This is a genomic window from Clostridioides sp. ES-S-0048-02 (assembly GCF_020658495.1).
Lineage (GTDB): Bacteria > Bacillota > Clostridia > Peptostreptococcales > Peptostreptococcaceae > Clostridioides.
In genome coordinates, this window is sequence record NZ_JACVWH010000002.1 from 1 (window position 1) to 57,671 (window position 57,671).

The 57,671-nt window shown below is 29.1% G+C and carries 52 protein-coding genes, 1 pseudogene and 1 riboswitch (1 of these 54 running past the window's edge); of the genes and pseudogenes, 32 read left to right on the forward strand and 21 right to left on the reverse strand.

All coding sequences use genetic code 11. The annotated features are described in order from the left end of the window. Positions 1-7: 7 nt before the first annotated feature. Positions 8-1,162 (forward strand): annotated as a pseudogene (locus IC173_RS02905) (exosporium protein); the annotation flags it as partial. Between the two features lie 191 nt (positions 1,163-1,353). On the opposite strand, the gene dapB (IC173_RS02910) reads toward IC173_RS02905, so the two are convergent. Continuing rightward, positions 1,354-2,109 (reverse strand): 4-hydroxy-tetrahydrodipicolinate reductase, encoded by a 756-nt coding sequence (gene dapB, locus IC173_RS02910; RefSeq protein WP_227433720.1) that lies wholly within the window; start codon positions 2,107-2,109, stop codon positions 1,354-1,356. 336 nt (positions 2,110-2,445) lie between these two features. Between dapB (IC173_RS02910) and IC173_RS02915 the strand changes: the two genes are divergently transcribed. Further along, entirely contained in the window at positions 2,446-3,435 is a 990-nt protein-coding gene (locus tag IC173_RS02915) for an SPFH domain-containing protein (protein WP_227855133.1), read from the forward strand. A 265-nt stretch (positions 3,436-3,700) separates the two neighbouring features. Here IC173_RS02915 and dapD read toward each other — a convergent pair whose 3' ends face one another. The 5 genes from dapD to dapA (IC173_RS02940) form a co-directional block, all read right to left on the reverse strand. Next, entirely contained in the window at positions 3,701-4,417 is a 717-nt protein-coding gene (gene dapD, locus IC173_RS02920) for a 2,3,4,5-tetrahydropyridine-2,6-dicarboxylate N-acetyltransferase (RefSeq protein ID WP_227433722.1), read from the reverse strand. 195 nt (positions 4,418-4,612) lie between these two features. Continuing rightward, on the reverse strand, positions 4,613-5,362 hold the full coding sequence (dapB, locus tag IC173_RS02925) for a 4-hydroxy-tetrahydrodipicolinate reductase (protein ID WP_227433723.1): 750 nt from the start codon (positions 5,360-5,362) through the stop codon (positions 4,613-4,615). Positions 5,363-5,429: 67 nt separating this feature from the next. Next, complete coding sequence (dapA, locus tag IC173_RS02930; protein WP_227433724.1) at positions 5,430-6,317, reverse strand: 4-hydroxy-tetrahydrodipicolinate synthase; 888 nt, start codon at positions 6,315-6,317, stop codon at positions 5,430-5,432. 115 nt (positions 6,318-6,432) lie between these two features. Further along, positions 6,433-7,434: an aspartate-semialdehyde dehydrogenase gene (locus tag IC173_RS02935; RefSeq protein ID WP_227433725.1), complete on the reverse strand. Its 1,002-nt coding sequence runs from the start codon at positions 7,432-7,434 to the stop codon at positions 6,433-6,435. 173 nt (positions 7,435-7,607) lie between these two features. Then, a riboswitch (Lysine riboswitch) is annotated at positions 7,608-7,782 on the reverse strand. A gap of 77 nt (positions 7,783-7,859) precedes the next feature. Then, positions 7,860-8,741: a 4-hydroxy-tetrahydrodipicolinate synthase gene (gene dapA, locus IC173_RS02940; RefSeq protein WP_227433726.1), complete on the reverse strand. Its 882-nt coding sequence runs from the start codon at positions 8,739-8,741 to the stop codon at positions 7,860-7,862. 323 nt (positions 8,742-9,064) lie between these two features. On the opposite strand from dapA (IC173_RS02940), the gene IC173_RS02945 reads away from it, so the two are divergent. From IC173_RS02945 to IC173_RS03010, 15 genes are all read left to right on the forward strand, one after another. Continuing rightward, positions 9,065-10,258: an L-serine ammonia-lyase gene (locus IC173_RS02945; RefSeq protein ID WP_227433727.1), complete on the forward strand. Its 1,194-nt coding sequence runs from the start codon at positions 9,065-9,067 to the stop codon at positions 10,256-10,258. Between the two features lie 206 nt (positions 10,259-10,464). Next, positions 10,465-11,583 carry an N-acetyldiaminopimelate deacetylase gene (locus IC173_RS02950; RefSeq protein WP_227433728.1) on the forward strand — a complete coding sequence of 373 codons (1,119 nt, stop codon included), beginning with the start codon at positions 10,465-10,467 and terminating at the stop codon, positions 11,581-11,583. Between the two features lie 256 nt (positions 11,584-11,839). Continuing rightward, complete coding sequence (locus tag IC173_RS02955) at positions 11,840-12,073, forward strand: small, acid-soluble spore protein, alpha/beta type (protein ID WP_227433989.1); 234 nt, start codon at positions 11,840-11,842, stop codon at positions 12,071-12,073. Then, on the forward strand, positions 12,060-12,806 hold the full coding sequence (locus IC173_RS02960; RefSeq protein WP_227824470.1) for a class I SAM-dependent DNA methyltransferase: 747 nt from the start codon (positions 12,060-12,062) through the stop codon (positions 12,804-12,806). Before IC173_RS02955 ends, IC173_RS02960 begins: the two co-directional genes overlap by 14 nt. Before the next feature lie 215 nt (positions 12,807-13,021). Then, positions 13,022-13,897, forward strand: coding sequence for an Hsp33 family molecular chaperone HslO (hslO, locus tag IC173_RS02965; protein WP_227433730.1), 876 nt, complete (start codon positions 13,022-13,024; stop codon positions 13,895-13,897). A 357-nt stretch (positions 13,898-14,254) separates the two neighbouring features. After that, a complete protein-coding gene (locus IC173_RS02970) occupies positions 14,255-15,055 on the forward strand; it encodes a PIG-L family deacetylase (RefSeq protein WP_227481881.1) in 801 nt (266 codons plus the stop codon). A 257-nt stretch (positions 15,056-15,312) separates the two neighbouring features. Then, positions 15,313-15,870, forward strand: coding sequence for a hypothetical protein (locus IC173_RS20900; RefSeq protein WP_413927535.1), 558 nt, complete (start codon positions 15,313-15,315; stop codon positions 15,868-15,870). A gap of 105 nt (positions 15,871-15,975) precedes the next feature. Next, positions 15,976-17,553: an ATP-binding cassette domain-containing protein gene (locus tag IC173_RS02975; protein WP_413927536.1), complete on the forward strand. Its 1,578-nt coding sequence runs from the start codon at positions 15,976-15,978 to the stop codon at positions 17,551-17,553. A 364-nt stretch (positions 17,554-17,917) separates the two neighbouring features. After that, a complete protein-coding gene (locus IC173_RS02980) occupies positions 17,918-19,453 on the forward strand; it encodes a glycine betaine ABC transporter substrate-binding protein (protein ID WP_227855134.1) in 1,536 nt (511 codons plus the stop codon). Between the two features lie 14 nt (positions 19,454-19,467). Next, positions 19,468-20,229 (forward strand): ABC transporter ATP-binding protein, encoded by a 762-nt coding sequence (locus IC173_RS02985; protein ID WP_227481883.1) that lies wholly within the window; start codon positions 19,468-19,470, stop codon positions 20,227-20,229. Between the two features lie 115 nt (positions 20,230-20,344). Then, positions 20,345-20,758, forward strand: a complete 414-nt coding sequence (locus IC173_RS02990) for a cupin domain-containing protein (RefSeq protein WP_227846211.1) — start codon at positions 20,345-20,347, stop codon at positions 20,756-20,758. Between the two features lie 181 nt (positions 20,759-20,939). Beyond that, complete coding sequence (locus tag IC173_RS02995) at positions 20,940-21,632, forward strand: response regulator transcription factor (protein WP_227824465.1); 693 nt, start codon at positions 20,940-20,942, stop codon at positions 21,630-21,632. A gap of 82 nt (positions 21,633-21,714) precedes the next feature. Continuing rightward, complete coding sequence (locus IC173_RS03000) at positions 21,715-22,686, forward strand: sensor histidine kinase (protein WP_227855135.1); 972 nt, start codon at positions 21,715-21,717, stop codon at positions 22,684-22,686. 298 nt (positions 22,687-22,984) lie between these two features. Next, positions 22,985-23,674: an ABC transporter ATP-binding protein gene (locus tag IC173_RS03005; RefSeq protein ID WP_227433738.1), complete on the forward strand. Its 690-nt coding sequence runs from the start codon at positions 22,985-22,987 to the stop codon at positions 23,672-23,674. Further along, on the forward strand, positions 23,661-26,225 hold the full coding sequence (locus tag IC173_RS03010) for an ABC transporter permease (protein WP_227855136.1): 2,565 nt from the start codon (positions 23,661-23,663) through the stop codon (positions 26,223-26,225). The genes IC173_RS03005 and IC173_RS03010 overlap by 14 nt, the downstream gene beginning before the upstream one ends. Positions 26,226-26,570: 345 nt before the next feature. On the opposite strand, the gene IC173_RS03015 is transcribed toward IC173_RS03010, so the two are convergent. From IC173_RS03015 to IC173_RS03040, 6 genes are all read right to left on the reverse strand, one after another. After that, positions 26,571-27,221 carry an NAD(P)H-dependent oxidoreductase gene (locus tag IC173_RS03015; RefSeq protein WP_227855137.1) on the reverse strand — a complete coding sequence of 217 codons (651 nt, stop codon included), beginning with the start codon at positions 27,219-27,221 and terminating at the stop codon, positions 26,571-26,573. Further along, positions 27,218-27,721: a flavodoxin family protein gene (locus IC173_RS03020; RefSeq protein WP_227855138.1), complete on the reverse strand. Its 504-nt coding sequence runs from the start codon at positions 27,719-27,721 to the stop codon at positions 27,218-27,220. Before IC173_RS03020 ends, IC173_RS03015 begins: the two co-directional genes overlap by 4 nt. Positions 27,722-27,768: 47 nt before the next feature. Continuing rightward, on the reverse strand, positions 27,769-28,284 hold the full coding sequence (locus IC173_RS03025) for a helix-turn-helix transcriptional regulator (RefSeq protein WP_227433742.1): 516 nt from the start codon (positions 28,282-28,284) through the stop codon (positions 27,769-27,771). Positions 28,285-28,868: 584 nt separating this feature from the next. Then, a complete protein-coding gene (locus IC173_RS03030) occupies positions 28,869-29,078 on the reverse strand; it encodes a DUF1697 domain-containing protein (RefSeq protein WP_413927537.1) in 210 nt (69 codons plus the stop codon). Between the two features lie 55 nt (positions 29,079-29,133). Next, positions 29,134-29,571: a DUF3795 domain-containing protein gene (locus tag IC173_RS03035; protein WP_227481891.1), complete on the reverse strand. Its 438-nt coding sequence runs from the start codon at positions 29,569-29,571 to the stop codon at positions 29,134-29,136. A 61-nt stretch (positions 29,572-29,632) separates the two neighbouring features. Then, positions 29,633-30,616, reverse strand: coding sequence for a helix-turn-helix transcriptional regulator (locus tag IC173_RS03040; protein WP_227433745.1), 984 nt, complete (start codon positions 30,614-30,616; stop codon positions 29,633-29,635). A 272-nt stretch (positions 30,617-30,888) separates the two neighbouring features. Between IC173_RS03040 and IC173_RS03045 the strand changes: the two genes are divergently transcribed. Together IC173_RS03045 and IC173_RS03050 are read left to right on the forward strand one after the other, a co-directional pair. Then, the gene (locus IC173_RS03045) at positions 30,889-31,350 is read left to right on the forward strand and encodes a MarR family winged helix-turn-helix transcriptional regulator (RefSeq protein WP_227433746.1); all 462 of its coding nucleotides are present in this window, start codon (positions 30,889-30,891) and stop codon (positions 31,348-31,350) included. Next, positions 31,334-32,737 (forward strand): MATE family efflux transporter, encoded by a 1,404-nt coding sequence (locus IC173_RS03050; RefSeq protein ID WP_227481893.1) that lies wholly within the window; start codon positions 31,334-31,336, stop codon positions 32,735-32,737. The genes IC173_RS03045 and IC173_RS03050 overlap by 17 nt, the downstream gene beginning before the upstream one ends. A 105-nt stretch (positions 32,738-32,842) precedes the next feature. Here IC173_RS03050 and IC173_RS03055 read toward each other — a convergent pair whose 3' ends face one another. Then, positions 32,843-33,436: a nitroreductase family protein gene (locus IC173_RS03055; protein ID WP_227855139.1), complete on the reverse strand. Its 594-nt coding sequence runs from the start codon at positions 33,434-33,436 to the stop codon at positions 32,843-32,845. A gap of 695 nt (positions 33,437-34,131) precedes the next feature. Here IC173_RS03055 and IC173_RS03060 point away from each other — a divergent pair. From IC173_RS03060 to IC173_RS03070, 3 genes are all read left to right on the forward strand, one after another. Then, a complete protein-coding gene (locus tag IC173_RS03060; RefSeq protein ID WP_227433749.1) occupies positions 34,132-34,782 on the forward strand; it encodes a YidC/Oxa1 family membrane protein insertase in 651 nt (216 codons plus the stop codon). A 150-nt stretch (positions 34,783-34,932) separates the two neighbouring features. Then, positions 34,933-35,238, forward strand: a complete 306-nt coding sequence (locus IC173_RS03065; RefSeq protein WP_413927153.1) for a response regulator — start codon at positions 34,933-34,935, stop codon at positions 35,236-35,238. 238 nt (positions 35,239-35,476) lie between these two features. Beyond that, positions 35,477-35,893, forward strand: a complete 417-nt coding sequence (locus IC173_RS03070; RefSeq protein WP_227433750.1) for a DUF3795 domain-containing protein — start codon at positions 35,477-35,479, stop codon at positions 35,891-35,893. Between the two features lie 248 nt (positions 35,894-36,141). Here the strand turns inward: IC173_RS03070 and IC173_RS03075 are convergent, their stop codons facing one another. From IC173_RS03075 to IC173_RS03095, 5 genes are all read right to left on the reverse strand, one after another. Next, positions 36,142-37,392, reverse strand: coding sequence for an MFS transporter (locus IC173_RS03075; RefSeq protein WP_227855140.1), 1,251 nt, complete (start codon positions 37,390-37,392; stop codon positions 36,142-36,144). Positions 37,393-37,477: 85 nt separating this feature from the next. Then, positions 37,478-38,224, reverse strand: coding sequence for a MerR family transcriptional regulator (locus tag IC173_RS03080; RefSeq protein ID WP_227433751.1), 747 nt, complete (start codon positions 38,222-38,224; stop codon positions 37,478-37,480). Positions 38,225-38,326: 102 nt separating this feature from the next. Then, positions 38,327-39,349 (reverse strand): serine hydrolase domain-containing protein, encoded by a 1,023-nt coding sequence (locus IC173_RS03085; protein ID WP_227433752.1) that lies wholly within the window; start codon positions 39,347-39,349, stop codon positions 38,327-38,329. Continuing rightward, the gene (locus IC173_RS03090; RefSeq protein WP_227855141.1) at positions 39,349-41,769 is read right to left on the reverse strand and encodes an excinuclease ABC subunit UvrA; all 2,421 of its coding nucleotides are present in this window, start codon (positions 41,767-41,769) and stop codon (positions 39,349-39,351) included. The genes IC173_RS03085 and IC173_RS03090 overlap by 1 nt, the downstream gene beginning before the upstream one ends. Before the next feature lie 90 nt (positions 41,770-41,859). Then, a complete protein-coding gene (locus IC173_RS03095) occupies positions 41,860-42,780 on the reverse strand; it encodes an AraC family transcriptional regulator (protein WP_227433754.1) in 921 nt (306 codons plus the stop codon). A gap of 540 nt (positions 42,781-43,320) precedes the next feature. On the opposite strand from IC173_RS03095, the gene IC173_RS03100 reads away from it, so the two are divergent. Further along, positions 43,321-44,184, forward strand: a complete 864-nt coding sequence (locus IC173_RS03100) for a conserved phage C-terminal domain-containing protein (RefSeq protein ID WP_227831551.1) — start codon at positions 43,321-43,323, stop codon at positions 44,182-44,184. 235 nt (positions 44,185-44,419) lie between these two features. Here the strand turns inward: IC173_RS03100 and IC173_RS03105 are convergent, their stop codons facing one another. Together IC173_RS03105 and IC173_RS20905 are read right to left on the reverse strand one after the other, a co-directional pair. Next, complete coding sequence (locus IC173_RS03105) at positions 44,420-46,081, reverse strand: cell wall-binding repeat-containing protein (protein ID WP_227433756.1); 1,662 nt, start codon at positions 46,079-46,081, stop codon at positions 44,420-44,422. 240 nt (positions 46,082-46,321) lie between these two features. Next, the gene (locus IC173_RS20905; RefSeq protein WP_227433990.1) at positions 46,322-46,414 is read right to left on the reverse strand and encodes a winged helix-turn-helix transcriptional regulator; all 93 of its coding nucleotides are present in this window, start codon (positions 46,412-46,414) and stop codon (positions 46,322-46,324) included. A 133-nt stretch (positions 46,415-46,547) separates the two neighbouring features. Here IC173_RS20905 and IC173_RS03115 point away from each other — a divergent pair, with 133 nt between their 5' ends. The 4 genes from IC173_RS03115 to IC173_RS03130 all read left to right on the forward strand — a co-directional run bounded on the left by IC173_RS03115 (position 46,548) and on the right by IC173_RS03130 (position 49,760). Further along, on the forward strand, positions 46,548-47,669 hold the full coding sequence (locus IC173_RS03115; protein ID WP_227433757.1) for an aldo/keto reductase: 1,122 nt from the start codon (positions 46,548-46,550) through the stop codon (positions 47,667-47,669). Between the two features lie 210 nt (positions 47,670-47,879). After that, the gene (locus IC173_RS03120) at positions 47,880-48,296 is read left to right on the forward strand and encodes a MerR family transcriptional regulator (protein ID WP_227433758.1); all 417 of its coding nucleotides are present in this window, start codon (positions 47,880-47,882) and stop codon (positions 48,294-48,296) included. After that, positions 48,289-48,828, forward strand: a complete 540-nt coding sequence (locus IC173_RS03125; RefSeq protein ID WP_227433759.1) for a flavodoxin family protein — start codon at positions 48,289-48,291, stop codon at positions 48,826-48,828. The genes IC173_RS03120 and IC173_RS03125 overlap by 8 nt, the downstream gene beginning before the upstream one ends. Positions 48,829-49,622: 794 nt before the next feature. After that, complete coding sequence (locus IC173_RS03130; protein ID WP_227855142.1) at positions 49,623-49,760, forward strand: hypothetical protein; 138 nt, start codon at positions 49,623-49,625, stop codon at positions 49,758-49,760. A 141-nt stretch (positions 49,761-49,901) separates the two neighbouring features. Here IC173_RS03130 and IC173_RS03135 read toward each other — a convergent pair whose 3' ends face one another. Further along, the gene (locus IC173_RS03135; RefSeq protein ID WP_227481901.1) at positions 49,902-50,387 is read right to left on the reverse strand and encodes a hypothetical protein; all 486 of its coding nucleotides are present in this window, start codon (positions 50,385-50,387) and stop codon (positions 49,902-49,904) included. An 865-nt stretch (positions 50,388-51,252) separates the two neighbouring features. Between IC173_RS03135 and IC173_RS03140 the strand changes: the two genes are divergently transcribed. The 5 genes from IC173_RS03140 to IC173_RS03160 all read left to right on the forward strand — a co-directional run. Then, positions 51,253-51,630: a RidA family protein gene (locus tag IC173_RS03140; protein WP_227433761.1), complete on the forward strand. Its 378-nt coding sequence runs from the start codon at positions 51,253-51,255 to the stop codon at positions 51,628-51,630. Positions 51,631-51,998: 368 nt separating this feature from the next. Next, the gene (locus tag IC173_RS03145) at positions 51,999-53,807 is read left to right on the forward strand and encodes a sigma 54-interacting transcriptional regulator (protein WP_227481902.1); all 1,809 of its coding nucleotides are present in this window, start codon (positions 51,999-52,001) and stop codon (positions 53,805-53,807) included. Positions 53,808-54,420: 613 nt separating this feature from the next. After that, positions 54,421-55,635, forward strand: a complete 1,215-nt coding sequence (gene dpaL / locus IC173_RS03150; protein WP_227433763.1) for a diaminopropionate ammonia-lyase — start codon at positions 54,421-54,423, stop codon at positions 55,633-55,635. Positions 55,636-55,768: 133 nt separating this feature from the next. Beyond that, on the forward strand, positions 55,769-56,956 hold the full coding sequence (locus IC173_RS03155; protein ID WP_227831555.1) for a YgeY family selenium metabolism-linked hydrolase: 1,188 nt from the start codon (positions 55,769-55,771) through the stop codon (positions 56,954-56,956). A 15-nt stretch (positions 56,957-56,971) separates the two neighbouring features. Continuing rightward, positions 56,972-57,671, forward strand: partial view of a D-aminoacylase gene (locus IC173_RS03160; protein ID WP_227831556.1) — the 5' end (the start) only. It continues 884 nt past the right edge of the window; only the first 700 of its 1,584 coding nucleotides appear in the window; the start codon lies at positions 56,972-56,974; its stop codon lies off the right edge, out of view.

Here is a 57,671-nt window from a genome sequence, read left to right on the forward strand (position 1 = left end):
ATGAGGCACAGGAGCAACAGGAGTAAAGGCAAAAACTAGAGGAAAAGGACGAGAAGGAGCAACAGGAGCAACAGGCCCAACAGGAAATACAGGAGCAACAGGAGCAGATGGAGTAACAGGAGCAACAGGGGCAATAGGAGCAACAGGTCCAACAGGAGCAGATGGAGAGGTAGGTCCAACAGGGGCAGTAGGAGCAACAGGTTCAGATGGAGCAATAGGTCCAACAGGAGCAAATGGAGCAACAGGCCCAACAGGAGCAGATGGAGCAGTAGGCCCAACAGGAGCAGTAGGTCCAACAGGAGCAGATGGAGCAACAGGTCCAACAGGGGCAACAGGAGCAACAGGAGCAGATGGAGCAGTAGGTCCAACAGGAGCAGTAGGAGCAACAGGTCCAACAGGAGCAGATGGAGCGGTAGGTCCAACAGGTGCAACAGGAGCAACAGGAGTAGATGGAGCAGTAGGTCCAACAGGAGCGACAGGAGCAACAGGTCCAACAGGAGCAACAGGTGCAGTGGGAGCAACAGGCCCAACAGGAGCATTAGGAGTAGCAGGAGCAACAGGTGCAACAGGAGCAACAGGTGCAAATGGAGCAACAGGTCCAACAGGAAATACAGGAGCAACTGGAGTAGCAGGAATAGCAGGAGCAATAGGGCCAACAGGTCCAACAGGTGCAAATGGAGCAACAGGAGCAACAGGAAACACAGGAGCAACTGGAGCGAATGGGGCAACAGGTCCAACAGGAAATACAGGAGCAACTGGAGTATTAGCATCAAACAATGCACAATTTACTGTATCTTCTTCGAGCCTAGTGAATAACACATTGGTTACATTTAACTCATCATTTATAAATGGAACTAATATAACTTTACCAACAAGTAGTACTATAAATCTTGCAGTTGGAGGAGTGTATAATGTATCTTTTGGTATACGTGCTACGCTTTCACTTGCAGGGTTTATGGCAATTACGACTAACTTTAATGGAACAGCTCAAAATAACTTTGTAGCAAAAGCAGTAAATACACTTACCTCATCAGATGTAAGTGTAAGTTTAAGTTTTTTAGTTGATGCTAGAGCAGCAGCAGTGACTTTAAGTTTTACCTTTGGCTCAGGAACAACAGGTACTTCTCCAGCTGGGTATGTATCAGTATATAGAATACAATAATTTATATGATAAATAAAGAAAACTAGATTATATAACAATAAGTGAAATAATATCTAAGAGAATATTTATATGCAAAAGAAAGATATATAAGTTATAAACTTTAGAAATATGTTAAAATCTCAATCTATTAAGTATTCAAATTTTCAAATATGGATATTTAACTAGATTGAGATTTATTATGTATAAAAAAATTATCCTAATATATCTGACATTTTATAAAGTCCAGACTTTCTACCAACTAAAAATTTAGCTGCAACTATAGAACCATCTGCAAAGACTTCATCAGATTGAGAATGGTGACTTAATGTAAGAACTTCATTATCACCTGCAAATATAACATCATGGTCACTGATTATATTACCACCTCTTATAGAGTGTATTCCAATTTCATTTGATTTCCTTTTACAATCTCTACCATATCTTACATATCTATTTTCACTTTCAGGTAAGACCTCTTTAATTGCATTGGCTATCATATTAGCAGTACCACTAGGAGCATCTTCCTTTCTGTTATGATGCTTTTCTATGATTTCAATATCAAAGCTTTCTAACATTTTTGATGCATCTTTAACTAATTTTATTAAAATATTTACACCTAGAGATGTATTTGAGGATAATAATATAGGAATATTTTTTGATGCTTTTTCTATTTTATTTAATTCATCCTCATCATATCCAGTAGTAGCTAATACTACAGGGGTATTGTTTTTTAGTGCGTATGATAAGATTGGGTCTAAAGTTTCATGATGTGAGAAATCTATTATAACATCAGCTTTTTCAGTTACATCAGTCATTGTCTTAAAAAGTTTCGTATCACCATGATAAGTATTTTCATCAGCAGACCTAGCTACACCACAAACTAACTCTAATTCACTATCTTTTTTTACACATTCTGCTAACACTCTTCCCATCGTTCCATTATAACCGCTAATTATAACTTTTAACATAAAATCCTCCTATGAAATTAATAAAAATTTGTTATATTTCTATAAGTTTATTTTATCACTAATATAATTTATATAAAATAATATTAGTCATAATAAACTTATAATTTGCTGGATATTAAAAAATTTTATTTATATTTAACATATATTAAATATAAGTTTGTATATCATAAAATTTACTTAAAAATCAATATTATTATATTAAAATTAATAAAGATGCATCTTTAAAAATATATAAATTTAGAGTATTAATTTTAAACCCAACAATTTGAGCATTAAAAGTGATATTATTAAATTAGAAGTATCTTAACTTAATATAATAAGATGGGAGAGGTGGCTATGTTAAATGAAGAAAAAACTTATCAAGAAAAGGATGCTAAAGCATTTAATGGAGTAGTAGCTTTGATAATGATTATCTTGTTTTTAGTAGTTTCAATAGGTGTTATGGTTTTTGGAATAATAAAACTTGACAATGGATTCACTGGAATAGGTTCGTTTATGTTAGTTTTAAGTATTTTATTTATAGTGATAGATTTTATACTGTGCTTTGGACTAAAAATGATTAACCCAAAAGAAGCTATAGTTCTAGTTTTATTTGGGAACTACTATGGAACTATAAAAAAAGAAGGATACTATTGGGTAAATCCATTTTGTTCAGCAGTAAATCCAACATCATCAGGAATTAATGTATCAAAATCTTCATCTACTGAAAAAGTAGATATATCCTCTAATCCAAGAGGAAAGAAAGTATCTTTAAAAACAATGACTCTTAATAATGAAAAACAAAAAGTTAATGACTTATTAGGAAATCCTATTATAATAGGTGTTGTTGTAATTTGGAAAGTTATAGATGCAACTAAAGCTGTATTTAATGTTGATAATTATAATACTTTTTTATCAATTCAATGTGATTCAACTATTCGTAATGTTTCAAGACTTTATCCATATGATGTGTCTGAAGATGGTGATGAAAAATCTCTTCGTGGTAGTAGTCAAGAGATAGCAGATAAATTACAAAAAGAATTACAATCTAGGGTAGATATTGCAGGAATTGAAGTATGTGAAGTAAGAATTACTCACCTTTCTTATGCACCAGAGATTGCAGCGGCTATGTTACAACGCCAACAAGCAGAAGCTATAATAGCAGCACGTAAAAAGATTGTTGAGGGGGCTGTAAGTATGGTAGAGATGGCATTAACTAATTTAAGTGAGAATAATGTCGTGACTTTAGATGAGGAACATAAAGTAGCTATGGTGAGCAATTTATTGGTTGTTCTTTGTGGTAATAAAGATGCACAACCAGTAGTAAATAGTGGCTCAATTTATTAGTATAAAAGTAATATCATTAAATTAAGAGTATTTAATTAATATGTAATAAAATCAAGAGTGCTTAGCTTGTATATAAGAAAATCAGTAAATTAAGGATATTTTAATTAGAGTGTAAGAAAATCAATAAATTAAAAATGTTTAAATTGCATGCAAGTAAATTAAGGTGATGTAACAAAGATAAATTAAATAGCTATAAAAAAGAGGGTGTCTCTAATGAATTAAATTCATATAGAGACACCTTTTAATCAATAATATTATTTTATAATTAGTCTAAGCTTCTAAGGTCTTCCATAAGTTTAGTCTTGTCAGCCGTTTTTTCGTCTTTCATTTTTATAACTTTAGCAGGAGAACCAGCAACAACAGCACCAGCTTCTACATCAGTAGTTACAACAGCACCAGCTGCAACAACAGCACCTTTACCGATTCTAACACCTTCAAGAACAACTGCATTAGCTCCTATTAAAACATCATCTTCAACTATAACAGGAGTAGCAGAAGGTGGCTCTAAAACACCAGCAACAACAGCACCAGCGCCTAAATGAACATTTTTACCAAGAGTACCTCTAGCACCAATAACAGCATTCATATCTACCATAGAACCTTCACCGATAACAGCTCCTATATTTATAACAGCTCCCATCATTACAACAGCATTTTTTTCTATAGTAACCATATCTCTTATTATTGCACCTGGTTCGATTCTTGCATGTTCACTTAAAGTATTTTTTAGAGGAATAGCAGAATTTCTTCTATCATATTCCACATGAGTATCTATTATATCGTTACCATGTTTATCTAATACTTCCATTATATCTTCATAGTCACCTACAAATACATAAGAACCATTGTTTCCAAATACTTTAAATTTATCAGTTGATTGGAAATGTAAAGAGTTAGTATTTACATATACTTTAACAGGTGTTTTCTTTTTAACTTCTTTTATATATCTTGCTATTTCATAAGCATCGTTTAAATTTACCATTTGTTAATTCTCCTTGTATTTCATTATATTTCTTTTATTATATACTCAGATATACTAATTTATCAACTTTAGTATATACTTACTACTATTTATTTTTTAATAGCATTATTGTTTTAGCATAATATTGAGTAAATTTATTTGTTATATCATATATTTTTACTTGTTTATATTTTTTACTTGTGATATAGATTTTTACTATCCTAACATGCTATCCATGTTATAAAATCCTGGTTTTTGTTTAACCAAGTATTTAGCAGCAGCTATAGAACCACTTGCAAAAATACCACGAGATTGAGCTTGATGACTTATTGTAAGGACTTCATTATCTCCAGCAAATAGAGCATCATGTTCACCAACGATATTTCCACCTCTTATAGCGTGGATACCAACCTCATTTGGTTGTCTTTTTGCACTACGCCCATATCTACCATAATTATTTTCAACGTTTGGTAAAACCTCTTTTATAGCGTTAGCAATCATAACAGCTGTACCACTTGGGGCATCTACTTTTCTGTTGTGATGTTTTTCTATTATTTCTATATCGAATCCTTCTAATAATTTAGCTGCATCTTTAACCAATTTCACTAATACATTTACACCAAGAGACATATTATATGATTGGAATACAGGAATAACTTTAGCCGCTTCATGTATTCTATTAATTTCTTCATCATTATATCCAGTAGTAGCAATTACTAAAGGAGTTTTAGTTTTTAAAACATAAGATAAAATATTATCTAAATTAGAGTGATGAGAAAAATCTATAACTACATCAGCTTCTTCAACTATAGTATTCATATCTTCATAAATTTTAAGATTGCCTTCACAGCTATCCATACCTCTAGCTGCAACACAAACTAATTCTAGTTCACTATCATCTCTTATAGTATCGGCTAAAATCTTGCCCATTTTTCCATCATAACCAGTTGCTATAACTTTTAACATAATTTCCTCCTATGATTAAGGGCTAACTTTTGACCAAACTTAGTCTTTTATCATGCATTAATTTGTACTATGCATTAACTTTTAGTCCAAAGTTAACTAATTCTTTCTTTAATACCTCTAAGTTTGCTGGGTCCATTTCTGCTAGAGGAAGTCTTAAATCTCCAACATTGAATCCTAATAAATTCATTGCAGTCTTAACTGGTATAGGATTTACTTCTATAAATAAAGCAGCGATTAAAGCATCCATACCAAGTTGTAATTTTCTAGAACCTTCTATATCGCCTTCAAAGAATTTAGCCACTAAATCGTGTGTTTCTTGAGGGCAAACATTAGCAAGTACTGATATAACTCCTTGACCTCCTAAAGACAATAAAGGAAGTATAGTATCATCATTACCAGAGTAGATAGCAAAGTCGTCTGGAACTAAGCTAGCTATTTCTGCAACTTGTCCTAAGTCCCCACTAGCTTCCTTTACAGCAACTATATTATCTATCTTAGCAAGTTCAACTATAAGACTAGGGCTTATATTAACACAAGTTCTTCCAGGTACATTGTAAAGTATAATTGGAAGTTTAACACTGTTAGCGATTGTTTCAAAATGACGTTTAAGTCCAGCTTTATTGGCTTTATTGTAATAAGGAGTTATTATTAATAGAGCATCTACTCCTAATTTTTCAGCTTCTTGACTTAAATTAACTGAGTGCATAGTATCATTAGAACCACTTCCTGCGATAACAGGAACTCTTTTATTAACTTTTTCAACAACATACTTAATAGTAGCAAGTTGTTCTTCATCAGTCATAGTATTAGCTTCACCAGTAGTACCACAAGCTACTATAGCATCAGTACCGTTAGCTATTTGGTATTCAACTAATTCACCTAATTTGTCAAAATCAACTTTGCTATCCTTTGTAAATGGAGTAACTAGAGCAACAGCAGAACCTTTAAATATCATAAAAAATCAATCCCCTCTTTTTTAGTTTTGTGTTTTATATTACAGTTACTTCTAATGCTTATCTTTACTTATTATTAATATTTTACAAAATCATATATTTATACAAATTTGTATACTATACTAAATCATATGATATAGCCATTTCAGCTATTTGGATTGCATTAGTTGCAGCACCTTTTCTTATATTGTCAGCAACAACCCAAAGGTTTACACCATTATCAACACTAAAGTCTCTTCTAATTCTTCCAACAAACACTTCATCTCTATCATCAAATTCTACAGCAGTTGGATATTCATTTTTAGCAGGATTATCAACTACTACAACTCCTGGAGCTTCTTCAAGTGTTTTTACCAAGTCTTCTAATTCAAATGGATTATTAAACTCAATGTTTATAGATTCACTATGACCATTTTTTACTGGAACTCTTACAGTAGTTGCAGTTATTTTTAAGTCGTAGTTATCAAGTATTTTCATAGTTTCGTTTACCATTTTCATTTCTTCCTTAGTATATCCATTTTCAGTAAATGAATCTATATGAGGAAGACAGTTATAAGAAATTTGATGTGGATAGAATCCAGTAGGATTACCAGTCATTCCTTTTTCTAAATCTTCAACCCCTTTAACACCAGAACCAGATACAGCTTGGTAAGTAGAGTAAACAACTCTCTTAATTTTGTATTTGTCATCAAGAGGTTTAAGAGGAACCATAGCTTGTATAGTAGAGCAGTTTGGATTAGCTATTATACCTTTATGTTTTTTTATAGCTTCTGGATTTACCTCAGGAACAACCAAAGGAACATCTGGATTCATTCTCCATTGACTAGAGTTATCTACTACCAAGATTCCATTTGATGCAGCTATTGGAGCATATTTTTCACTAATGCTTCCTCCAGCAGAGAATAACGCTATTTGTATTCCTCTATCAGTAAATGAAGTTTCTTTTAATTCTTCTACTATATATTCTTTACCACAAAACATTACTTTAGAACCAGCAGATTTAGAAGAAGAGAATAAAAATAGATTTTCTATTGGAAAATTTCTTTCTTCTAATACTTTTAAAAATGTTCTACCTACCATTCCAGTAGCACCAACTATTGCCACATTTACTTTTTTCATATTAAATTCACCCCAATTTTTAATTATTAAAACATTATTTGATTTTAGCTATACAAGTAAGATATGTTAATATTTTTATATGTCTAAAAACTTTAATATTATATTAACAACTTTAATTATATACAAAAAACGTACAAAGGTATACTTTGTACGTCTAGTTTATCACTCAAAGTAAACCCTGTAGCTCATCACCTATACAAATAAGTGACAGTATTACACATCTTATGTGTAATCCCAGAAAATATTATTGCAAGAAATATTTTCTTCGGCTATAAATCCTTTTTCCAATCATTAACGCTTGCCAGCTCCTATTGGATACTCTTATTTACAGCTACCTCTACCCTAGGTTAATAGGATATTAAAATTTGATTATTCTAATAATAATACATATTTTAGAAAAAATCAACTTATTTATAGAAATATTGCTAAAATTTAAATCCAAAATTTGTCAATTCTTGTTTTAAGACATTAAGATTAGCTTCTTCCATTTCAGCTAAAGGAAGTCTTAAATCTCCAACATTAAAACCTAAAATATTCATAGCAGTTTTAACTGGAACTGGATTTACTTCTATAAATAAGGCGTCAATTAAAGTATCCATATCAAGTTGTAATTTTTTAGAGCCTTCAATGTCACCTTCAAAGAATTTAGTTACTAAGTCATGAGTTTCTTTAGGGCATATATTAGCAAGTACAGAGATAACACCACTTCCACCTAATGATAATAGAGGTAGTATAGTATCATCATTACCGGAGTATATAGCGAAGTCTTTAGGCACTAATTTAGCTATTTCTGCAACCTGAGCTAAATCTCCACTAGCTTCTTTCACAGCAACTATATTATCTATTTTAGCAAGCTCAGCCACAACAGATGGCTTTATATTTACCTTAGTTCTTCCTGGTACATTATATAAAATAATTGGTAATTTAACGCTTTTTGCTATTGTTTCAAAGTGAAGTTTAAGACCTTTTTCATTAGTCTTATTATAGTAAGGAGTTATGATTAAAAGACCATCCACTCCCAATTTTTCAGCTTCTTGGCTCATATGAACAGACAACATAGTATTGTTTGAACCAGTACCTGCTATAACTGGTATTCTCTTGTTGACTTTTTCAACTGTATATTTTATTACAGCAAAAATCTCAGATTCACTCATAGTAGTAGCTTCACCTGTTGTTCCACAAACAACTAGTGCATCTGTGTCATTTTCAATATGGTATTCGATTAATTCACCTAATTTTTCAAAGTTGACATTGTTATCCTCCATAAATGGGGTAACTAAAGCAACAGCAGAACCTTTAAATAACATATAATCAAATCTCCTTTTTTATTTAAATTTAATTTTTTAAGTACAATAATAATTATAGTACAAATTAATTAATTTTAATAGGTATAGTTAATATCTTAACTGTATAAAGTAAGATATTTATATTATATTAATATTAAAAAAATTTAAAATAAATGTTTTATTCTCAAAATATGCATATTAATTTAATAAAATATACCAAAATGGAAATAAAAAATAAATTTTATGCGAATTTAATAACTAATAATTAATATATTTAGGTTATAATAAATATGTGCGTAAAAATAAATAATAAGCATTAACATAGAAAATTTAGGAGGAATAATATGGATACTTTAAAGGAACTTTTTAAAATAGGAAGTGGACCTTCAAGTTCTCATACTATGGGGCCACAAAGAGCAGCGGAAAGATTTAAAAATGAAAATCCAGATGCAGAAAGTTTTAGAGCAATATTATATGGTAGTTTAGCTGCTACAGGAAAAGGTCACTTAACAGATTATATAATTGAAAAAACTATAGCTCCAAAGAAAGTTGAAATCGTTTGGGAGGAAGATATAATAAAAGATTTTCATCCAAATGGAATGAAGTTTGAAGCTTTAGATAAAGATGGAAATGTGACAGCTGAATGGACTGTATATTCTGTTGGTGGAGGAACTATAGCAGAAGAAGGTCAAAGAAACAGTAAAAGCAATAGTATATATCACCTAGACACTATGGATGAAATAGTAAAATGGTGTAAAGAAAATAATAAAACTTTAGTTGATTTTGTGTTAGAATGTGAACCATCTGATATAAAAGACTATATAAAAACTATAAAAGATGCTATGAGAAAATCTATTGATGATGGACTAAGTACAGATGAAGTAATACCAGGTAAATTATTATTAAAAAGAAGAGCAAATAATTTTTATAAAGCGTATCAAGAAGATAAAAGTTTTTCAACACTTGTATATGCATATGCACTAGCAGCTTCAGAGCAAAATGCTTCTGGTAATATAATAGTTACAGCACCGACTTGTGGTTCTGCTGGGGTAATACCAGGAATATTCTTTGCAATGCAAGATTTTTATAAATACGATGATGAAAAAATAATTGAAGCATTACTTGTAGCTGGAATAATTGGAAATATAATAAAAACTAATGCATCAATATCTGGTGCAGAAGTAGGATGTCAAGGTGAGGTTGGAGCAGCTTGTTCGATGGCAGCAGCGGCAGTAGCATATTTAAAGGGTGGTACTATAGACCATATTGAATATGCAGCGGAGATAGCACTTGAACATCATCTAGGAATGACTTGTGACCCTGTATATGGATATGTTCAAATTCCATGTATAGAAAGAAATGCAATGGCAGCTCAAAGAGCTTATGATGCAGCTAAGTATGCATTATTAACTGATGGCTCACATTCTGTCTCCTTGGACCAAGTCGTTGAAACAATGAAAGAAACTGGTATCGATATGATGGATAAATACAAAGAAACTGCAAAAGGTGGACTTGCTAAACACTTCTTCTCTTGCTAAAATTAAAAATTTTTCAATAATAATTCCCCTGTTTTGATTTATGAAACAGGGGAATTATTATTAATGGTGAATTATTTAATAATGCAAAATATTTTTATATTCAATTTAGTTTTTTATTTTTAAATATGAAAGTATATTATATAATATTTTAATTATAAGAGATATAGAAATATTTTTATAATAAATTATAATTTGGAGGAGATTACATGAGAGAGGCATCGTATTTACAAGAACAACTTTACAAGCATAGGAATGCATTAAATCCTATTGCAGAAATTGGAAGAAAAGAGTATAAGACTTCAAAATATATAAGGGATTATCTTGATAAAATAGGAGTTGAATATGAAGTTTATTTAGAAACAGGAATAGTAGGTGTGATAGAAGGTAAAAGGCCAAGAAAAGATATAGCTTTTAGAGCTGATATAGATGGTCTTCGTAGTGAAGAAGGTGTAAAACATTTATGTGGCCATGATGGACATGCTACTATATTGCTTGGATTAATTGAGTATTTAAATGATAATAAAGAAGATTTAAATGATAATGTTGTATTTATATTCCAACCAGCAGAAGAAGGGCCAGGTGGAGCAAAAGCATTGATAGATGCAGGTGTGCTTAGAAAATACAATGTGGATGAGATATATGGGCTTCATATATACCCAGAATTACCAGAAGGTTATGTAGGTACAAGAGAAGGATACTTCATGGCTCAAATAGGAGATATTGATATAGAAATAGTATCTAAAAGTGGACATGGAGCTATGCCACAAAATGGAATTGATGGTATAGTGATAGCTTCAAACTTTATAAGTTCACTTCAAACTATAGTATCAAGAAATATAAGTCCAATAGACAATGCAGTGTTGACTATAGGTAGAATTGAAGGAGGGGCTAGAAGAAATATAATAGCTGAAAATATAAAGATGGAAGGCACTATTAGATGTTTTAATCCAGAAGTGTATGAGAGAATGAAACTTAGAGTTAAAGAACTTGCTAGAGGCTTTGAATTGTCTTATAACTGTAAGGTAAATATAAATATTATGGATGATTATATAGCTGTTAAAAATGATAAGGACTTGTATAAAGAGTTTGTAGAAGCTGTTGGAAAGGATACAGCCATAGAATTAGACCCACTTATGATATCAGAAGATTTCTCTTATTATCAAAAAGAAGTTCCAGGACTGTTCTTTATGTTGGGTTCAAGAAATGAAAAAAAAGGATTTGTAAATGGACTTCATAATATAAACTTTAACTTTGATGAAAAAATATGTGTGAATGCACTAAATGTCTATGCAAAACTATTAAAATATAAAAAAGCAATAGATTAAAATATATTCAGTTTTGTAATGAATAAGTTGTAGATAGCTTATATAAAAAGGTCAATTTTTTTGGTAAGACTGTAAATAACATATATTAAAATTATAAATAACACATACTTAGAAAGAATAATTTTAAAAAGTCATAAATTTAAAATACTTACATTTAAAAACATATGAATTGATAAATACCCCTTACTTATTTGTATAAATTTCTTTTAATTGACAAAAATACAAATAAGAAGGGGTGATTTTTTTGAAAGAAAATATGAAAAGAGAAAAGAAGATAACTAATGGCAAGAATACTAAAATATTGACAAATGATGATATAATGAAATATGAGATAGCCTCTGAACTAGGTCTTATGGACAAAGTTGGAGAACGTGGGTGGGCAGGACTTACAGCTAAAGAAGCTGGAAGAATTGGAGGTATGCTTACATCACGCAAAAAGAGGCTGAGAAAGATTGTGGAGGGGCAGAATAAAAAGGATGAGTCAATATAGTGATTTTGCGTTTGTATATGATGAACTTATGAATGAAGTTGATTATGATGGATGGGTTAAATATATAGAAGATATAATAGCTAATGAAGGTGTAAAAGTAAAAAATATATTGGAATTAGCATGTGGTACAGGTAATCTCACAATTCCATTAACTAAAAAGAGCTATGATATAGCTGGAATTGATATATCTGATGAAATGCTTAGTGTAGCAAGAGAAAAGGCAGAAAAAGAAGGCGTAGAGTTAGTTTTACTTCAACAAGATATATCAGAGCTGGACTTTGATATATCCGATTTGGATTGTGTACTTTGTGCTTGTGATGGATTTAATTATATAACTTATGATGATGATTTAGAAAATGTATTTTCAAAAACATATGAATTATTAAAGAAAGATGGAATCTTTATATTTGATATAAGTTCATTTTATAAATTAGCCAATATATTAGGAAATAATATGTATGGAGAAAACAGAGAAGATATAGCTTATATGTGGCAAAATTACTTTGATGATGAAGAAAATTTGATTGAAATGGAACTGACATTTTTTATTAAAGATGAAGATGGAAAGTTTGAAAGATTTGAAGAAGTACATCAACAAAGGGCATATACTGAGGATGAAATAATTGATATGCTTAAAAAATCTGGATTTAGGGATATAAAATCTTATGGAGATTTTACATTTGAAAAACCTAATGAAGAAAGTCAAAGGATATTCTTTGTATGTAAAAAATAAATATTTTCTTGTTGTGTACAAAAAGAAGTGTTATTAATATAAAATATTATTGATGAAAATATAAAATGTTATTGATGAAGATATAAAATATTATTGGTAAAAATAAAAAAGGTAAAGTTTTCTGTATTAAAAATTAAAGTAATTTAAAGTAGTAATATAGAAAAAAATAATAGTATAGAAAAATAGTATGATTAACAAAATGTGGAGGAATACAGATGAAAGATTATGTACTAAGAGCGACATCAGGAAATGGTCAAGTTAGAGCATTTGTTGCAACTACTAGAAATACAGTAGAAGAAGCTAGAAGATTACATGAAACTACAAAAGTAGCAACAGCAGCACTTGGTAGAACATTAACAGCAACATCTATAATGGGATTGATGATGAAAAATGACAGTGATAAATTGACTGTAATAATAAAAGGTGGTGGACCAATTGGAACTATCATCGCAACAGCAAATTCTAAGGGGATAGTAAAAGGCTATGTAGGAAATCCTCATGTAGAAGTTGAAGATTATCCAAATGGAAAGTTGAATGTTGCAGCAGCAGTGGGGACAGAAGGTGTTGTAAAAGTTATTAAAGACTTAGGTCTTAGAGAGCCATATAATGGAACTTATCCATTAGTAAGTGGAGAAATTGCAGAAGACTTTACTTATTACTTTGCAGTGTCAGAACAAACTCCATCAGTGGTGGCTTTAGGTGTTCTTACAAAAGAGGATGAAGTTGAGTTTGCTGGAGGCTTTATAGTTCAATTAATGCCAGATGCAGAAGAAGAAACTATCGCAAAATTAGAAGAAAATGTAGCTAAATTACCTTCAATAACTAATATGTTAAAGGAAGGAAACTTACCAGAAGATATATTAAATAGAGTTTTAGATGGTTTAGAGCCTAAAGTACTTGATACTTGTGAAGTTGGATTTGAGTGTGAGTGCTCAAAGGAAAGAGTGAAAACTGCTTTAGTGGCAATAGGGAAAAAATCTTTGGCTCAAATAATAGAAGAAGATAAACAGGCAGAAGTTGGATGTCAGTTCTGTAACGAGAAATATATGTATAGTGAAGAAGAGTTGATTGAAATTTTAAAGGAAATGTAGAATAAAAGGAATGTGGAATATTAAAATAGTAGCATTAATAGTGAAATATTAAAATATCAGTATTAATATAGAAATTTAAATATAATTCATTAAAAATAAGAATTATATGTTAAAGATGTTAAGAAAGAAATCTAAGATATGTTGAGAAAGATAAACTTAATAAATTTTAAGAATTAAAGGGCTTTCTAATTGCAGTATTTGTAATATTGCGATTGGAGAGCTTTTTTAGTTTATTGTGCCTTGTGTCAAAGATTGTATAAAGCTATAAATTATTGTAAAATGATTTGTGTATTTTAACCTATTTACAACAAAAATTTACAAGATATTTGAATTGATAAAAAGGAGAAAATTTTAAGAATGGAAAACAAAAAAAAGCACATAGTCATAAGTATATTAATACTGTTTATGATATTTATAATGGCTATTAACCTTAATGGTAAACTTGAGACACCTATTCCACAGAGCAATAGCAGAAAATTTAAATCTAATGCTGTATTTTACCCACAGCATCAAGATGATGAAGTCTTATGGGGAGGAAGTGCTATTGTTAATGCAATAAAACAATGTGGAACTGATAATGTATATGTTGTGTTGGTATCAGATGGCTCTGGAGTGAACGTTTTTAGAGCTAATACTAAATTTAGAAATTTAACTAGGAAGCAAAAGGAAGAGCTTAGGAACAATGAATTTAAGTCAGCACTAAAAGAGCTTGGAGTAAAACAACAAAATATAATTATACTTGCTGATATAGATAAAAAAGAGGGGACACATTATAAGTTAATGGAAAAGACAATATTAGATTTTGAACATAAATTTAAGGGTGATGTCACTCATATAGCTCATCATTATAAGTACGATGACCATATAATGCATAGAAAAAATGGTGCAGTTTTAAAGAAACTCAAACGTGAACGTAAGATAAAAGATGACTTGTATTTTATAAAACCAAAATATGTAAGGTACATACCAAGAAATGAAAGAGCTATTTATAAAGCAACTAATTTTAATGATTATAGTAAGGTCAAAAGTGCGTGTTATGAATATAAGGTTGTAAATTCAAAACGAAAAATGTATGGTATAGGGTATATCTCAGCACATAGCTATTTTGAAAACCTTTTAAATGATCCTGAACTTACGTCTGTGTTAAGTGAAGATTAAAGTAATTTACATAAAGGTATCTTAAAAATATTATTTACTAATGATAAAAAAGTATTTGAGGATAATAAGAATATATTATGATTAGACAAGGTTTAGTATCTCAGTTATGATTTTAAAAATCATTTTGAGGTACTTTTTTTATGCTCTTAATAAGTTTATATAGACTTTTTATATGAAATTTTAAACCCTACAGTATACAACCAAGGGATAGGTCACGTGCTATAATTTGCTATAAAAACAATTTAGGAGGTTAAAGTATGGGTAATGAATTTATAGTTTTAAAAGGATGTAAGGAAAATAATCTAGATAATATTTCATTAAAAATACCAAAAAGAAAAATAACTATATTTACAGGTGTATCTGGTTCTGGAAAATCATCTATTGTTTTTGAAACAATTGCAAAAGAATCACAACGTCAATTAAATGAGAGATTTAGTACTTTTGTAAGAAGTTTTTTACCTAAGTATGGAGAAGTTAAAGCTGATTGTATAGAAAATTTATCAACATCGATTATTATAGACCAAAGTAGACTTGGAGGTAATTCAAGGTCAACCTTAGGTACTATCACAGATGTAAATTCCTTTTTAAGGGCTTTATATTCTAGATTTGGAAGCAAGCATATAGGTAATGCTAACATGTTTTCCTTTAATGATGTCAATGGTATGTGTCCAGATTGTCATGGGCTTGGGAAAAAACTAATACCTAACATGAAGCATATTCTTGATATGAATAAATCGCTAAATGAGGGTGCTATCTTACTTTCAGGTTTCGGAGTGGGTTCTTGGCACTGGAATATATTTGCCGAATCAGGATAATTTAATATTGATAAGAAAATATGTGATTATTCAGAGAAAGAGCTGAAAAAATTTTTATATGGTGAGCCAGAAAAGATTACAGTAGAAGAAACTGGAAAAATAAATATGACATATGAAGGCTTAATGGTTAAGTTTAATCGTCTATATCTAAGTAAAGAAGGAGAAATTTCTGAGACTACTAAGAAAAAATTGAGTAAACTCCTTATAGAAGACAAGTGTCCTGTTTGCAATGGAAGAAGACTTCATGAAAGCGTATATAAATCTTTAATTAATGGCTACAATATTGCAGACTTGACAAGTATGCAACTTGATGAATTAGTTAAGGTTATTAAAGATATAAATGAGCCAGAAGCACAACCTCTACTTAAAGGAATACTAGAAAAACTAAATAACATCATAGATATAGGTCTAGGGTACTTAACTTTAGATAGGGAAACATCATCACTATCAGGTGGAGAATCTCAGCGTGTAAAGATGGTAAAATATTTAAATAGTAACCTTGTAGATTTGATGTATATTTTTGATGAGCCAAGTATAGGTCTTCATCCAAGAGATGTTTATAAATTAAATAATCTTCTAAGAAAATTACGTGATAAAGGAAATACAATTATAGTTGTTGAGCATGACCCAGATGTTATTAAAATTGCAGACCACATTGTAGATGTAGGTCCAAAAGCTGGTAGGTATGGGGGTAAAGTTGTATATGAAGGAAGTTATGAAAAGTTGCTTTCAAGTGGGACATTGACAGGAAATGCCTTAAATAAAGCTCTTTCTATTAAGGAAAATGTAAGAGAAGATAGAGGATATTTAGAGGTTAAAGATTGTAATCAAAACAATTTAAAAAACATATCTATAAAGATACCTAAAGGTGTATTAACTTTAGTGACAGGAGTAGCAGGGGCTGGTAAGAGTACATTAATTAAACATGAATTTTTAAAGCAAAATACAGATGCTGTATTAATAGACCAAAGCCCTGTATCAGCTAATTCTAGGTCAAGCTTAGCAACATATAGTGGAATTATGAACGATATAAGAAACAGTTTTGCAAAAGTAAATGGTGTTAAAGCGTCTTTGTTTAGCTCAAACTCAGAAGGAGCTTGTAATAATTGTAAAGGCTCTGGAACAGTACAAACAAACCTTGCATTTATGGAAAGTATAAAAAGTACTTGCAATATTTGTGAAGGAAAAAAATTTAAAAAAGAAGTTTTAGAATATAGATTTCAAGGGCAAAATATAATAGAAATTCTTGAAATGTCAGTTTCAGATGCGATTGAATTTTTTAGTCTAAAACAGATTAAAAAGAAATTACAGTGCATTGAAAAAATGGGAATCGGATACCTTACTTTAGGGCAAACTCTGGATACATTATCTGGAGGAGAGTGTCAAAGATTAAAGCTTGCTAATGAATTAAATAAGGAAAGTTCAGTGTATATATTAGATGAGCCGACAACAGGTCTTCATATGGCTGACATTGAAAATTTTATAAGTATAATTGAAGAGATTGTAGATAATGGAAATACAGTTATCATAATTGAACATAATATAGATATAATTAAAAGAGCAGATTGGATTATTGATATGGGTCCTGAGGGAGGGACAAAAGGTGGGAAAGTAATCTTTGAAGGAACTCCAAAACAATTGTCTAACAATAAAATATCGCTAACAGCAAAATATATAGTATAATAAATAAAATACAATAAATATAGATGATATATGAGTAAATATAATGGGTATATAATATGATAGTTAAGTTTAACAATAATAAATAATATGATAAATATTCAAATTTAATTAAATATAGTGTCAGAAATCCGTTTAAATAGCAAGTTTTTAACGGTTCTGACATTTTTTATTATTTTCATGAAGATTGACAAGGTAGGATTTTCTATTAGTTACTTTTTAGTGTCTACTTGAAAGTTTTATATTATGACCTTAACATGTAATTTATGGAATAATTTACTTAGCGTAGTAAGATGCAGTCTATAACTAAACTATAATTTTATAATTTGAATCTTATTAAGTAAAACTCATAAAAGGAGTGTAAGTAATGCTAAACGATATGCTAACGCTATTATCTGAAAGAAGTGATTTTTTTATAAAACTATCCATCGAGCATTTGACAATTTCTATTATTTCTATAATAATTGCAATTGTTTTAGGTGGTATAATTGGTATCATTGTAAGTGAATTTCACAAGTCTTCTAAGCCCATCTTGGGGACTATCAATTTTCTATACACTATACCATCTATTTCTATGTTAGGTTTTTTGATACCATTATCTGGAATTGGAAATACTACAGCTGTTATTGCTCTTACTATATATGCATTATTACCTATGGTTAGAAATACATATACTGGAATTACTAACGTAGATAAAAATATACTTGAAGCAGCGAAAGGTATGGGAAGTACAGACTTTCAGATACTATATAAAATAAAACTTCCACTAGCCTTACCTGTTATTATGTCTGGGATTAGAAACATGGTTATTATGACAATTGCATTGACTGGTATCGCTTCATTTATAGGTGCTGGTGGTCTGGGGGTAGCTATATATAGAGGAATCACAACAAACAACACAGTAATGACAGTCACTGGAAGCATTCTTATTGCTCTATTGGCTTTGTTATTTGATTTTATTCTAGGATTAGTAGAAAGATTTTTACAAAGAAAAAGAAAAAAGAAAAATAGGAAAAAAGTATTTGCCATTCTAGGAAGTCTTATCCTCATAACAACTATCTTTACATCTTATTTTTTTAACTCTGCAAAGACTCAAACTATTCATATTGCTACAAAACCAATGACTGAACAATATATTCTTGGTGAAATGTTGGATATTTTAATTGAAAAAAATACAGATTTAAAAGTAGAAATTACACAAAGTGTAGGCGGAGGAACATCCAATATTCAGCCAGCTATGGAGAATGGAGAATTTGATATTTATCCAGAGTATACAGGGACAGGATGGAATATGGTACTGAAGAAAAATGAATTATACACTGAAAATATGTTTGAGAAATTACAATCTGAATATAAAACTAAACTTAAAATGCAGTGGACTGGAATGTATGGTTTTTCTAATAGTTATGCGTTGGCAGTCAGAAAAGAAATTGCAGATAAATATAAATTAAAGAATATCTCAGATTTGAGAGATATATCTTCTAAATTGACATTTGGTGCAGAGTATGATTTTTATGAAAGAGAAGATGGCTATACTCCACTATGTAATACCTATGACTTACACTTTAAAAACACAGTTGATTTAGATATTGGACTTAAATATCAGGCAATCAATGAGGGAAAAATTGATGTAATGCCTATATTTACAACTGATGGTCAGTATAGTGTTTCAAATATTGTAGTTTTAAATGATGATAAAAGCTTTTATCCATCTTATCAATGTGGAAATGTTATTCGTTCAGAGGTGTTAGAGGAACACCCAGAGCTTTCAAAAGTATTCCAGATGGTTAAAAATATTTTAACTGATAAAGAGATGGCTAAATTGAATTACGATGTAGAAAATAATAATTTAGAGCCTAGAGAAGTTGCACATGAGTTTTTGAACAAAAAGGGACTTTTATAATTGGAGGAAATATAATGACACCTATTATACAATTTAAAAATATTGAAAAACAATATAATGATAAAACAATCATAAATAATCTAAATTTAGATATAGAAAAAGGAGAATTTTTAACTGTTATTGGGTCATCTGGAAGTGGAAAAACAACACTTCTAAAAATGATTAATGGTCTTATTTTGCCAGATGGAGGAGATATTTTAATTAATAAAACAGACATTAAAAATGAGGACTTAATTAAATTAAGAAGAAAAATAGGCTATTGTGTGCAGGGAAGTGTTCTTTTTCCTCATATGACTGTTGAAGAAAATATTTCATATGTGCCAAATCTCCTTAATCGAAAAAATAAGTTAGAGATAAAAAATGCTGTAGACAAATGGATGCAAATCGTGGGATTACCAAATGATATGAAAACAAGATACCCATCTGAATTATCAGGTGGTCAGCAACAGCGTGTAGGGATTGCACGTGCTTTAGCTTCTTCACCAGAAATCTTATTGATGGATGAACCTTTTGGAGCTGTTGATGAAATTACACGAAAACAGTTACAAAAAGAGATAAAAGAAATTCATAAAAAAACAGGAATTACGATTATCTTTATTACACATGATATTTATGAGGCCTTGATTTTGGGTACAAAAACTTTAGTATTGAATCATGGAGTCATTCAACAATATGATACTCCTGAAAATATTTTAAATGCTCCTGCGAATCAATTTGTAGACCAATTACTGAATGTAAAAAAATCTATAACAAGTTATGATGACTTAAAAGAATAAAGTTAATCCAAAAATTAAATTATGATAATACTGAAAAGCTATTGACCTTGAGTTAACTTTAAGTCGTATACTAAAAATGTAAGAATAGTTAAGCAAGGCATAGGAGGTATTAAATATGGATAGAGAAAGAGATTTAGGTACAGGAGCAGTTTTCCCTATTGGGGAAGAAAACAAAGCATTTGCACAGTATTTTACAGGAGAATGTTATTTAAATATGCTTACTACTAAGGGTGTGGGAATTGGTAATGTGACTTTTGCTCCTTCTACAATCAATTCATGGCACATACATCATAAGGGTGGACAGATTTTACTTGTAACTGGAGGTAGAGGATATTATCAAGAGTTTGGAAAATCAGCTCAGGAATTGCATGCAGGTGATGTAGTTAATATACCACCAGATGTAAAACACTGGCATGGAGCTGCACCAGATAGTTGGTTTCAGCATCTAGCTGTAGAAGTACCAGCAGAGGGAGCCTTCAATGAATGGTTGGAGCCTGTATCTGATGAAGACTATGGTAAACTAAAATAGAATATTTATAAACTTATAAAAAATGAAGAGTGTATATTAGTTAAAATTACTAAATATACACTCTTTTTATTTTGAATTAATGAAAACTTAAGAGAATAATAGTTTTTTAGAAAATAAAATTAGTATAATAAAATAGGAAACTCAATGATTTAATGTGTATAAAAAATATGGAGGAAATAAAATGGAAACTATAATGGTTGTAGAAGATGATATTATGCTTAATAATGGTATATGTTTTAACTTACAAAGTGATGGATTTCGAGTTGTACCAACATATAGTCTAAAAGAAGCTAAAGAGAAATTTGAGAAAGAAAAAATAGATTTAATGATATTAGATGTAAATCTTCCTGATGGAAATGGATTTGACTTGTGCAAAGAAATAAGAGCTAGTTCAAAAGTAGGTATTCTGTTTTTGACAGCATGTGATATGGAATCTGATATTGTAAATGGATTTAAGATAGGAGCAGATGATTACATAACAAAGCCATTTAGTATAAACATATTGATACAAAGAATAAAAGCACTGCTTAGAAGATGTAATGTTGAAATACAAGAAGAGGTCTTATTTGAGGGAGAATTTGAATTTAATTTTGATAATATGACTGTAACTAGAAATAGCGAAAATATAATCCTTTCACCTATAGAATATAGAATTCTAAAGAAATTGGTGCAACATAAAAATGAAATAGTTACAAGACAAGCATTGATAGATGCAATATGGGACAATGATAGTGAGTATATGGAAGAACATGCATTGACTGTAAATATAAATAGATTGAGAAAGAGAATAGACCAGAAAACATCAAAGCATAAGTACATAAGAACTATTTATGGAATAGGTTATATGTGGGTTGGTGAACAAGATGAAAAATAATAAAAGTTTAAATAAGAACTATTACAAGAACATTTCTATTATATATTTCATAGTATCATGTTTATCCTTAATAATAATAAGAATGCAAACTAACAAAATTTTATATGTGCATCCTGATTTAGCTGAATTTATTGTAAATATTAATTGTATAATTTTAATTTTTATAGTTACTATGTTTTTTATATCGTTATTTTTTGTATATAAAATAAGAAAAGACATAGTTGAATTTAGTAGCAATATCATATATAACATAGATGAATTTATATCGGGTAATAAAAATATGCACTTTGATTTAAATAAAGATACTTTAACTGCCAAAGTTCAAAATAAAATTAAATATATGATAGAGGTTATGGAAGTTAAAAACAGCAAGTATTCAGAGGAAAAAGAAAATATAAAAACTTTAATATCAGATATATCGCATCAAATAAAAATACCAATAGCTAATATATCTATGTATAATGAGACTCTAATGCAAAAAGAGTTAGATAGAAAGAATCAAGTATTGTTTTTAGAAAACATGCAAAGTCAGGTAAATAAATTGGACTGGTTGGGAAAAGCACTTATAAAAATTTCTAGATTAGAAACTGGTATTATATCTTTGAATACGACTAAAAGCAGAATAAGTGATACTATTGCAAGTGCATTAAGTGGAGTGTTTTTAAAATTAGAAGAAAAAAATATATTACTAGAAATTGATTTAGATGATAAAATTGAAGTTTGTCACGATAAGAAGTGGACTAGTGAAGCTTTATTTAATATTATAGAAAATGCAGTAAAGTATACCAATGAGGAAGGAAAGATAAGTATAAAGACTGATAAAATGGATATATTCACTAAAATTATCATAAGTGACAATGGAATGGGTATAGATGAGAGTGAAATAAACAATATATTTAAAAGGTTCTATAGAAGTAGAGAAGTTGGGAATATAGAAGGTATTGGAGTTGGATTGTACTTAGCAAGAGAAATTATAAATAAACAGAATGGATATATAAAAGTAGATTCTCAAAAAAATATTGGAACTACATTTAATATTTATATGAAAAATTAGACTTAGCATTTATTTAAAATTGATGTTTATAATATATAACTTGAAAATAAAATCAAAAATTCTTAGAAGTAGTGTATATAGTGTTTATTAGATAACATTATATGCACTATTTTTAGTTTCACTTCAATAAATATCACAAAATATCTCAAAATTGTTATAATTCATATCTAAAATATAACAGCACTGTGAGGATTGGATAGGGGCTTACATGATAATATCTAAGTAAGGAATCAATAAGCGTGAAAGTTTAATATACAATTAAAAAATATATAAAATAAAGTAAGAGGGAGATTTGATTATGAAAATACTGGAGACTAATAATTTAAAAAAATATTATGGAAAAGGTGAAAATATAGTAAAAGCTTTAGATGGAATAAATATAAGTATAAATAGAGGGGAGTTTGTAGCGATAGTTGGGACTTCAGGTAGTGGAAAAAGTACCTTGTTACATATGATAGGGGGACTTGATAGAGCAAGTGATGGAAAAGTAATTGTTGATAATAATGATATATTTGCTATGGATGATGAAGAACTTACAATATTTAGAAGACGTAATGTAGGCTTTATATTTCAAAATTATAATTTAGTTCCAATACTAAATGTTTATGAAAATATAGTATTACCTATAGAACTTGATGGATGTAAAATAGACACTAAATATATAGATGAGATAATAGAAGTTTTAGGACTAAGTCAAAAAGTGGATGACCTACCAAATAATCTATCAGGAGGACAGCAACAGAGAGTAGCTATTGCAAGAGCTTTAGCAACAAAACCATCAATAATACTAGCTGATGAACCAACAGGTAATTTAGATAGCAAAACAGAACAAGATGTGCTAGGACTTTTAAAAGTTACTAGTAATAAGTTTAGCCAAACTATAATTATGATAACTCATAATGAACAAATTGCTCAAATGGCTGATAGAATTATAAGGATTGAGGATGGAAAAGTTGTAAATAGAGGTGAGAACAATGTTACAGAATAACAATAAGGAAATTATAAAAAAGTTAAGTAATAGAAGTTTCAAAACAAATAAAATGAGAAATATAGTTTCAGTGCTTGCAATAGTATTGACAACAGTTTTGTTTACATCATTGTTTACAGTGGGATATAGTATGTTGGACGCTTTTAATAGTTACAAAGCTATGGAATATGGGACAAAGAACCATGTTCAATTTCAAGCTTTAAGTAATAGACAAATTGAAATTATAAAAAAAGATAGTTCAGTAGACAAAAACAGTATTGGAATAGTAAAAAACATAGCAAGTTTAAAAAATCCAGAGTTTTCAACTCAGACAGTGAATTTAACCGTTTATGATAAAAAAAGTCTTGAAAATGCTGCAAATGTAGAGATGATTGAAGGGAGTTTACCAAAAAATAATGATGAAATAGTCATGCCTACAAAGATATTAGATATGTTAGATATACCTCATAAAATAGGTGCTGAAGTAAAATTAATAATTCCAAAAACTAAAGATGGGGTACTAACTAATGAAAAAGAAACGTTCAAATTTAAACTAGTTGGATATTTTGAATACAAAACAGCTACAGCAATACCTCTTCATGATGTATTTACGAGTGAAGCTTTCTATGATAATTACAAAAAAACAAATGAAGTAGCTCCTACAAGTGTATCCTTTAATTTTTTTAATGATAAAGATTTGCAGTCTAAATTTGATAAACTAACTGAGAAAATCCAACCTTATTCAGGAAAATCAACTATAAATCCTATATATTTAAGTAAACAAGCAACTACTTTCAAAGAAGTTGTTAAAAATGTATTACCAATAATCTTAATTGTAATGCTTATACTTTTAAGTGGATATTTATTAATTTATAATATTTTTTATATTTCAGTTGTTAAAGATATAAAATATTATGGATTATTAAAAACAATAGGAACATCGCCATATCAATTAAAAAAATTGATTATTAAACAAGCTAATAGATTATGTATAATAGCTATACCAATAGGTTTATTATTTGGATTTTTAATAGGAATAGTGTTTGTTCCTCTAGTTGGTAAGTTTATGGATGGATTAAATAAAACCGCATTTGAATATTTTAATCCGTTAATATTTGTATTTGCCGTTGTATTTTCATATGTAACTGTTAGATTGTCATGCAAAAAACCTGCTAAGATTGTAAGTTCTGTATCTCCTATAGATGCTGTAAGATATAGTGATAAAAGTAATAAGATTAAACGTAAGTCTAAAAGAGGGAAAAGTGGTTCTAAAATTCATAAGATGGCATTTGCAAATGTATTTAGAAATAGACGCAAAGCTATTTTAGTTTTAGTTTCTATGTCACTAAGTTGTATAATATTTTTGACTGTATCTGCAATTATAAGTAGCTCTAATCCAGAAAGAGCTGCTGAAGGTATGATGTTAGGGGATATAGAAATACGTCATGGACTTGCAGACACTGCTAAATCTGAAGATAACGAAGTTGCTCCAATTGACGAAAATCTTATAAAAGATATTAAGAATCTTGATGGAGTGAGTAATGTAAGTAAGGTGTACAAGGATTTAAGTTATATAGTTTATGAAGGAGATTTAAAAGATGAGATATTGACTCAAAAAGTAGATGAAGAATATAAAAAGCAATTTCTTCAGGGCAGAGACCCAAAAGAAATTGCAGAAAATAATGGTTTTTTAGCCTCAGATACAGTTGGATTATCTTCAGGTAGATTATTAAGTAAACTATCAAAAAACAATATTATATATTCTCAAAAGAATTCTAAAATACTGTCAGGTTCTATAGATGAGAAAAAATTTGATGAAGGTGGATATGTAGTAATTACTGGACATGAAGGAAGTAAAATAAAAGCAGGAGATAAAATTAAGTTTAGATATTTAAAAGGAGATACTATAGGGAAAGGATATATAGATAAAGAGTTTAAAGTCATGGCAGTTTTTGATGGTGCACAAAATTTTAATATGGGGATGTACATTAATGAAAATGACTTTAAAAATATGGTTATAAAGCCATATATAGAAAATCTGGTAATTGATATAAATGGTGATGTGAAGTCTGTTGAAAATAAAATAAATAATTTGAATAAGAAATACAATAATCCATATACAAAAGTTTATTCAAAAAATATCTATATAGAAGAGGCAAGAGAGAGTCAAAAGGTTATAAAGATTGTAGGTATGAGTGCGGTATTTATAATAGGATTGATTGGAGTGCTAAACTTTATAAATACTATGATAACAAATATAATGTCTCGTAAACAAGAGTTTGCAATGATTGAGGCAGTAGGAATGACAAGAAAACAGCTTCAAAGAATGATAATGCTTGAAGGTTTTTATTATGGGGTGATAATAACTATTGTAAATCTTACTTTTGGAAGTATCGCAACATTTTTAGGGTTTAATATTATGAAATTAAGATATTCTGTGTATGCTTATCCATTAGGGGCGCTTATAATAAGTTTATTAATAGTATTTTTGATAACGTCTATAGTGCCTTTAATAGTTTATCATAATGTTTCTAAGGATAGTATTGTTGAAAGAATTAGGGAAGCTGAATAATAGTTAAATATAATAGAAACTGAATAATGGTTAAATATAATTCAAGCTAAATAATAATTAAATGTAGCATAAAAAAATATTTTTTATATGCACAATAGAAAGAGGATGTCTCAAAATGAGCTTTTTGGTTCATGAGGCACTCTTTTTTTGTATGAAATCAAATATATTTTCATTATTTAAACAATGAAAAAGAGACTTATCCCTATTTTGAGACAGCCCCTTTTTAGAAGTTGTTTTTAATATAGTATTTTAAGCTTTACATGATTTGTATAGATTTGTATGCATAATTTTAAAGACAAATAAAATACTTATATCTTATGTAAAATTTATTTTAATATTAATTTTTTATTTTCTTAATATATCACTTTTAGTCAGTCCATTTGATTTACCTTGAGGAGTCCAATGATAATTAGACATAGATTTAAATAGAAATCTAGGAAAGTTAGGTGATATAAAAATATTATCTTTACTAGAAGTGTTACTATCTATGTTGTTACTAAGTATATTCTTTGATAGTTCTCCTAATGAAGTTCCTAAGCTTTTTTTTGGACCTTTACCTAAAGGAGTAGATTGTAATGAACCTAGCATTTCTCCTCCACCAATTCCTATCCCTTGAACCCATGTAAAGTTAACCCTTTTACACCAATTTTCTATCATTTCAATTGCTAAATGAGTTTGTTTCCCTTCATAGAATCCACAGTTAACTATTGCATATACTGGAATAGATTTTTTATTTAGTTTCTTCGCACATTCTTCACATTCCTCTAAAAAACGAATTAAATGAGAAGGAATGCCATCTACATAAAGAGGAAATGCAATTATTAACCTATCACAAGTAAGTATGGCTTCAATAGCTTTAGGATATTTAGATACATTGTCTATTTTAAATGTGAGAATGTCATTATCCTTTTGTATAAGTTTTTCTACTTCAGATAAAAAGTATTGTGAATTATTTTCTTTTACTTTTGGGCTTCCATTTATCATTACTATATTCATAAAGATTCACCTCTTACATCTTGTGGATTTTTAAAAAATGAAACAGAATGTTCCTTCATATTGAGATTTACAGCATTTGCACGTACTAGATTAGTAGCAGTGTCTTTTTCAGTATCTGTAATACAATCCCCATAGAATAAAGCCTTTAAATTTATCTGTTTTTCATATCTATTTTTATGATGCATTTCATTATTCTTTATTACAAAGTATGGAAGGAGATAGTTTATACTTCTATCAAGTATATTCTTAATAAATGGGCTAAATCCACCGTAACAACATCTACTTATTATAATAAGTTCATCAGAATCAGCTATCAATTTACCCATATTTCTGTAATAGTCTTTTATGACACATGTAGTAGGTGTTTTAATCCAACAACCAAAACAACCAATACACTTGTGGATTTCTTCAGTGTTTGAAAGTATTTTTATATTGTTATCAAGTTTAAGTAATAAATTATCTAAATCTTTTTCAGTTAAATCATGTATTAAAAGTCTCATAAGTTTTACCCCTTTATATTATGTAGGTTGACTTTTGTAATTCTATCCTACAATTTTTTTAATAAATCATTACACCAATTAATTACAAAACTATAATAGTCAACGCCATAAATCATTGTGAAATACATACATGTGTATTGGTCAATACAACAATTTTGTTCTACCTCAGTTTTTTGTGCATCTAATTTATTTAAAAGTAATTCAATTTCAGCTATTAACATTTTTAAGTTTGTTTCAATTATTTCCTTAGGTAAGTACTCATAAAAAAATATGTTAACAAGGTGGTTATGCTTTGTCTTAGAAAATTTAATTGGTTTTTCTAACCACTCGAGAAAGTATGATTTCCCTATATCAGTTATGGAATATAGTTTTTTTAATTTACCCCCATCTATAACTTCGCGATAGTAGATATAATCTTTTTCTTCTAATCTTTTAAGTGCAGGATAAATACTACCAAAACTAGCATCAAAAAAGTATGAAGTACTTTGTGACATCTTTTGTTTTAAATCATATCCACTTAATTCTTTTTCCATCAGAAATCCTAAAATAATGTATTCTAACATAGTGCCTCCTAATATCGTTTATGTATATATTGTTTAGTTATATATCGTTTTGATATATTAATTATTACAAATAATGGGTAGACTATCAATATGTTTTTCAATTAAGTTTTAAACAGAAATACAGATTATCGCTTAAACACTAGGTTTATTATCAATATCTTAAGTTTTAAGAGTTGAATTTACCACTTACATAAGAACTTTGATATGATAATATGATTAAAAGCATATAAATTATTTGAATAGTGCACAAAACCGCAGATTGTATATAATTCACTAATTAGTGAATTATATACAATCTGCGGTTTTTATTCGCTGAATTTATAGCCAACACCCCAAACAGCCAATATATTGTGGATTGTCTGAGTCAGTCTCTATTTTTTTCTTAGTTTTGTACAAATGACGACGTTAGATTATTAACCTTTTATGGTATTGTCATAGCTCCAGATGCTTTCGTATAGCTGTTTTTTTGCAAATTTAACTACTTCCATCCAGTTATAACCTTCTAGTCAATTTCAAATTTTCTAGTCAGTCAATGATAAAGATAAACTGAAATTTGGGAACTCCATGTTATGCCCATAATAGATTTACTTGCTAGATAACAAAAATAATTTTTTTGTAGTGCTGGCATTCACTTTTATCGTTGCTTTCACTGGAAAAAGAACATTTCCGCTATTGATATAGGTGCTAACATTCAAAAATGCCATACCTTCAAATGCCGCCTTTAATAATGGCATTGACACTTTGTTTTTACCACTAATGTTTATGACACGAAAAAGAGCAATATATTTTTCCAACTTAAAGAACCTCCATCTATTATAAATAATCTTTGCTTCAACTTTCAATTTGCATTTACACCCAACGCTTAAATACTACAATTTCAGCATCAGAATCATAAACGCTATACTCAGATACCATGAGATATTTTTCATCAGCAATAATTCCATAATATCTGTCACTGTCTTTTTTGCTAAGCTGATTTCCAAAGTAAATTTTATTATCGTCCCAAAACTTTACAAGCTGCCCTTTTGGCAAGGTATATTCAATGTTAATGAAAGAGCCTTTCAGTGCATTAAGTTCTGTGACTTCTTCCATATCTTGTATATTAAGTGCATTAAATGCTGCAATCAAATTCTTTTTGAATTTGTATAGAGCATCTTTACCTTCTTTCAAACATAATGCAACCAAGCACTCTGAACCAAAAGGATGACCTTTCGTTTCAGCACATCCATTACAAGTGTTACTCAATTCGCATTTCCTACAATCAACTCCGCAAATAGACTTAGTCATTTTTAATTTTCCTCCTTAAATTTTATTTTATCGAGTACGTCTTATCTACTTAGTTTGGATTTTACAGTGGATAGGCGTACATCTTTTTCACAGGTCTAATGTACTTAAAATACTGGTCTGGGTTATAATAAAAGTACATGATTCTTCCAGGGGTAATATCAGGACAGTAACCCTTACCAATGTAATCAAAAGTTGCCATAGCCATTTCAATCTTTTCTTCAACACTACAATTTTCCTGTTCATAATTAAATGGACCATGTTCAAAGATGATATACTCGGCTTCAGGAATATCAATCATAAGCATTTGTGGCGGAAGTTCCCCTTTATAATCAAAAGGAAGTCGTACGCCCCAACACTCTGTACGGAGAATACCCCAATCGCAGAGCCTGCCATCTGGACTGTTTATATAAGCCATAATCTGACCACTTCCACAGTTAGCTTCGCTTCCACCATCATCATCCAATTTACCCTTGATGCTGTCGAGCAAACCACAAATTGTTTCGTGGTCCTGTCCTGGAATAAGGTTTTGTTTTCTCCAAAAATCCCAATACCCGTTACTCTCATTGTTTTTAATGTACAAAAATTTATGTGCAGGTATGGTTGCAAAATAAATCTTGACACCATCTGTTGATTTAATCATTCCTATTTCTCCTAATCCTAAAAAGTAGCGGTCAAAAGGGGTTATTTTTGTACGAAGAACGACTGGCTTAGGATTTTTTCGATATTCACTTGGTGTTACACCATAAGTTCTTTTGAAAGCTCTGGTAAAAGCTTCATGTGATGAAAATCCATAATCAAAAGCAATGTCCAATAGACTCTTATCACTGTCCCTAACCTCTTTTAATGCAAAGGCTAATTTTCTATTCCGCAAGTAATCTCTAAACTGCATACCCGATATTTCTTTGAATTTTTTCGTTGTATAAAATTCAGAATATCCTAATTTGCGAGAAAGAAAGCGTAACGTTAAGACTTCGCCGTTGTAATTTTTAATACATTTGTCAATCTCGTCAATGATTATCTGAATTTGTTGTTGCCACTCATACATTTAACTATTCACCTCGTTTCAATTACCCTACATTCATTATAACGAAATAGAGAAGTTATGGCTTGATTTTACTTGTTGTCATTTAATTTTAATTCTGTGGATTTGCATCTTGTCTAATTTACTATATTATGTCACATTGACATGACAGCTTAAAAGGAATTAAGAATTAGGAACTATTGACAAAGTGTAAATTTAGCAGTAAAATAATTGCATGAGCAAATAGATTGTTGCGCTCGCAACAAAAATATAAATAACAATATTAAGGAGAGAACATGAGAGAGCTATTAAAATGGGTTTCCATTATAAATAGATATAACGCAAACTATATTGATAGGAAATTGGCTGATATTGGAATTAATAATAGCCAATATTTTTATGTATTACACATATGTAGTAATCCAGGTATTACACAGGATACTATATTTAAAAGAATTCTTGTAAATCCTAGTAATATAACAAGAGCTTTGGCAAACCTAGAAAAAGAAGGGTTTATCACTAGAGAACCAAGTGTTAAAGATAAAAGAACATGGCATCTGTATCCTACAGAAAAATCTTTGGCATGTTATGATGAAATAATAAAAATAACGAATGGATATGTAGAGGAATTGTTAAGTTCATTTAAAAAAGAAGAGCAAGAGTTGTTCATGTCAATGTTAAAAAAGACTGCTTTTATAGCTATTGATATGAATGAAGAAGCAAAATTGGAGGCGAAGGAAGATGGAAGAAAAATATAAAGAACCATTGGAGTATGAGAAAGTTTCAAAATTATTGACTAAGTATGCAATACCTAGCATTATAGCAATGTTAGTAAGTGCGTTATATAACATAGTTGACCAAATTTTTATCGGGCAAGGTGTTGGAGTGTTAGGTAATGCTGCTACAAATGTTAGCTTTCCACTAACAACAATATGTACTGCAATTGCTTTATTATTAGGTATTGGTGGAGCATCTAAGTGCTCATTAGAATTAGGTGCTAAAAATTCAGAAAAAGCTACAAAATCAGCGGGAAATTCTATTTGTCTAATGGCTATCTTTGGAATAAGTTTGTTTATAATAGTATCAATATTTTTAACACCACTATTGAAATTCTTTGGTTCCACATCAGAAATATTACCTTATGCACACACATACACAAAGATTACATCAATTGGATTGCCATTTCTTATAATGTCTACTGGAATGAGTAAGTTGATACTTGCTGATGGAAAACCAAAAGCTTCTATGTTTTGTATGTTGGTAGGAGCAGTTATTAACACAATTTTAAATCCACTATTCATATTTGTGCTTGATATGGGAATTGCTGGGTCTGCTTTAGCTACTGTTATTGGTCAACTTATATCTTTTGGCTTTAGTGTTTATTATGTAATGAATTTTCAACATATTAAACTACATAAGAAAAGTTTTAAATTAGAGAGTATAATTTATAAACATATATTTGCGCTAGGTTCAAGTTCATGTTTTAACCAATTAGCAATGACTGTAACACAAATAGTTATGAATAATACGTTGGCATATTACGGAGCTAGGTCAGTTTATGGAAGTGAAATTCCACTTGCTTGTGTTGGTATCATTATTAAAGTAAATATGATTTTTATATCTATAATTATTGGTATATCACAAGGGATGCAACCAATTATAGGATACAATTATGGAGCTGAAAAATATAATCGTGTAAAAGAAGCATATAAGTTAGCAGTAGGAAGTGCAACTGTTATATCTGTTATTGCATTCTTATGCTTCCAATTCTTCCCACGACAAATTACATCTATATTTGGTAATGGGAATGAAACTTACTTTATATTTGCAGAACATTATTTTAGAACTTTCTTGTTCTTAACATTTATAAATGGTGTTCAAATAGTATCATCAACTTTCTTTACATCAATTGGGAAATCAGTACTGGGACTTTTTACTTCTTTGACTCGTCAGATTCTGTTTTTAATTCCATTAATAGTGATTTTACCAATGTTTATGGGTATTGATGGAGTAATGTATGCGGGGCCAATAGCGGATGCCGCTGCTGCAATGGTATGTATATATTTTGCAGTTCATGAAATGAAATCATTGACTATAAAGCAAAATAAAGTAGTGAGTAATCATAAGGAGATTGTAGAGGTATAAGATAATCTTCAATAGTTCTAACAGCATAGTAATCAAATTATTTTTTATGGTAAGTAAATTGTTTTTATTGAATTTACTTACCATATTTTAATTATAAATAGTTATTTATCTCCATTCAGTTACATCATTTAACTTTAATCTAGGTCTTTTTGCTGGTTGTTCATCAGGATAACCTAACAATATTGCTGCAACCAATTGACTATCTGTATCTAACCACTCACATAATTCACAATATGCAAAGTACACATCACAAATCCAAAGACTACCTAAACCTAATTCTACAGCTGTAAGAGACATATTTTGAATTGCAGCTCCGATTGATTGTATGTTTGCCATTTCATAAAAACGTTCTTCAGCAGATAAGTTTTCTAAAGGTGATTTTCCCAACTTGTTTAAAATAAAAATTGTTATGGGAGCTTGTTTCATAATTTCAACAGTATAATTTGCTCCTGCAATATGTTGACGACTTTCTGGAAGAAGTCCATTGCTATCAATTTCATTTTGAATACCTTTGCTCATAGCTCTAAGCATAGATTCTTTTTCTTTTTCAGTGACAACAATAAATTTCCATGGTTGTCTATTTTTAGATGAAGGTGCATCTATTCCAGCTTCAATTATTTTTTCTATAGTTTCATGTGAAATATTTTGATTTTTATATTTTCTAATGCTACGTCTTTTCGATATAGAATCGCTTATCATTATAGTAACCTCCATTTATTTTTGTTAATTTTTCCAAGTAAGGTTTTTATTTAAAAGATTATATTAGTTTTAAAAATCTATTTATATAAAATCTATTTACGTTATGTTTACAAAAAACATATTCACATATAGAAGAATTGTTTTAATTATTTTATCATTAATTTAGAAAAAAGTCATTGTCTTTAGAAGTAGAGCATGAGAATTCTGGTAAAAATAACACTGAAAATTTAATGTAGCTTTATCAAGGTATTAGTACTTGTATATTTACAACCTAGTGCAGAAAGTCCACTCTTTTAGGTGTGGATGGATAGCATAGATAGTGTATAAAAATATTGACATTAAGAGATTAACATACTATAATTATTTAAACATAAACATAAACATAAACATAAATACTTATGAGGTGATGTAATGAGATTTGATATGGATAATCTGTTATATATACTAATTTATATGACATTATTAGTATCTATCCTTGGATGCATAATTTACTTTTGTAAAGACCTCTTATATCATAAAATTAAATATGTTTTAAGGAAAAACATATTTATAAATAGATTTACATATTCTGAAAAAAGATTGCCTAAGCATTATATTGTTTTTCAAAAATATGATATTTGGAGGTATTATAGTATATTTTAATTTGAAATGATTCTATTACAGTTCAAGAATTTAAAATAAAAGGAGAGAATAGAATGGATTTCATTTCAAATATACTACAAGAGGTATTAAATATATTATTTAGTTTTACAGGAGATTTTGGGATTGCAATAGTACTTATAACTTTAATAGTAAAGTTGATGCTAATGCCATTGTCATTAAAACAAAGATTTTCTATGAAAAAACAACAAGAATTGGCAGAAAAGATGGAACATATAAAAGAAAAATATAAGGATAATGCTAAAGAACTTGAAAAGCAACTACAGATGCACTCTGTGGAAAGTATGAAGAGTATGATTGGGTGTTCCACAATTTTACTACAAATGCCAGTAATATATGCACTGTATCATGTATGCTTAAACATGCCAAAGGGATTTACAACAGTTATAATTCCTTGGATTGCTAATTTAAATACAGCTGATAATTTATTTATACTACCTTGTATATACACATTAACTATGCTAGCTCCAAATTTAATAAATTATATACCATATTTTAAGGTGAGTTCTCAAAGAACATTTAATAAACAAACGATTATAATGACTACTATAACGAGTCTTATAATAACTGTTAGAACTCCAGTAGCCCTAGGTCTATATTTTATAACAAGTGCAATTTATGCATTAATTGAAGAGATTTGCTTTAGAATATATTTTAATCAAAAAAATAAACTAGTATTAAAATAATATAATAAGTATTTTATAAATTCTTAGCCTGCCAACATGAATCAAAGTTGGCAGGCTATTTTTATAAACATATTATTTTCTAAAAAATAGTTATAAAATAAATTAATATAAACTAAAATAAAGTTAAAAAACTGAGATGATAAAATAATAATGGCTAAAATATTAGTAGTAGAAGATGAAAAAAGAATGCAAGATATCATTGTAGAATATATGCAAAAAGGAGGATATACTTGCATAACTGCTGATGATGGAGTAGAAGCACTTACAATAGTGAAGAATAATGATATAGATTTAATGATATTGGATATTATGATGCCATATTTAGATGGATTCTCAGTATGTAGAGTTTCACGTGAAATGACTAATATACCTATTATTATGTTGACAGCTAAAGGTGAAGAAGAAGATAAATTAAAAGGCTATGAGTATGGGGCTGATGATTATAAAATGTTATGATGTATGAGAGTATCTCATTAAAATGATTTTTTATAAAAAGATTGTTCAAAAACTTCATGATTTCAATAATCACAGATTTAGGAGTATAGAGAAGCTTTTTATCAAGAATAGGAGAAATATTTTATTTTCAACATGGTATAGTGGGGAAGATGTAAGCCTTAAATGTAGTTAAAGTAGAGTAGTTAAAGAATTAAGAAGACTCAATAATTAAGAATATTATAGAAAGGAATAATGTATTATGAAAATGCCCAATAAGATTGAAAATATTATGTTTGCTCCCTGTGGGATGAACTGTAAAGTCTGTTATAAACATTGTTATTCAAAGAAACCTTGTCAGGGATGTTATGCAGGTGACTTGGGGAAACCAGAACATTGCAGAAAGTGTAATATAAAAGAGTGTACAAAGATAGAAAAGATTACATACTGTTTTGAGTGTGAAAAATTTCCATGCAAATTGGTCAAAAACTTGGAAAAAAGTTACAATAAAAGATACGAAGAGAGCCTTATAAAAAATAATATTTTAGCTAAAGAGTCTGGAATAACTACTTTGATGGAAGCAGAATTAAAAAAATGGACTTGTATTTATTGTGGTGGCATTATTTCTTTACATGACTCTGAATGTTCTGAGTGTCATGCTAAAAAGGAATCAAAATAATAATAGCCTTATTGACATATAGCTTTTCTCCGTTTCATTTAATTCTTGATGAAAATGAATATGTAAATGAAACGGAGGTCTATAAAATTTGAACTAGGTTAATTAAAACTATCGTAGTGATTAAAACTATCTTAGTGTATTATGTATAAAAATCAAAATAGAACAATTAAAATTTATCTAGTATATTACCTAGTTTATTTAGTGTATTACTTAATTTTTTTAGTATATTACTTAGTTTCTTTAGCATATTATTTAATTTCTTTTGATTTAAAGATGCCTTGCTTATAAAATTGTCCTGAATAAGGAATAGATAAAGCAAAAAATGCAATTATTACACCTGAAACAATAATCAAGAAATTAATAGATACCATATCAGCAAGTGGTCCAAAGAGTATCATCCCAAGAGGTATAAGACCAGTATATATAATAGTAGGTAAGCCCAATACACGACCTTGCATTTCTGGTACTACATGTTCTTGCAACATGGTCATAGCTGTTGCTTGAATAATTGGGATTGAAAAACTGGTAAAAAACATGAATATGAAAAATTGCCAAGCTTGTGTAACAGACCCCAAAATAATAGAAAAGATAGCATAAGATAACATTGCCAAGAAAAATGTCTTATTTCGATTTTTAAAGCCACCAAATATTCCTATAACTAATCCACCTAGAACCATACCTGAAAAGCCAATCATTTCAATAATAGATAGATAAATATACCCCTTACCAAATGTACGCTCAATCAATAATCCTATAAGAAAGCCTGATGGTACACAAAGAAAAATGAAAGCGCCATAAGTAAAAACTACTTTTCTAATAAATTTATCCGAAAAAGAGTATTTTATTCCAGATATCATGTCTGCTAAAAATGATACTTTTTCAGTTTGTTTTATTATATTATGTTTAGGTATTTTAATGAAGCAGAGTAATACAATAGCAATAATTGCAGTAATAATATCAAGTAAAAGTACTTGAGATATTTTATTTCCTAGACCAAGAATTGCTGCGGATACAATAGGAACTATAAATTGAACTATAGATTGAATACTGCCATTTATACCATTAAAACGCATTAAGTGTTCCTCTGGCACAAGTTGAGGAATCAGTGCATTTACAGCAGGTGTCTGTACACCACTTCCTAAAGAACGAATAATAGATACAACAGCAATTGCGATTAATTCATTTTCTCCTTTAATTCCTGACATCATAAGCATAAGTAGTATTAGTGTAGAAGCAGCGATTATAGCATCAGATACAATGATGAGTATTTTTCGATTATAGTAATCTGCCCATACACCTGCCAAAAAAGATATTAGCATTTGTGGTATGAAGGAGCATACGGTTAAGATTGTTACCCATATGCCTGATGACGTTTGAAGTGTGATATACCATATCATTGCCATCTGTACAAGTGATGAACCAAATAGGGAAATATATTGGCTCACTAAAAAGGTAAGGATTTTTTGCTTCCATGTAAAATGAGTATTTTTGTTTTCCATTCTATTCCTCCTTTGATTTGTGTGTTTAATTTTTCTTGCTCTTAAGAATAACACACAAATCAAAGTATGGAGTTAGAGTGGAGGGTTAAGAAAATTGTTCTTTCATGCTTTGAAGATGAGATTTCATTGTTTTTGCGTTGTATTCCGCCTCTTTCAATGAGGTTATCAATTTGTCACATACTGAGATAATTTCATCATCGTCTTTTGGAGTGTCAATAACAGTTTTAATATTAGCATTGGGATTACAAGACAAAGCATTTAACATTCTTAAAATAGCTGAAAGAGAATAGTTTGCAGAGCGTAACGAATTAATAATTTTAAGGCGCTTTATATCTTCATCAGTATATACACGATAACCATTTTGCTTTCTTTTTACTTTTAACAACCCGTTCATTTCCCAATTTCTTAAAGTATCTATTGTAACCTTTAAGTATTCTGAGGTTTCTTTTCTAGTTAAAAATAACTTGTCTGTCTCTTGTGTGTTTCCATTTAAAATTTCTTTAACAATATTGATTGCTTCCTCAGCATTTGATTTTTCTATTTCTAATTGTTGTAAATAATGACTAACAAGAGAAATAGCTTTGTCAAAATCTTTATTTGCTGATGTTCTGACAATCTCAATTGCATTTTTTCTCAATCCTCTTTGCGTAACTTCAATTTTTAAGGCTGTACGAGCAAATTTAAATTGCTCTATATGAAAATCGTTAAAAATACGATAGCCATTAGGATTACGCTTAGGTTTAGGTATTAGTTCAAGTTCTTCATATAAACGTACTGTATTAGGATGTATACCAATTAAATCTGCTATTTCTGATGTTGTGTAGGTATTCATTTATATTCAACTCCTCTTGTGTGTATATAGCATCAACAATAATATCACTAAACGAAAGTCTGGTGTTATAGTGGAGGGTTGTTATAATCATTCCATATACAACTATTCTATTATAGAAGTAAGTATATGTTTTTTAATAAGCTGCCATCTATCACGAGGTTTAAAAACTATCTTAGATGGTATTGCTATAACCAAATCGTACTTTGGTATACAACAGATGGCATTTCCTCCAGCTCCCATTGCTGAATACCAAAGAGTTCCATCTTCTTCACATAGCCACCATAGATAACCATACTCATTGGAATTCATTTTGGTTGATTCTTCAATCCATGATTTAGATATAATACATTTATTATTCCAAATACCATCATTTAAATACAGAGAACCAAATCGTAACATATCTCTGGCACTCAATGTAAGTCCCCAGCCACCAGCAGTATTACCTTGCCTGTCTTTTGCCCAACCTTTAAGATTTTTTCCAAATAAATCTTCAAAATCAAAATTTTCTATATCATAATCGGGTATTTCTCTCATACCAATAGGTTTGAATAGATGTTCATTAGCAAACTCACGAGCACACTTTCCTGTAGTATTTGTAATAATAGCTGAAAGTAGGTGAACTCCAGCTGAAGAATATTTGAAAGTTCCAATGTTTTTGTTTTGACCAAGTTGATTTAGGGCATATTTTACCCAATCTCGTTGTTTAGAAAGTCTCTCTAATGATTCAGTTGTATTTTTAAAAGGGTATGGTGCAGTCATCGTAAGCAAGTGGCGTATAGTTACTGCTTTTTTGTATATATCAGCAGGGCTACAATTATATTCAGGAAAAAAATCAACAACTTTTTGCTCAACATCCTTTATATAACCCTTGTCTATTGCGATACCAATTAGGGCTGATATGATACTTTTTGTGACAGATGCAACATGAAAAGTATCGTCAGCATTATAACCATTATAATATTTTTCAAAGACGATATTTCCTCTTCTCGCTATGATTATTGCGTTTATATTGCTATATTGTGAGATTATTAAAGGTTCAAGCTGTGAAAGTTTTTTTGAATCCATTCCAACACTTGAAGGGTCTATATTTTCAAATTTCAAATCTAAGCAGTAACCTTTATCCATTATAAATACCTCCCTGTTATAGACTTTGAGTTTTCTTTTAGTTGTTGAGGAGAACCCTCTGCAATGATATATCCGCCTTTGTCTCCTCCTTCTGGACCAAGTTCAATAATCCAGTCACAAGTATTTAGAACTTCTATATCATGTTCAACAACAATTACAGAATTTCCATTTTCGATTAATTCATCCAACAATTGAATTAGTTTAGCAGTATCATACAGACTTAGACCAGTAGTGGGTTCATCCAACACATAGAGGATATTGCCTTTTCGTTTTTTACCAATATCTTTTGCAAGCTTGATTCTTTGAGATTCTCCACCACTTAAAGTAGGGGTAGGTTGACCTAGTTTTATATAACCCATACCAATTTGTTCTAGTACTTTTAAGTGTGAAACAATATTTGGAGTATCTTCAAAAAAAACAACAGCTTCAGATACACTCATATTTAAGACATCATAGATATTTTTATTCTTATATTTAATGGATAGGGATTCATCATTAAATCTTTTTCCATGACACTCATTACATATACTGTCCATACTTAAATTATTTCCCAACCAGATTTTTTCATATCCACTACCACTACACTTAGGACAAGCACCTTTTGAATTGAATGAAAAATGCCCAGCAGTGAAATTTTGTTTTATTGATTCTGGTTGACCTGCAAATAAAACACGTATCTTATCCCATATCCCAATATAAGAGGCAGGAGTTGAGTTCATATTTCTACCAATAGGAGTTTGAGATATTTCTGAATATCCAGAGATATATTGTGTACCACTTAATTTATCAGCAATAGTTTCTACAATTGTATAATCATCCTCATTACTTACTTCATTTTCTTTAATAGTGGTTTTATTATTACTTGCTTGATTGTTGAAGTAACTTCTAAGAAGAGGGAGTAATGTATCTGATATAAGGGAACTTTTTCCACTACCAGATTTTCCAGCTATTCCAACCATAGCACCTAAAGGTAATGATGCAGTAATGTTTTTAAGATTATTTGTACTTGCATTTTGAACAACTATACAATGCATTTTTTCAATGTCCGTAATATTTTTAGATGATGTTCTAGTAGGCATGGAGTATTTTCCTGAGATATATTGTCCAGTAATTGATTCATTTGACTTAAGTAGACCTTCTAAATCTCCTTGATATATTAATTGTCCACCTTCAATACCAGCTTTTGGCCCTATATCAATAATATGTTCTGCCATATTAATTGTATTTTTGTCGTGTTCAACTACAATGACAGTGTTACCTAAATCTTTTAAATCTTTAATGGATTTTAGAATGTCGATTTTTTCGGATTCATGTAATCCCGCAGTTGGTTCGTCAAGTACGTAAATTAATGAGTCCATCTCTGAATCAAGGTGAGAATTTAAAAATAGCCTTTGTATTTCTCCACCACTTAAAGTTGACATCTCTCTGTATAAGGACAGATGACCTAGTCGTGCCTTTATTAGATTATTTGTCTTAATTAAAATATCAGCTATTAAATTTTTACCTAGAATAGTTAGTTTGTCTTGATTCAATAATGACTTTAGGAATTCATGAACTTCTAAAATGCTCATCTTTCCAAGTTCACCAATATGCTTTCCATTTAATAAAACTTGGCGTGCTTCTTCACCAATTTTAAAACCATGGCACTCAGAACAAGTAGTCATGCTATAAATACCATTTAAGTCTTCACCTCTTTGGTGACGACCATGAAGTACTTTTGCTAAAGAAGAACTTTGTTTTCCATTTTCATAGTGACCATATAGTACCTCGTTTTGTACTTCCTCAGGCAATTGTAAGAATGGTATATCTAAGTAATCTTTGAATTTTTTAGATAACACTCTCAAATATCCTGGTGTGATTTGGGCTCTATCCAAAACTTTTTTTAGGGTAGTGCGCTTATCCAAGATAAGTTTTTCAATATTAATCTCAAAGTATGCTCCACGTCCAGAACATTTCATACACATTCCATCTGAAGAGGTATATGAGAAATAACTTGGTCTTAAGCGTTCTTCTTTATTACCACAATTATTACAAATAAGATTGTTGTCTACAGGAGTGTTACACGCAGAACATATTACTTGTCCTTCTCCTGCATATAATAGTGTAAGCATACTAATAATATTGGTTCTAGTACCTACTGTTGAACGAGGATTACTCTGACGGATGATATTTTGTTTAACAGCTATAGTAGGAGCTAATCCTTGAATATTGTCAAATTTATTCTCATTATCAATGCCTGAAAGTATGCCTAAGGACTGTAAGTACTGTTTACGCCCTTCCTCAAATACAATATCGAACATAAGACTGGATTTACCTGAACCACTAACACCTGTTGCAACTACAAGCTTATTTTTGGGGATAGAGATATTTATATTTTTTAGGTTATGTATTTTTGCACCTTTGATTTTTATTTCTTTCATTAATTCACCTCATTTTATTAATTTTATCAAACTATAAAATTAGTATGTTTTAATCATTAATATAAGAAGAGGTTAAGCGAAATCATAGTATTAAAAAGGCTCTATAGGTAAATATATATCAACTATATGTTTATTTTGTGGGTGACTATTTGGGTCATTAAGATATACTTCAAAAGGAAAAGAATTACGTAGTTTATGCTCATCATTTGATAGCCATTCATTATACATAAAATCCCAAGCATCACTATATTCATCTTGAAAAATACTAAAATGTCCCACCAGATATTTCCCAGAAGGTATTGTAATATTGCCAAGGTCGCTATTTTCTTTGACAACAATATTATCTGGAATTGTCATACAAATACTAGTCCTCAAATGATGTTCTTGTGTAAATTGAGGATTATCATGATAAATAGCTAATATCTTTGTCTTTTCAAGTTCAATTAGATTCTGCTCATTTGCATAATCAAAGAGTTTTTCTACAATCTTTGGAAAGTGACTGGCCAAATTTCCATATGACCCAGTGTATCTAATATAAGCTGTATTTACATTATCAAGTTCTAAGATTTCAATTTCTCCCTTAACCTCTCTCTTATTTTTAGATTTAAGTTTTGATATGTGTCTATTATACTGAGAAATTTTATATGGTTCTTTGCAATTCTTGCTATAATTGTTTCTATATTTTATAGGGCTTATCTTATAATAATTTTTGAAGGCTCGCGAAAAAACTGCGGAATCAGTAAAACCGAAATAATGTGCAATATCAGTAACTGTCATATCAGTACGATGAATAAGAAAAGAAGTGGCTCCTTCTAGTTTTAACCTATTTACATACTGTGACAATGTTTCTTTTTCTATCGCTTTGAAAATTCTATGAAAATGAAACTTTGAAAAACCTGCTATATTAGAAAGCTCTTCAAGAGAAAGAGAATCATACAAATGCTCTTCTATGTAGTCTTGTACTTTGCAAATACGACGTAAGTATTCTTTTTTAATTTGGGAATCGGTCATAAGTATACCTCCTTATTGTAAAAATATATATTTTAAATACCCTTATTTATAGTAAATAAAGCGTTGAGTATGTGAAATTTAAAGTAAAAAAATGTTAAATAGATTTTTTATTAGGAGTTTTTCTTATATATAACAACAATTTATATTATAAGAGAATTTCTATCTTACTTTGTAACACTTAGTATAACATAGTGATATATTTTTAGATTGTATATTTGATTATACATTTATATAAAGTTAGAGACTATAACATAGACAAAAACTTAATATCTAGTAGGGTTGTAAACTTTGATACTAAGAACAATATATCAATTTTAAGAAAATGTTTACTAAATAATAAAATATTTATATTAAAAAAATTATTAAATTTATTGTTTAAATAAAAAAGTTAAATCTCATCTATTAACATAGAGCCTTTAAAACTTTAAAATGAAAAATATAGAAGAATGATTTTTAATAAAATATAATCATCTAATAAATTATTAAGAAATACAAAAATACTTACAAACAACTATTTATTTGAATTGGGGGAATAAGAATATGAACAATGGTTTTTATCAATTAAATTCAGCAGTATTATATTTTAACGAGCGAAGTGATGTAAACAAAATAAGGTTTAATCACTATATAATGAGAAAAGAAAACATACAAAGATTAAGGGGAACTTTACCAAGGGGACAGTTTATGATGACTGTAAGAAAGGCTGCATCTGACCTTGATTTATCAATATCTACAATAAGTAGGCTTGTAAATGAATTTATAGATTTAGGAATATTGAGACTAATAAGTCGAGGAGTGAAGGGAAATTGTTGCTCTGTATATAGTTATATATGCTCTGAAAGTAATGATACAGGTGTAATAAAGAAACGTAGAAGTTTTTTTGAAGATATATTAGAAAATATTAATGAAACAAATAATAGTAGCCAAAAGGTATCAAAACATGAATATAAGTATGACAAAGATAAGACCAGTGATACCAATATGTATAGCTATGTAGATAAAGAGTATAGACAATGGGGTTATGACCCAGAACTTCATACTGTAGATGAAACAGAAGATGTAACAAAGAAAAAAGAATTATTAAAAAAAAATTTAAAAAAAGAGTTATTAAAAAAGAACTCCAAGAAAAATACTGATGTGGAAGAGGAATACTGCTATATAGAAAGTATTTATGAAAATATTATAAAAAAGTTAAATAAAGAGTCAGGGGAAAGTTTTAGGTTTGATTCAGAAACAGATAATAAACTTATAGCTGAAAGAAGAAAAGAAGGCCATAGCTTAGAAGATTTTTATAAAGTTATAGAATCAAGAGTGAAGAGCTGGAAGGAGACTCCTACGCTAGTGGATATAAAGCCAGAGATTCTATTTGGTCATGAATTCAAGACTTACTTAAATAAAAAGTGATTATAGTGGATAAGAGATATAAGTGGATAAGAGATATACTAGAATAGATATTATGAAAAATCTAAAATTTAGATATAGTTTATGTTCAGATATATTATATGTATAGAAAATAGGATTATTAGTGTTATTAATAATAAAAAATATTACTGGAATTTTTAAAATTCCAGTAATATAAAATTTAAATTACAGTAATAAATAAGAAAATTTTTATAAACTATATCATTAGAGTTATATACTATACTGTATCAACTTCATATTCTAATATTTTTCCAGTGATTGCACTGATTGTTATATCATATTCATTATTTCCCTTTATTATTTCGCCTTCATATTCTTTATCATCTTTATCATATTCAAATTTTACTATTTTACCACCAGGTACTTTGTTTAGCATTATTGACTTAGCTTTTTCAATGCTAATTATAGAGTTATTGTTATTAGAATCACTATTATTGTGATTATTATCAAAGTCATCATAATCATTATCATCATAATCATCGTCCATATCAATATCTATAATTCTTCCATCAAATGCATTTATCTCTATTTCATATGTTTTATTATCTTTTACAACTTTAGCCTCATATTCATTATCGTCAGCATCATATTTACAGTATATTAAATTACTATTAGGAATGGCATCTAGTATTATAGATTTAGCTTTATCTAAAGATATATTTTTGACACCTAAATTATTATTTATATCATCATCTTTTTCAATTTCTATTATTTTACCAGAGTAGGCATCTATTTCTACTTCATATACAATATTATCCTTTATAACCTTACTGTCGTATTTATTATCATCTTGGTCGTAGTAACAAACTAAAACATTACTTTCTGGAACAGCTTTTTTTAATATTTCCTTAGCTTCAATTAAAGATATTTTTTTAGTTTTATTTCTTATATCGACATTTTTTAGCTTTAAGATATCCTCAAATGCTTTTTGGTTATCACCTCCGCCAACTTGTGTTACTTCTTTTATGTCTTTATTGTTAATAAAATCTTTTTGGCTGTTTACAAGAGTGCCATTAGATATTATTACAGGAGAATTTTCTTTGGCTGCCAATACTCCTATTGATAATGCGTCTACTAGTGCATTTTCCTTGTTCATACCATCTTTAGTAACAAACACATTTTTTATACTTTTGGTTTTGTAAAATTGTTCAATAATTTTGGCATTGGTATTGTTTCTATCTGAACCACTGATTCTTTCTTTATTCGGATATTTTTTTACTGTATTGTCTGATAAAATCTTATTTCCACCAACTATATAAGATTTTTTTATAGACCTATTGTTTAAGAAATTTATACTGCTATTATTGCTGTTTTCCTCTGATACTAGTATTATAGGCATATTATGTATTGCTGATGGAGAAGCTATGCTAACAGCATCAGATAACCCCTTTAATCCATTTACAACTGCTACATTTTCCACTTTTTTTATTTTATCTATTTCTTTAAGTAAATTTGTAGACATTTCATAGATATTATTTCCTACTATTTTATTTACCTTTATGTTGAGTGATTTTATTTCATTTTCTACTTTATTAGATATACTATTTCCACTGTCCACTATATATACATTATCTACGCCAAGTCTTTTAAGTTCAGTTTTAGTTGAACTTTCTATACTATTATCATTTACTAATAGTATAGGAGCATTTTTTAATTTAGCAAAAGGATTTGCACAAAGTGCACTTTGAATAGAGTTGCCATTGACTATAATTGCTACTTTTGATTGAACCCATCCTAATTTACTCACTTCTACAGCCGTTTCATATCTTGTTTTACCTATTAATCTTTCTTGCTTTGTTATGTTGTTTGCAAAGATTACTGAAGAGCTAGAAAAAAACATCATACCTGCCACTAATATAGCTAAGTTTTTCTTATTCATATTTTTTACCTCACAATCCTTATATTTTATTATTTAGTATGAACTAGTAAAATATAATCTTAAAATCAAGTTACTATTAAATGTAACATTTTAAAATTAACAGATAAGAGTATTCAATATAAAGCTTTTATTTTACTATTTAACATTGTATCATAAATCTTTGGGAAAATGTTTTCGATATTGAATATATGTAAATCAGGATGGATTATTTTTATCATTTGATAAATAGGTTTTTCCCCATTATTTCATGTGTTCTAAAACAGGGACAAAGTTTATTCCTAAATCTGTTAGGAAATATTCTACTTTAGGTGGAATTTCTTGATAAATTTTTATAGTATTTAATTAAAAAATAAAAAAACTATTGACTTGAAGTTAACTCTAAGTAGTAAAGTATAATTATAGAAAATTTATAAATATTTAAAAACATAAATTAAAGTAGAGAATACATAAAGGGGGAAGCAGGACAATGGAACAAAAAAAATTAGGGTTTGGGTTAATGCGTTTACCAATAAAAGACGAAAATGATGCTACAAGTATTGATATGGATTACTTAAATAATATGGTTGATACTTTTTTAGAGAGAGGATTCACATATTTTGATACAGCATATGTATACCATATGGGTAAAAGTGAAATAGCACTTAGAGAATCTCTAGTAAAGAGACATAAAAGAGAAAGTTTTACAGTAGCTACAAAACTACCACTAATGGCTTTAAAAACAAAAGAAGAGCAGGAGCCTATTTTTAATGAACAGTTAGAAAAATGTGGTGTAGATTATTTTGATTATTATCTTTTACATAACATTGGTGTATCACATTATGAAATAGCTAAAAAATTTGACAGTTTCAAGTTTATTGAAGAAAAGAAAAAAGAAGGAAAAATAAAAAATATTGGTTTTTCTTTTCATGATAGTGCAGAACTATTAGACAAAGTATTGAATGAGCATCCAGAAGTAGATTTTGTGCAGTTACAAATTAATTATTTAGATTGGGATAATGAAAGCATACAATCTAGAAAGTGTTATGAAGTAGCAAAGAAACACAATAAACCTGTTATAGTTATGGAACCAGTAAAAGGTGGTACACTAGCAAAAATACCAGAAAGAGCAGAAAAATTATTTAACGATTATAATCCAGATATGTCAGTGCCATCATGGGCAATTCGTTTTGCAGCAAGTAAAGATAATGTCATGATGGTTTTAAGTGGAATGTCAAATATGGAACAACTATTAGACAACACAGGTTATATGCAAAATTTTGAACCATTTGTACAGGAAGAATATGATGTTATAAATGAAGCGGTGGAAATTATAAATGAAGCAATTGCAGTTCCATGTACTGCTTGCCAGTATTGCGTAGAAGGATGTCCAAAAAATATCGCTATTCCAAACTATTTTGCTTTATACAATGCAGAAAAGCAAGCTCTTAATACTGGATTTTCAACACAAATGGTTTATTATAATAACTACACTAAAACTTATGGAAAAGCATCAGATTGTATTGGATGTAAACAGTGTGAAAAAAATTGTCCACAACATATCAAAATTGTAGAATCTCTAAAGAATGTAGCAGAAATATTTGAAAAATAATTGCTACTATAAAATAATTAATGATATATAAAGAACTTGAAGTTAATTAAGTATAAGTGAAATAATTAATGTTATATAGAAAAGTTGAAGTTAATGAAATATAAGTAAAATAATTAATGTTATATAGAAAAGTCGAAGTTAATGAAATATCAGTTAAACTATTTAATCCGATTTTAAATTATACAGTATCAAGAAAGGATGAGGATTTGTATGACAATTTCAGAAGTAAGTAGAAAATACGAACTTTCAGCAGATACTTTACGATATTATGAACGAATTGGTTTAATACCACCTGTAAATAGAAATAAGAGTGGAATTAGGTCTTTTACAGAAAAAGATTGTGAGTGGGTTAATTTCATCAAATGTATGAGAAGTGCAGGACTTTCCATTGAGACATTGATTGAATATGTAACTATGTTTCAACAAGGGAACAAAACTATCAAAGCGAGAAAAGAACTTTTAATAGAACAACGAAATCAGCTTTCTAGAAGAATTGAAGATATGCAGAAAACTTTAGAACGATTAAATAGTAAAATTGATGGATACGAGGATAAAGTTATTGAAAAAGAAAAAACATTAAAAAATAATAGTGAGAGTCAAAGAACGGAGGTATTGTCTTATGAATAAAAGTGTACTTGTATTGTCTGCAAGCCCTAGAAAAGGTGGTAATTCTGATTTATTATGTGACCAATTTATGCAAGGGGCATTAGAATCTAAAAACCAAGTAGAGAAAATATTTTTAAAAGATAAGGATGTTAAATATTGTATAGGATGTGGAGTCTGTTACGAGAAAGGTGGAAACTGTTCACAAAAAGATGACATGGAAGAAATTCTTGAAAAAATGATTAAAGCAGATGTGATTGTTTTGGCAACTCCAGTTTATTTTTATACTATGAATGCACAGATGAAAACTATGATTGATAGAACTTGTTCGAGATACACTGAAATTTCTGGAAAAGAGTTTTATTTCATCGTTGCCGCAGCCGACAATAGTGAGCAGGCTATGGAAAGAACATTAGAAGGATTCAGAGGATTTACGTCATGTCTAAATGGTGCTAAGGAAAAAGGTATAGTGTATGGCATAGGAGCTTGGCATGTAGGTGACATCAAAGAAAGTGTAGCAATGAATCATGCCTATGAAATGGGCAAGTCAGTGTAGTGAAGAGAGATTTTTAAGAGTATCAGATTTACTAAATTTTATTGATAGAGTGAGTTCAGAATAATCTAGACAAAATAATCTTGATAAAATAAATAGTAGACTAAAATGTATTCTACCATTTAGAGGCTGTAAGTAGATTTGTGTAAAACAAATTTACCTACAGCTTTTTGTTGTATATAATTGGTAAACTAGATAATTAGTTTTTTCATCCATAGCATCAGTCTTCATATTTTATTATCATATCATAAATATAAATACTAATTTTATAAAGTGAATAAATTATAAAATAAATATAAATAAATTATATATAAAATATAAACGATTTATAAACAAATCAACTACTGATAAGATGAATTTTAATGATAGCATATAACACTTCAAGGAAATTCTTATTATGGGGGAGATGTTCCAGAATTAAGTGAAAGTGAAGAAGATAAAAAACCATTCATAGGAGCAACAAATTTCATAACTAGAGGCTTTTCTAATATGAGTATTGTCACATTGACAGAGACAAATCAGACTATAAAAAACATTAACTTTATATACATCATTTTTTCTAGACAAAATTTCTATCTTTTCAAGGTTCTTAAACACTTTCATTAACTGGTCAACTAATTCGATTTCCTTTATTCAAGCCTTTAAGTATCTACTTTTATTCTTTTTGATATAGTTTTCTAATGTCATAGAATAATTATCTTTACTATAAATATATTTTAATATATGTTATTCTGTTGCGGATAAAGTAATATCATTTTCAAATAACTCATTAAGCTTATGCATCTAAAACTTATTATATGATAAAGTCGATATTGAAATGTAACATAGATGCTTATGATTATATAATAGAAGCAGTACATGTAGGAGGAAATTTAAGATTACAAAATAACTTTAATGATTATATAGTAAAAGCAATACATAAAGGCTATAATTAGATTTACAGAAAAGTAAATTTATCCACAGCCTTTTGGTATCCACAGTTTTTTTATATGCACAGAATTTTGATATACATACAAATCTATGCACATTTTTATCATTTATTTGATATCTAAATTTATGTGTGTTTTAGTAGCATATTAAACAGATTTCTGCATAATATTATTCTCTTTACTAATTAACTTTTTTAGATTTTTCCAATCTATTTCTTCCATATTAGCAAAATAATGTCCACTTCCTACACAAGTTAAATAGGACTTGCCATCTAATTCAAATGAAGAACCCCCAATACATTTTGGATTACATTTTTTACAAGTACGAGTTTTTGTAATACTATCTTTAATAGTTTTAGAACATTCCTCCACAGTATCTCTATATGTATTTAGATTATAAAGGTTTGCTTTAACTCTCCATTTTTTCTCATTACATTCAATAGTAAATAGACTACGCTTTGGTTTTTTAGTTGAATATAATATACGATAAGAACGAGCTCCTGTTCGTGGTTCAATCTTGCAACCTAGTAATTGACCAAGCTTATGAAAATCATAAGCAATATTATAATCTTTCACACTTAGTACTTTTAGCATTTCTTCTGTTGTTTCTGCTGTTAATGGACTTTTGTTCATAATTAAAAACCCCCTATATAAATAAAAATTTTGCATATAAATAGTAGCTTTATATACAAATAAAAACTAATAATAGTATAGTCAATCAAGTTATCAAAATCAATAAAATAGCTGTAATCTTACATTATTAGGCATGAAATGAGAGGTATTGTTTTGTAGAGGTAAAGACTTAATAGTATGAAAATTCACTCAAACATGATACAATCCTATAAAAGATTTAAAAAATAAGAAGGGAGAAAGTTGCTGAAATAATTTTATACTTTACTTATATTTTATAAAATAAACGTATATCTTATAAAATAAATGGGGTCATTAAAAAATAGTTTTGTAAGTTTTCAGCAGCAGTAGTGGAATGATAATTTTTTGGTTACTATTATACTTGGCTATTATATTTTCAATAGGTTCTATGATAACAAAAGTAAATAAGGTCTGGATTAAAGTGTTGCTATTTGTAGCAGTAGGATTGTCAACCATAGTTCTTTCATACATGATAGCATAATAACTTAAAACTTTAGAACTATTTAAATAAAATTCGCAAATTCTCAAAACAGGAATTCTCAAGTTGGTAAAATTCCAGATATGAGAAAAAAATTAGTACTATAAAAAAACTATTTTCGGATTATTTTTTATGGAAAGGTTTCAATTTAGGTGTTTTAAGTGGTTCTATAAAGTTTTATGAATAAAAAGAAATTGGCATGCTAATTGCTTTAATAAATATTAACATGAACACAAATAAATATAATAATCTGAGTATTGATTATTTGAAACTTTGGACTTGATTTCTTGTCTAGAGGTTCATATTAATATTGGTGTTTAGGAAATTTTATTTTCCTGTAAATATAACTTAATAATAGGAGGTGAAATCATGTCAAAAGTAGTAATAGCTACAGAGAAAGCTCCAGGAGCAATTGGACCATATTCTCAAGCAATACAAGTTGGAAATATAGTTTCTACATCAGGTCAACTTCCAATAGACATGAAGACAGGCGAGTTAGTATCTGACCCAAAAGAAGCAACAAAAGCTTCTTTAGACAATGTAAAAGCAATACTAGAACAAGCTGGTACAACTATGGATAAAGTATTTAAAACTACAGTTTTCGTAAAAGATTTAAAAGATTTTAATGATATTAACGAAGTGTACGCTACATATTTTAAAGAAAATCCACCAGCAAGATCATGTGTACAAGTTGCTCAATTACCAAAAGATGCAGTTTTAGAAATTGAAGCAATGGCAGTATTATAATAATAAAACCAATGACAAAACTAATGAAAATTAAAAACTAATAAAAAAAGTCTACAATTAAAAAGTTTATATTAAAAAAGTCTATATAAAAATCTATCTAAATATTTAACTATTGAGCTTTTCTTATATAACATATATTTTTGTGCCAAAAATATATTTGTTATAGGAGGAAAGCTTTTTTTATTTTATTATTTGTGTATTATAATTAAAGTAATCCTAATATAAAACAATCTTTTTATAATTATTATTATGTATTTCAATGTAAATATATAAATAAGTAATGTTTTATATATATTTTAAAAATTAACTATATGTTAAAATATAGTTAAACTGATAATTTAGTAAATTAAATTCTAATGGGGGAAACTATGGTAAGTAAATTAAAGGAATTTCAACAGGAAATGATAAAATACACTGAAACAGTAGCTAGCGTGTTAGATGTAGATATTGAAATAGTTGATGATAGATTAATAAGAATTAGTGGCACAGGTCTGTATAAATCAAAAATAAATGAAAGCGTTGTTACTGAAGGTTTTCTTTATGATAAAGTTATACAGACAGGTCAGGAATTAGTCGTATTAGATATATGTGATAATCAGCTTTGTATAGAATGTTCCCATTACATGAAATGCCTAAATAAAGTAATAATAGCAGTTCCAATAAAATATAATAATCGTACTATAGGAGTAATTGGTGCTATTAGTACAGATAAAACTAAAAAAGTAGAAATAAGTGCAAAAATAGATAATTATTTGAAGTTTGTCAATCATATATGCGATTTAATTTCTATGAAGATAGAAGAACATGAAGTGTCAAAAAGTAGCAGTAGAAAAATGAACATGATGATAGAAATAATTGAAAATGTTGAAAAAGGTGTTGTTATATTAGATATAAATAGCAAAATATCTTATATAAACAATATTGCTTTGAAAAAATTAGATATTGGAAAAGATATAATAGAAAATACAGTAAAAATAGTATCTGTTGAATCTTCTTCAAATGGACATGAATTACTAGAAATTGATATTGATAACAAAATTTATAATATAAATGCCAAAATAATTCCTGTATATCCATATATAAATCAATATGACAAGATAATTATATTTGATAAGACATATATAAACCATAAAGGACATGGGAAAGTCAATAGTGGATGGGGAAATAGTGATATAGAGTCTATAATTGGGAACTCAGAATCAATGGTGAAAGTTAAAGAGAGAACTAAGAAATTAGCAAAGTCAAATTCAACAGTTCTTATAACTGGTGAAAGTGGTACAGGGAAAGAGCTAATTGCTAGAGCTATACATGCTGAAGGAAGTAGATGGAATAAGCCATTTATTGCTATAAACTGTGCTGCTATTCCAGAAAACCTTCTTGAAAGTGAGTTATTTGGCTATATAAAAGGTGCATTTAGTGGGGCTAGTAGTGGAGGTAAGGTTGGTAAGTTTGAACTTGCAAATGAAGGTGTCATATTTCTTGACGAAATGGGAGACCTATCTATGCCTTTACAAGCAAAGTTACTTAGAGTTTTGCAGGAAAGAAAATTTGCAAGAATTGGCTCAAATAAACTTATAGATTTAGATATAAGAGTAATTGCTGCAACGAATAAAAACTTACTTAAGTTGGTGAATGAAGGTAAGTTTAGAGATGATTTGTACTATAGGTTAAACGTAATTCCTATAAATTTGCCACCTCTTAGGGAAAGAAAAGATGATATTGAAACTATAATGATGAAATTTGTTTCCAAGTATTCTTTAGAATTAGATATAAAATTGAATCAAATAGAAAAAAATGTAATGAATATGTTGGTTAATTATAATTGGCCGGGAAATATAAGAGAATTAGAAAATGCAGTTGAATATATGATGAATTTAGTTGGAGAAGATGGAATAATCTATAAAGATATGCTTCCATTAGATATTTTGAACTATTATAATATTGAAGGAAATAGTTTTAAGAGTAATAATAAGGTAACAAAGTTTGAAGATGATATAGTCGGGGGAATAGTAGAAAACCAAGAAAAAATACTTTCAATTAAAGAATTGGAGTTAACTTACATACATAAGTTGTTAAATAAATATGGAAGAGATACAAAGACAAAAAAGAAAATAGCAAAAGATTTAGGGATAGGTTTAGCTACATTATACAGAAAACTAGAAGAGGAACAACAATAAATTAAACATAGAAAATAGTTTTAAATGTATGGTAATGTGATTTGTAGGTCAATAAAAATAAAGCCTCTATAATAGAAGTGTCACTAGAAGAGACTAATATAGTAATAATACTATAGAAAAATAAAATTATAAGCTTGTAAGATATTGAGTCAGTATAAATAATAGAAAATAAAAGTTTGAGCTTATAAAGTGCAAATATGTAAAACATAAAAATAACAGTATTATAGAAAGCTAAAATAAAAACATAAAATATAGAAGGTTATAACAATATAAATATAGAAGGTAAAAATAGTAATATACAAGCCAAAATAACAGACATATAGAAAAGTAAAAGCATAATAAAGGAAAATAAAAACAAAGAAACGGTTTCTCGAAATGATAATTCTCGTATTGATAAAAATTTCCCAATATGAGAATTTTTTCTTTTATAAATCTTATTTTTCACACTCAGATTTTACAACATTTAAATAAATTTGAAAAAAGTATGTAATTCCAACATAAAAAAAATATTTTTAGAATAAATAATATTGGCACAGTAATTGCTTTATATAAAGACACAAAGATAAAAAATTAATAATGACATCGAAAAATTTGAAAGGGGAATATAAAATAAATGAGAGAAATAAAATGGAAATTAAATAACTTACCTAAAGCAGAGGAAAAAGAAAAAGGAATTGAATTTTTAAAGGACGAAGAAATTGCAAAAGCTAAAGCATTTCATGAGAGTTTTCCACAATATGAAAAAACTCCTTTAGTTAAATTAGATAACTTAGCAAAATTATTAGGAGTTAGCGGAATATATGTTAAAGATGAATCTTATAGATTTGGATTAAATGCATTTAAAGTTTTGGGTGGTTCTTACTCTATGGGTAAATACTTAGCTCAAAGATTAAATAAAGATATATCAGAGTTAGGATATGAAAAATTAACTTCAAAAGAAATAAAAGACCAGTTAGGAGAAATAACTTTCTTTACAGCTACAGATGGAAATCATGGTAGAGGAGTTGCTTGGACAGCTAATAAATTAGGTCAAAAATCTGTTGTATTAATGCCAAAAGGTTCTTCTGAATTTAGATTAAATAAAATCAAGGGAGAAGGTGCAGATGCTAGTATAACAGACTTAAATTATGATGATGCAGTAAGATTAGCTAATGATTATGCAGAAGCTGATGACCATGGAGTAATGGTTCAAGATACAGCATGGGACGGATATGAAGAAATACCAGCATGGATAATGCAAGGATATGGAACTATGGCTAAAGAAGCTATAGAACAATTAAAAGAATATGGAGTAGATAGACCAACGCATGTATTTGTGCAAGCAGGAGTTGGTTCGCTTGCTGGTGCAGTTCAAGGATATGTTGCTTCAATATATGATGAATGCCCAATAACAGTAGTAGTAGAAGCTGATGAGGCAGATTGTTACTATAAATCAGCAGAAGCAGGAGATGGAAAACCAAGATTTGTAGGTGGAGATATGCCAACTATAATGGCAGGTCTTGCTTGTGGAGAACCAAATACTATAGGATTTGAAGTATTAAAAAATTATTCATCAGCATTCGTTTCAGCACCAGACTGGGTTTCTGCTAAAGGTATGAGAGTTTTAGGAAATCCTCTAAGAGGAGATGAAAAAGTAATCTCTGGAGAATCTGGAGCAGTTACAACTGGAGCATTAGTTTCAATACTTGAAAGTGAAGATTTAAAAGATTTAAGAGAGGCTTTGAAATTAGATGAAAACTCTAAAGTATTATTAATAAGTACAGAAGGAGACACTGATCCAGACAAATATAAAGATATAGTTTGGAATGGAGAATACCAAAGTAAATAAAAAATTTAAAATAAAAAATAAATAAAGTCTAAATAAAAGTTTAATAAGTGAAATATTAATAAGTAAATAAGTAAAATACCAATAAATAAAGTGAAACATCAATAAATTAAAAATTATATGGGGGAATATCAAAATGTTAAATGAAACAAGAAAAAAACAATTAACTGAAGTATGCCAAGATTTAATAAGAAATGCTAGTTATTCAGGTCAAGAAGAAAATGTAGTAAAGGCAATTGAAGAAAATTTTGCTATGCTAGGTTTTGACAGCTGGTCAAGAGATAGATATGGAAATATAATAGGATGCATAAAAGGAAACAAACCAGGGAAAAAAATATTATTTGATGGGCATATAGATACAGTTCCAGTTCCAGATGCAAGTAAGTGGAGTGTTCCTCCTTTTGAAGCAAGAATAGTAGATGGAAAAATATATGGTAGAGGAACTTCTGATATGAAGGGTCAAGTAAGTGCTATGATGGCGGCTGTTTCATACTTTGCAGAAGATACTAATAAAGACTTCGAAGGTGAATTATATGTAGCAGGAGTTGTTCATGAAGAAATATTTGAAGGAGTTTCAGCTAGAGAAATAAGTAAAGCTGTTAAACCTGATTATGTTGTAATCGGAGAATCTTCAGAACTAAACTTAAAGATTGGTCAAAGAGGTAGAGGAGAAATAGTTGTAGAAACTTTTGGTAAACCAGCTCACTCTGCTAACCCAGAAAAAGGTATAAATGCAGTTTATAAAATGGCTAATGTAATTCAAAGAATACAACAATTAGTACCTCCAACTCATCCAGTTTTAGGTGATGGAATATTAGTTTTAACAGATATAAAATCTTCTCCATATCCAGGTGCATCAGTGGTGCCAGATTATTGTAAAGCTACTTTTGATAGAAGATTATTAGTTGGAGAAACAAGAGAAGGAGTACTAGCTCCAATACAAGCCTTATTAGATGAAATGATGAAAGAAGACTCAGAATTAAATGCAAAAGTTTCTTATGCATCTGAAAAAGCTGACTGTTATACAGGAAATACTATAGAAAGTGAAAGATTCTTCCCAGGTTGGTTATATGATGAAGATGATGAATTTGTTCAAGCAGCATATAAGGGATTAAAAGAAGCTGGAATAGATTCAGAAATAACTCAATACTCATTCTGTACAAATGGAAGCCATTATGCAGGTGAGGCTGGGATAAGAACTATAGGATTTGGTCCTTCTAAAGAAAATCTTGCTCATACAATAGATGAACATATAGAGTTAGACCAATTATTCAAAGGTGCAGAAGGATATTATGGAATATTAAAATCAGTTTATAAAAAATAATTAGGAGATGGTTTTGTGAGAACTTTAATAAAACATGGGCTTATAGTAGATGGAAATAAAACACCAGCATATGAAGGGGATATTTTAATAGAAAACGAAAAAATATTAAAAATATCACAGGATTTAAACGAAGAAGCTGACAAAGTTATAGATGCAAAAGGTAGAGTTATATGTCCAGGTTTCATAGATACTCATAGCCATTCAGACCTAGTGATTTTGGTTAATCCATATAATGAGGTAAAGATTAGACAGGGAATTACAACAGAAGTGTTGGGCCAAGATGGAATATCTATGGCCCCTCTACCTCAAGAGCATATATCTTCTTGGAGAAAAAATTTAGCAGGCCTAGATGGTGAAAGTGATGAAATTGATTGGAAATATGAAACAACAGAAAACTATTTAAAAATGATGGATGAAAATGGGGTAGGGTTAAATGAAACTTATTTAGTACCTCATGGAAATGTAAGAATGGAAGCAATGGGGCTTGAAGATAGACCTGCCACTAAAGAGGAAATTCAAAAGATGTGTGAAATCACAGAAAGAGAATTAAAGGCAGGAGCTATAGGATTATCAACTGGACTTATATATATACCTTGTGCGTATTCATTGACAGAAGAAATTATAGAGATGTGTAAAGTAGTAGCAAAATACGATGGAGTATTTGTGGTTCATCAAAGAAGTGAAGCAGATACAATTTTAACATCAATGGAAGAAA

Bases quoted from the DNA above. Each gene is read 5' to 3' on its own strand.
- IC173_RS03075 (WP_227855140.1), bottom strand. From the start codon at position 37,392: ATGGAAAACAAAAATACTCATTTTACATGGAAGCAAAAAATCCTTACC.
- IC173_RS02990 (WP_227846211.1), top strand. From the start codon at position 20,345: ATGGATAGAGAAAGAGATTTAGGTACAGGAGCAGTTTTCCCTATTGGG.
- IC173_RS03105 (WP_227433756.1), bottom strand. From the start codon at position 46,081: ATGAATAAGAAAAACTTAGCTATATTAGTGGCAGGTATGATGTTTTTT.
- IC173_RS02995 (WP_227824465.1), top strand. From the start codon at position 20,940: ATGGAAACTATAATGGTTGTAGAAGATGATATTATGCTTAATAATGGT.
- IC173_RS02935 (WP_227433725.1), bottom strand. From the start codon at position 7,434: ATGAAAAAAGTAAATGTGGCAATAGTTGGTGCTACTGGAATGGTAGGT.
- hslO (WP_227433730.1), top strand. From the start codon at position 13,022: ATGAAAGATTATGTACTAAGAGCGACATCAGGAAATGGTCAAGTTAGA.
- dapB (WP_227433723.1), bottom strand. From the start codon at position 5,362: ATGTTAAAAGTTATAGCAACTGGTTATGATGGAAAAATGGGCAAGATT.
- IC173_RS03085 (WP_227433752.1), bottom strand. From the start codon at position 39,349: ATGGATAAAGGTTACTGCTTAGATTTGAAATTTGAAAATATAGACCCT.
- IC173_RS02985 (WP_227481883.1), top strand. From the start codon at position 19,468: ATGACACCTATTATACAATTTAAAAATATTGAAAAACAATATAATGAT.
- IC173_RS03120 (WP_227433758.1), top strand. From the start codon at position 47,880: ATGACAATTTCAGAAGTAAGTAGAAAATACGAACTTTCAGCAGATACT.
- IC173_RS03005 (WP_227433738.1), top strand. From the start codon at position 22,985: ATGAAAATACTGGAGACTAATAATTTAAAAAAATATTATGGAAAAGGT.
- IC173_RS03130 (WP_227855142.1), top strand. From the start codon at position 49,623: ATGATAAAGTCGATATTGAAATGTAACATAGATGCTTATGATTATATA.
- IC173_RS02980 (WP_227855134.1), top strand. From the start codon at position 17,918: ATGCTAAACGATATGCTAACGCTATTATCTGAAAGAAGTGATTTTTTT.
- dapA (WP_227433726.1), bottom strand. From the start codon at position 8,741: ATGTTATTTAAAGGTTCTGCTGTTGCTTTAGTTACCCCATTTATGGAG.
- IC173_RS03090 (WP_227855141.1), bottom strand. From the start codon at position 41,769: ATGAAAGAAATAAAAATCAAAGGTGCAAAAATACATAACCTAAAAAAT.
- IC173_RS03025 (WP_227433742.1), bottom strand. From the start codon at position 28,284: ATGTTAGAATACATTATTTTAGGATTTCTGATGGAAAAAGAATTAAGT.
- IC173_RS03065 (WP_413927153.1), top strand. From the start codon at position 34,933: ATGGCTAAAATATTAGTAGTAGAAGATGAAAAAAGAATGCAAGATATC.
- IC173_RS03125 (WP_227433759.1), top strand. From the start codon at position 48,289: ATGAATAAAAGTGTACTTGTATTGTCTGCAAGCCCTAGAAAAGGTGGT.
- IC173_RS03010 (WP_227855136.1), top strand. From the start codon at position 23,661: ATGTTACAGAATAACAATAAGGAAATTATAAAAAAGTTAAGTAATAGA.
- IC173_RS20900 (WP_413927535.1), top strand. From the start codon at position 15,313: ATGGGTAATGAATTTATAGTTTTAAAAGGATGTAAGGAAAATAATCTA.
- IC173_RS03035 (WP_227481891.1), bottom strand. From the start codon at position 29,571: ATGACTAAGTCTATTTGCGGAGTTGATTGTAGGAAATGCGAATTGAGT.
- dapD (WP_227433722.1), bottom strand. From the start codon at position 4,417: ATGGTAAATTTAAACGATGCTTATGAAATAGCAAGATATATAAAAGAA.
- IC173_RS02945 (WP_227433727.1), top strand. From the start codon at position 9,065: ATGGATACTTTAAAGGAACTTTTTAAAATAGGAAGTGGACCTTCAAGT.
- IC173_RS02950 (WP_227433728.1), top strand. From the start codon at position 10,465: ATGAGAGAGGCATCGTATTTACAAGAACAACTTTACAAGCATAGGAAT.
- IC173_RS03050 (WP_227481893.1), top strand. From the start codon at position 31,334: ATGGAAGAAAAATATAAAGAACCATTGGAGTATGAGAAAGTTTCAAAA.
- IC173_RS03020 (WP_227855138.1), bottom strand. From the start codon at position 27,721: ATGAGACTTTTAATACATGATTTAACTGAAAAAGATTTAGATAATTTA.
- IC173_RS03040 (WP_227433745.1), bottom strand. From the start codon at position 30,616: ATGTATGAGTGGCAACAACAAATTCAGATAATCATTGACGAGATTGAC.
- IC173_RS03015 (WP_227855137.1), bottom strand. From the start codon at position 27,221: ATGAATATAGTAATGATAAATGGAAGCCCAAAAGTAAAAGAAAATAAT.
- IC173_RS03145 (WP_227481902.1), top strand. From the start codon at position 51,999: ATGGTAAGTAAATTAAAGGAATTTCAACAGGAAATGATAAAATACACT.
- dpaL (WP_227433763.1), top strand. From the start codon at position 54,421: ATGAGAGAAATAAAATGGAAATTAAATAACTTACCTAAAGCAGAGGAA.
- IC173_RS03135 (WP_227481901.1), bottom strand. From the start codon at position 50,387: ATGAACAAAAGTCCATTAACAGCAGAAACAACAGAAGAAATGCTAAAA.
- IC173_RS02915 (WP_227855133.1), top strand. From the start codon at position 2,446: ATGTTAAATGAAGAAAAAACTTATCAAGAAAAGGATGCTAAAGCATTT.
- IC173_RS03095 (WP_227433754.1), bottom strand. From the start codon at position 42,780: ATGACCGATTCCCAAATTAAAAAAGAATACTTACGTCGTATTTGCAAA.
- dapB (WP_227433720.1), bottom strand. From the start codon at position 2,109: ATGTTAAAAGTTATAATTAGCGGTTATAATGGAACGATGGGAAGAGTG.
- IC173_RS03080 (WP_227433751.1), bottom strand. From the start codon at position 38,224: ATGAATACCTACACAACATCAGAAATAGCAGATTTAATTGGTATACAT.
- IC173_RS03055 (WP_227855139.1), bottom strand. From the start codon at position 33,436: ATGATAAGCGATTCTATATCGAAAAGACGTAGCATTAGAAAATATAAA.
- IC173_RS02970 (WP_227481881.1), top strand. From the start codon at position 14,255: ATGGAAAACAAAAAAAAGCACATAGTCATAAGTATATTAATACTGTTT.
- IC173_RS03060 (WP_227433749.1), top strand. From the start codon at position 34,132: ATGGATTTCATTTCAAATATACTACAAGAGGTATTAAATATATTATTT.
- IC173_RS03045 (WP_227433746.1), top strand. From the start codon at position 30,889: ATGAGAGAGCTATTAAAATGGGTTTCCATTATAAATAGATATAACGCA.
- IC173_RS03100 (WP_227831551.1), top strand. From the start codon at position 43,321: ATGAACAATGGTTTTTATCAATTAAATTCAGCAGTATTATATTTTAAC.
- IC173_RS02960 (WP_227824470.1), top strand. From the start codon at position 12,060: ATGAGTCAATATAGTGATTTTGCGTTTGTATATGATGAACTTATGAAT.
- IC173_RS02955 (WP_227433989.1), top strand. From the start codon at position 11,840: ATGAAAAGAGAAAAGAAGATAACTAATGGCAAGAATACTAAAATATTG.
- IC173_RS03140 (WP_227433761.1), top strand. From the start codon at position 51,253: ATGTCAAAAGTAGTAATAGCTACAGAGAAAGCTCCAGGAGCAATTGGA.
- IC173_RS03070 (WP_227433750.1), top strand. From the start codon at position 35,477: ATGAAAATGCCCAATAAGATTGAAAATATTATGTTTGCTCCCTGTGGG.
- IC173_RS03000 (WP_227855135.1), top strand. From the start codon at position 21,715: ATGCAAACTAACAAAATTTTATATGTGCATCCTGATTTAGCTGAATTT.
- IC173_RS03115 (WP_227433757.1), top strand. From the start codon at position 46,548: ATGGAACAAAAAAAATTAGGGTTTGGGTTAATGCGTTTACCAATAAAA.
- IC173_RS02975 (WP_413927536.1), top strand. From the start codon at position 15,976: ATGACATATGAAGGCTTAATGGTTAAGTTTAATCGTCTATATCTAAGT.
- dapA (WP_227433724.1), bottom strand. From the start codon at position 6,317: ATGATATTTAAAGGTTCTGCTGTTGCTCTAGTTACTCCATTTACAAAG.
- IC173_RS03155 (WP_227831555.1), top strand. From the start codon at position 55,769: ATGTTAAATGAAACAAGAAAAAAACAATTAACTGAAGTATGCCAAGAT.